The organism is Nocardioides alpinus, from assembly GCF_900112035.1.
In the GTDB taxonomy this organism is placed as follows: domain Bacteria; phylum Actinomycetota; class Actinomycetes; order Propionibacteriales; family Nocardioidaceae; genus Nocardioides; species Nocardioides alpinus.
The window spans coordinates 1-57671 of sequence record NZ_FOKC01000010.1; the positions used below are offsets into that span (position 1 = coordinate 1).

The following is a 57671-nucleotide window of genomic DNA, read 5'->3' on the forward strand; positions in this document are numbered from 1 at the left end:
AGCGGCGCCATCGAGAAGCTGTCCGTGCCGACCAATCCCCTCGACGTGCTGGCCCAGCAGGTCGTGGCGATGCTGGCGATGGACGAGTGGGACGTCGACGAGATGTTCGCGCTGATGTCACGCGCCGCGTCGTACGCCCAGCTCCCGCGCACCGCCTTCGACGCCACCCTCGACCTGCTCAGCGGGCGCTACCCCAGCGACGAGTTCGCCGAGCTGCGACCGCGCATCGTGTGGGACCGCGTCACCGGCACCCTCAGTGGTCGACCCGGCGCCCAGCGCCTCGCTGTCACCAGCGGCGGCACGATCCCCGACCGCGGGCTCTTCGGCGTCTTCCTCGTCGGCGAGAAGGCCAGCCGCGTCGGCGAGCTCGACGAGGAGATGGTCTACGAGTCGCGCGTCGGCGACATCTTCGCGCTCGGCGCCACCAGCTGGCGGATCGAGGACATCACCCACGACCGGGTGCTCGTCACGCCCGCACCGGGCATCCCTGGCCGGCTGCCCTTCTGGAAGGGCGACGCGCTCGGTCGACCTGCCGAGCTCGGCGCCGCCGTCGGCGCCTTCACCCGCGAGCTCGCCGCCCTGCCCGCCGCCAAGGCCATCGCGTCGGTGCGCGAGCGTGGCCTCGACGAGAACGCCGCCACCAACCTCGTGACCTACCTCGCCGAGCAGCGCGAGGCCACCCAGGTCGTGCCCCACGACACCCAGATCCTGGTCGAGCGCTTCCGCGACGAGCTCGGCGACTGGCGCCTCGTCGTCCACTCCCCCTACGGCACGCCGGTCCACGCACCCTGGGCGCTGGCCATCAACGCGCGCCTGCGCGAGCGCTTCGACGTCGACGGCCAGGCCGTCGCCTCCGACGACGGCATCGTCATCCGGATCCCCGACACCGACGCCGAGCCCCCGACCGGCGAGATCATCGTCTTCGAGCCCGACGAGATCGACCAGATCGTCACCCAGGAGGTGGGTGGCTCGGCGCTCTTCGCCAGCCGCTTCCGCGAGTGCGCTGCCCGCGCGCTCCTGCTCCCCCGCCGCGACCCCGGACGCCGCAGCCCACTGTGGCAGCAGCGCCAGCGGAGTGCGCAGCTCCTCCAGGTCGCGTCGCAGTACCCGTCGTTCCCGATCGTCCTCGAGGCCGTGCGTGAGTGCCTCCAGGACGTCTACGACCTGCCCGCTCTCGTCGCCCTGCTGGGCCGGGTCGACCGGCGCGAGGTGTCGGTCGTGGACGTGTCCACCACCTCGCCCAGTCCCTTCGCCCGCAGCCTGCTCTTCGGCTACGTCGCCCAGTTCGTCTACGAGGGCGACTCCCCCATCGCCGAGCGTCGCGCCGCCGCGCTCTCCCTCGACCAGGGGCTGCTCGCCGAGCTGCTCGGTCGCGCCGAGCTCCGCGAGCTCCTCGACCCGGAGGTGCTGGCCGAGGTCGAGGCCGAGCTCCAGTGGCTCGCCCCCGACCGCCGCGCCCGCAACGCCGAGGGCGTTGCCGACCTGCTCCGCCTCCTCGGTCCGCAGTCGACCGACGAGATCCGTGCTCGTGCCGTCGACGGCGCCGACGTCGACGAGTGGCTCACCACGCTGGCCGACGTACGCCGCGTGGTGCAGGTGCGGATGGCCGGTGACGACCGCTGGACCGCGATCGAGGACATCGGCCGGCTGCGCGACGGCCTCGGCGTCCCCGTCCCCGTCGGCACCCCCGACGCGTTCCTCGAGCTTCCCGAGGACCCGCTGGCCGACCTCGTCTCCCGCTACGCCCGCAGCCACGGGCCCTTCACCACGGCGGAGGTGGCAGCACGCCTCGGGCTCGGCGAGGCCGTCGCGCGTCAGGCGCTGCAGCGGCTCGCCCACCGCGGCCGCGTGCTCGACGGCGAGTTCCGCCCCGCCGGCAACAGCAGCGAGTGGTGCGACGCCGAGGTGCTCCGCAAGCTGCGTCGCCGTTCGTTGGCCCGCCTGCGCCAGGAGATCGAGCCGGTCACCCACGACGCCGTCGCCCGCTTCCTCCCTGCCTGGCAGCGCGTCGGCGGGCCGCTGCGCGGTGTCGACGGCGTGGTCGCGGCCATCGACCAGCTCGCCGGCTGCCCGGTCCCGGCCAGCGCTCTCGAGCCCCTCGTGCTCGCGGCCCGCGTCCGCGACTACGAACCCTCCATGCTCGACGAGCTCACCGCCTCCGGTGAGGTCATCTGGACCGGCCACGCCCCCCTGCCCGGCAGCGACGGCTGGGTCAGCCTCCACCTCGCCGACCAGGCCCACCTGACCCTCCCCGAGGTCGAGTCCGACGAGCCGACCGGCATCCAGCGGGCCGTGCTCGACCTCCTCGACGGAGGAGGCGCGTGGTTCTTCCGCCAGCTCAAGGATCGCGTCGGCTCCACCAGCGACGCCGAGCTCTCGGCAGCGCTCTGGGAGCTCGTCTGGCGCGGTCTGGTCACCAACGACACCCTCACCCCGCTGCGGGCACTCGTCCGCAGCGGCAAGGCCGCCCACCGCACCCGCCGTACGCCGCCGCGCATGGGCCGGATGCCGGCGAGGGTCGGGCCGCCCGAGACCGCCGGCCGCTGGGCGGTCCTCCCGGAGCGCGACACCGACCCGACGCGTCGGGCCAAGGCCCGCGCCGAGCACCTCCTCGAGCGCCACGGGGTCGTCACCCGAGGCGCGGTGGTGAGCGAGCGGGTCGCGGGCGGGTTCGCGGGCGTCTACAAGGTGCTGAGCGCCTTCGAGGACACCGGGCGGTGCCGTCGCGGCTACTTCATCGACGGCCTCGGCGCCGCCCAGTTCGGCACGGCCGGTGCCATCGACCGGCTCCGCACCTTTGCCGAGCCCGAGAGCGCGACCGGCGGCAAGCCGGTCGTGGTCGCGCTCGCTGCCACCGATCCGGCCAACGTCTTCGGCGCCGCACTCCCCTGGCCCGAACCCCTCGACGCCGAGCGCGCGGGGCACCGTCCGGGGCGCAAGGCGGGCGCCCTGGTGGTGACGGTGGACGGTGCGCTGACGGTCTACGTCGAGCGCGGCGGACGCACCCTCCTGACGTGGACCGAGGACCAGGAAGTGCTCACTCCTGCCATGAACGCCCTCGCCGATGCGGCCCGGCGTGGTGCACTGGGACGCCTCACCGTCGAGAAGGTCGACGGACAGCCGCTCATCGGAGGCGGCGGGGACACTCCGATCCGACAGGCGCTCTCGGCTGCCGGCTTCATCGCAACACCGAAGGGGTTGAGGCTGCGTGCCTGAGGGCGACACCGTCTACCGAGCCGCGCATGCGCTCGATCGTGCCCTCACCGGGCACCGACTCACCGTCAGCGACTTCCGCGTCCCCTCGTTCGCCACGGTCGATCTCACCGGCGGCACGGTGGTGCGCACCCTGTCGCGCGGCAAGCACCTGCTGACCCGCATCGACCACGACCGCGCCTGGACCCTCCACACCCACCTCAAGATGGAGGGCTCGTGGCACATCTACGCCGCCGGCGACAAGTGGCGCCGTCCCAGCCCGCAGGTCCGCGTGGTGCTGGGGATCGAGGGCCGCTCGGCGGTCGGCTTCTCGCTGGGCATCGTCGAGGTCGTGGCGCGCCACGAGGAGGCCGCCCTGACGGCACACCTCGGACCTGACCTGCTCGGCCCCGACTGGGACGCCGACCACGCGCTGGCCCTGCTGCGCAGCGAGCCGGAGCGGCCGATCGGACAGGCTCTTCTCGACCAGCGCAACCTCGCGGGCATCGGCAACATGTACATGGCCGAGCTCTGCTTCACCAGCGGCATCCATCCCGCCACCCCGGTCGCGCAGGTCCCGGACCTGCCCCGCCTCATCAACCGCGCCCGGCTGATGCTGGAAGCCAACAAGGAACGGGCCATCCAGTCGACCACCGGCGACCTGCGCCCGCGTGAGCGGCTGTGGGTCTACCGCCGCGACAAGTCGCCGTGCCGTCGCTGCGGCACGCCCATCCTCGTCGACATGCTCGGCGAGCCCGGCCGCGAGCGGGCGGCCTACTGGTGCCCGAGCTGCCAACCGGCCTGATCCACGAGCGACCGGGTCAGGCGGCGGAGGCGACGACGTCGCCGGTGGGCCGTGCCGAGCTGAGCTGCGCGCTCGCCGCGATCCCGATCGCGATCTCCTCGATCGCCACTGCGTCAGCGACGTCGCGCAGCACCTCGGACAGCGGCAGGTCCATCGCCTGGCACAACGACGCCAGGAGCTCGGAGGACGCTTCCTTCTGGCCCCGCTCGATCTCGGAGATGTAGCCCAGGCTCACCCTCGCCTCGGCGGAGAGCTCACGCAGCGTCATCCCGCGCTGCATCCGGGCGCTGCGCAGCACGTCACCGAGCAGTCGTCGGAAGAGCACCATGCGCGCGGTCCTTGCTCTGGATGGAGGGGAGTCGTCTGGGCCAACGCTACCCGAGGGCTCCTTCTTCCCGAGTGAGGATGTCCACATCGTTGCCTGCTCAGGCGTCGAGGATGCCCTCGAGCACCGACAGCACCTCGTCGCAGGACGCCTGCCGGACGGCCGAGCGGTCCCCCGAGAGCGCCAGCAGCGCCGTCTCGACGCGTTCCGGGCCGGCCACGGCGACCCAGACGGTCCCGACCGGGCGCCCCTCCTGCGAGTCCGGTCCCGCGACCCCCGTCGTCGCGAGCCCCCAGGTCGCGCCGATGCGGGTGCGTACGCCCTGCGCCATCGCGACCGCGCACTCCTCCGAGATCACTCCGTGCTCCTCGACGAGCGCCTCGGGGACGCCGAGAGCGGACACCTTGACGCGCGTCGCGTACGACACCACGCCGCCGACGAAGCTGCGTGAGGCCCCGGGCACGTCGGTGAGCCGCGCGGCGAGCAGTCCGCCGGTCAACGACTCGGCTGTCGCGACGGACTCGCCTCGCCGCGCGAGCGCCTCCAGCACCCGCCGCGCCAGCGCCTGGCCCGGGTCGTTGGTCACGTCGGCGAGACTAGCCGCATGGCACTCCCCATCGAGGACTACGCCCTCATCGGCGACCGCGGCACGGCAGCCCTCGTGGGCAAGGACGGCTCGATCGACTGGCTGTGCCTGCCGCGCTTCGACTCCCCCGCCTGCTTCGCCGCGCTGCTCGGCACCGAGGACAACGGCCGCTGGCTGCTCGCGCCGGCCGACCCGGTGACCGCGACCAGCCGCCGCTACGTCGACGGCACCGCACTGCTGGAGACGACGTTCACGACGGCGGGCGGCGAGGTGGTGCTGCTCGACCTGATGCCGACCGGCGACGGGCGCGCCGACGTCGTACGACGCCTCACCTGCACGCGCGGCACGGTGCGGATCCGCCACGACTGGGTGGTGCGCACCGACTACGGCCAGGTGCGACCGTGGGTGAGCCGGGAGCACGCGTACGACGAGGAGGTCGTCGTCGCGGTCGCCGGTCCCGACAAGCTGGTGCTTCGCGGCCCGCGCCTGCCCCGGGGCCACGACGGCCACCACAGCGACGAGTTCGAGATGACCGCAGGTGACGAGGCGACTTTCTCGATGACCTGGGTCAACTCGTGGTTCGACGTGCCCGCGCCGCTCGGGATGACCGAGCGGGTCGCCGCCACCACCCGCGAGCAGCGCGAGTGGTCGCAGCGCTCGCCCCGCGACGTACCCCACGCGGACATGGTGCGCCGCAGCCTCCTCACGCTCCTGCTGATGACCCATGCGGAGACCGGCGGCATCGTGGCTGCGCCGACGACGTCGCTGCCCGAAGACTTCGGCGGCGAGCGCAACTGGGACTACCGCTACTGCTGGCTGCGCGACGCCGCACTCACCCTCGAGTCGCTGCTCGGCGCCGGCTACGACGACGAGGCGCTCGACTGGCGTCGGTGGCTGCTGCGCGCGGTCGCAGGCGACCCGGCGGACCTGCAGATCATGTACACCGTCGACGGCGGCCGGCAGCTGCCCGAGCGCGAGCTGCCGCACCTGCCCGGCTATGCCGACAGCCGGCCGGTGCGGATCGGCAACGGCGCCGTCTCGCAGCGCCAGAACGACGTCCTCGGCGAGGTGATGATCGCGCTCGAGCTCGCGCGTGAGGCGGGCCTGGCCGAGACCCCGAACTCGTGGGCGCTGCAGCGCGCGCTCGTCGACGAGCTCGCCGACCACTGGGACGAGCCGGACAACGGGCTGTGGGAGATCCGCGGACCGCAGCGCCACTTCACCCACTCCCGCGTGATGGTGTGGGTCGCCTTCGACCGCGCGGTGCGGGCGGTCGAGCAGCACGACCTGCCGGGGCCCGTCGAGCGGTGGCGCGAGCTGCGTGACCGGGTGCGTGAGGAGATCCTGGACAAGGGGTTCGACAGCACGCGAGGCACCTTCACCCAGCACTACGACGCCACCGAGGTCGACGCCTCGCTGCTGACGATCCCGCTGGTCGGCTTCCTCCCCGGCGACGACCCCCGTGTGCTCGGCACGATCGAGGCGATCATGACCGACCTGATGCGCGACGGCCTGCTGCTGCGCTACCGCACCCAGACGGGCGTGGACGGACTCACCGGCGACGAGCACCCGTTCCTGGCGTGCTCGTTCTGGCTGGTCTCCGCGCTCGCCAGCGCCGGCCGCCGCGACGAGGCCGGCGCGCTGCTCGACCGGCTGTGCGCACTGGCCAACGACGTCGGCCTGCTGTCGGAGGAGTACGACCCCGCGCACCAGCGGATGGTGGGCAACTTCCCGCAGGCCTTCAGCCACCTCGCGCTCGTGCAAGCGGCCCTCGCCCTGCGCTAGCAGGACGAGGGCCGCCGGTGGGGCTCAGGGACGCGCGATCAGCTGCGGCGCACCTGGACCTTGACGAACTCGCGCGTGCCGCGGATCTTCCGGTTGCCCTGGAAGATGACGACGATGCGCTTCTTGCCCGTCTTGTTGAACTGGGCGATGCGCACGAACGCCTTGCCCTTCTTCAGCTTGACGGTGTACTTCTTGCCGCCGGCCTTGACGGTGACCTTGCCCGTGACCTTGGCGATGCCGAGGGCCGACGCCTTGATCTTCAGGCGCGTGCGGGTCTCGCCCTTGACGATGCGCTCCGGCTTGGTGCGGACCTTGAGCTCGCCCTTGGCCTTCCGCACGTCGATCGGCAGCGTGAAGGTCGTGCCGGTCGTGGGGCCGGTGAAGGTCATCAGCTGCTTGCCGGTCTTGGTCTTTCCCTTGAGCTTGACCGCGACCGTGCTCTTGCCGCTCTCGTCGAACGGCGTGGCGTCGATCGTGTTGTCGACCGGGGTCGGGTCGAGGGTCTTCTCGCCCACCTTGATGTTGAGCAGCGCGTCGCGCGCGTCAGCAGGCGACGTCATCGCGAGGGACGAGAGCTTCAGCTCCACCTTCTGGCCGATGCGGTAGAAGCGCGGCGCTGCAGCCGGCCACGAGATGCCGACCTGGCGCTGCGCCTTGTTGACGGCAAGCGGCGTGGTGGCTGCCTTCGACGCCATGTAGTCGACCATGGCCTGCAGGTCGACCTTGCCGGTGTCACGCTTGCCGGTGCCGGCATTGAATCCCCGGAAGTTGTCACCGCCGCTGGCGAGGAAGGAGTTGACGGTCACGGAGTAGGCCGTGGCCGGCTCGATGGCCTTTCCGTTGAGCGACATGCTGGTGACGCGGTTGCCCTCCGCCTTCGCGGGGTCGTACGTCGCGAAGAAGCCGTCGGAGACGCCGAGGCGCAGGAACGGCCGGGTCGGGACGACGCCGCCGGCGTCGCGCTGCCACTGCTGCTCGAGCACCGTCTTGATCTGGGCGCCGGTCAGCTTCATGTTGACGAGCGTGTTGGCGAACGGCTGGACGACGGCCGCCTGCTTGTAGGTGAGGTCGGCGGGATAGCCACCGGCCGCGCCGGCCATGTCAGCACGGAGACCACCGGGGTTCATGAAGGCGATCTGCGCTGCGCCAGCCTCCGGGGAGGACGTCGCCCATCGCTGGACCTCGGCGACGAGGTTGCCGAGGGTCGACTCGCCACCGCGGTTCTCGGTGGTGCCGTTGGCGAGCTTGGCACGGTTGAACGGGCCGGCGACCTTGCCCAGCACCCTGGCGCCGAGCACGTTGGCCTTCGCGAAGGCCTCGTCCACGATCGTCTTGGTGGTCGGGTCGACCGGGTAGAGCGGCGGCGTGGCCTTGGGCCCGTCGGTAGAGCCGTCTGCACTCCTGTCCGGGTCAGGCCCGAAGAGCTTGAGGACCTCCTGCGACTTCACCGCCACGGTGGAGTTGTTCGTCGCCGGGTTGTCGTCGGGGTCGGTGACCGTGAAGACGAGCTGGTTCAGGTTCGCGCCGTACTGGCCGGCCGAGACGACCGGGCGGCCGCCGATGTTGTGGTTGTAGGCAAGGTGCGTGTGTCCGGACACGATCGCGTTGACGTTGGCGTTGACGCCGGAGACGATCCGGCCGAAGGCGGAGTCATCGGTGGCGCTCGCGATGTTGGTGGTGGCGGCGCCCTCGTGGACGAGCAGGATCACCAGGTCGGCACCGTCGGCCTTGAGCCTGTCCGCCGCGGCGTTGGTCTCGGCCACGATGCTGCTGATCTTGATGTCGGCGATGCCGGCCGGGCTGACGAGCGACGGAAGGTCCTCGGTGACCGCGCCCACGAAGCCGACGTCCACGCCGTCGGGGGTGGTGGTCATCCACGTGCCGCCGTCGGAGGTGCCGGGCGACGCAGCCACGTCGGGGAGGGCGTAGGAGTTGTCGGACTTCTTGCGGACGTTGGCTGCGAGGTACTGCCAGTCGGCGCCGCCCTCGGGGTTGGTCGTGGCGTCGTAGGGCTTCATCACCCGGTTGACCAGGTCGGCGTAGCCACCGTCGAACTCGTGGTTGCCCGCCGCTGAGACGTCGAGGCCGGCCTCGTTGAGGACGTCGAGCGTGGGCTTGTCGCGCTGGATGAACGACTCGAACGTCGAGGCGCCGATCATGTCGCCACCAGCGGCGAAGACCGTGTTGTCGTTGGTGCCACGCAGCTGCTTGACCGCGCCGGCCATGACCGAGGCGATCTCGATCGGCTCAGGGTTGGTGGACCCCGACGGGCGGTCCGCGAGTCGGCCGTGGAAGTCGTTGGTCGCAAGGATCTGGACGTCGACGGACGTCGCGGCGTGCGCCGGTGTGGCGACCGCTAGGACGGCGAGAGGGGCGGCGAGCAGTCCGGTCACCGCTGTGGCGATGGTGAAGCTGCGACCTGGTCGTGATGCTGACACGAGGGAGGGCCTTTCGTCAGGGAACGTGAGTCGGGTCACCCTAACCCGCGCCACGGGACTGGTGAACGGGCGACGGCGGCCGGTTGACGCAAGCAGCCCCCGCCCTGCGGTGAGCAGGACGAGGGCCACCGGGTGGTCACGATCAGGTCAGCGCGTGATCCTCAGCTTGACCACCATCTTGTCGCGCTTGACGTCGTCGTCACCGAGGTAGCGGACGACCAGCTTCTTGACGCCCGGGCGGTTGAAGGCGGGCAGCTTCACGATCGCCTTCCCGTCCTTCACCTTGAACCGGTACACCTTGTCCGAACCCTTGACCCGGACCTTGATCCGGCCGGTCGCGGTCTCGTCGCCGGCCTCGACCTTCACCTTGAACCGCACCTTCTCACCCGCCGTGCCGACGGCCTTGACGGCCTTCAGCTCGGACTCGGCCTTCTCCGGCTCAGGCGTCGGGGTCGGAGTCGGAGTCGGGGTCGGTGTCGGCGTCGGCGTCGGGGTGGGATCCGTCGTAGGCATGGCGCTGATCGTGACCGTCACCGTGCCGGTCGACGACTGGTGCTGATCGTCTCCCGTGTAGTTCAGCGCGAGCCGGTGCACCCCGACCGGCATGGCACCGGCAGCGAGGGCGATCACGCCCTTGCCGTCCACCAGGGTGGTCTCGAGCGTCATCTGCCCGAGGCCGAGCACGACCTCTCCGGTGGCGGTGCCGGGAGCGACCTGCACCGCGACGGAACCGGCCGAACCCTCCTGGATCGTCACGTCCGTGCCCGTCACCGTGGTTGCGATGCAGTCCGGTCCGGCCGCCTCGATGGTGACCGGCACCGTGGTGCCCGTGGCGTCGCCCACCAGCATCAGTGAAACCTCGCCGCCACCGCATGGCGGCGCGGTGTCGGGCAGCTGGATGCTGACCGTCGCCGTACCGATGTTGTCGTACGGGCTCGTGCTGGGGGTGACCGTCACCGGAGCAGTGCCGAGCACCTGGTCGCCCACCTTGATGGCGATCTGGGTGTCGACGACGTCGCCGGCGGCCGACATCGCCCACGACGCGACGTCGAAGCTCACGGTGTCGCCCGGCAGGTAGGACGCCGGAGCACTGCCCGCAAAGGTGACCTTCACGCCGCGCTGGCTGTAGTCGACCGGCAACGGGGACGTCGCGTACTGCTCCATGTAGTCGACCATGGCCTCCAGGTCGACCTTGCCGGTGTCGACCTTGTCGGTGCCGTTGGCCAGCTCCCAGAAGTTGTCACCGCCGCCGCCGAGGAAGGAGTTCACGGCCACCGAGTAGGTGCCCGTCGGGCTGATCGGCTCGCCGTCGAGCCACATCCCGGTGACTTCCCCCTTGAAGGTGTTCACCGGTGCCGAGTTGGGCGCGGTGACCGTCTCCGGGGCCTCCTCGTAGGTGTAGGCGAGGCCCTTCGAGACGCCGAGGCGCAAGAACGGCCGTGAAGGTACTCCACCCTGCGCGTTGCGCTGCCACTGCTGCTCGAGCACCGTCTCGATCTGCGCGCCGGTCAGGGTGAGCTTGACCAGCGTGTTGGCGAACGGCTGCACGTCTGCGGCCTGACGGTAGGTCAGGTCGCGTGTGCCGCCGTTGGCCGTCCCTGACATGTCGGCACGAAGGCCTCCGGGGTTCATGAACGCGATATCGGCGTCGGTGGACGAGCGCTGGACCTCAGCGACCAGGTTGTTCAGCGTCGACTCACCACCGCGGTTCTCGGTGGCGTTCCCGGTTGCCAGGTAGGACGCCCGCTTGAACTGCCCGGACATCTTGCCGAGCACCGCCGCGCCAGCCGTCTCGGCAAAGGCAACGGCACCGTCGACGATGTCCTGGACTCCGGCATCGGGCTCGAAGCCGACACCGGCCGTCGCGACGACGTCCTGGCTGATCGCTGCCAGCTCGTCCGTGGCCTCGTCGTACTTGAACACCAGCTGGTTGAGGTTGGTGCCGTACTGGCCGGCCGAGACCACGGGCCGCTTGGTGACGGCACGCCCCTCGTCCGCCCAGTCCTCCACCGTGAACCGGCAGTTGTAGGCCAGGTGCGTGTGCCCGGAGACGATCGCGTCCACATCGGCGGAGGTGTTCTGGACGATGTTGCCCCAGGTCGTCGCTGCGTCGGTGAAGGTCGGCGAGGCGCAGGACGTCGAGGACGACCCCTCGTGGACCAGGAGGACCACCAGATCAGCTCCAGCAGCCTTGAGGTCGATCGCCGCCGCGTTGGTGGCGTCGACGACGTCCGTGACAGTGACGCCCTCGATCCCGGCGGGGTTGACCAGGGCCGGCAGGTCCTCGGTCACGGCACCGACGAAGCCGATGTCGACCCCGTCGATGGTCTTCGTCCACGTCTCGGCGAGCTCGTCCTGGCCGATCGGCTCCTCGACATTCGCGGCGAGGTAGGTCCAGTCCGCCCGGTCCTGGATGCGACCGACGAAGTCGGCGTACCCGCGGTCGAACTCGTGGTTGCCCGCCGCCGACACCTCGAGGCCCATGGCGTTGAGGGCGTCGATCGTCGGCTCGTCGTCCTGGATGAACGACTCGAAGGTGGAGGCACCCACGAGGTCACCGGCGGCGACGAAGATCGAGTTCGGGTTCTCCCCCTCCAGCTCCTTGACGGCCGTGGCGAAGGGCGCGGCACCGGCGGCGTTGCCGGCGTCGGGCAGCAGCCGGCCGTGGAAGTCGTTGGTCGCGAGGACCTGGATCTCCTTGTACGTCGTCGGCGTGAAGTCCGGGACGTCGATGCCGATGATCTCCGGGTTGTGGTCCGAGGTGGCGAACGGGAGGTTCGGCTGCCAGAAGTCGGTGACGTTGTAGTTGTAGCGGCTGTACTGGAAGGCCGCGGACTCGTTGGCGTTGATCTCCCAGATGTCAGCACCGGTCACCATCTCCATGGCGGCCGCGTTGCCGAGCACGTGGTCGAGTGATCCGGAGAGGCCTTGGTAGGAGTACGACTCGTCGTTGGGCTGGTCGGACTCGATCAGCTCGAACCCACCCTCCTCGAGCGCCTGGATGGGGCCTTCCTTCGTGTAGGCGTTGAAGTCGCCGGCAAGGAAGATCGCGTCGATGTCGCGGTCGGATGCGAACTCGTCGGCGAACTCAGCCAGGCGCTCGGCCTGCCGCACGCGGTCGCCGTTGAAGGCGCCCACCCCGGTGAAGGAGTCATTGGCGTTGTCCCCGGTCGCGACCGGTGCCGGTGAGCCGTTGTCGCCCTTCGACTTGAAGTGGTTGACGATGACGCCGAACGCGTCGCGGTCCGGTGCCCCGTTGGCCTTGAAGGCCTGGGCCAGTGGCTCGCGCGCGTTGGCGAACTGGGTCGTGCCGAAGAGGATGTCGGACTGGCCGACCGGTCGGACCGTCTCGGTCTGGTAGATGAACGCCGGTCGGATCACGTCCTGCTCGGCGATCGCAGACGCGGTCAGCGACTCGCCGGGACTGCGGACGTAGCCCCACGTGCCGGGGCCGGCCTGCTCGTTCAGGAGCTGGACGATGCGGATGACCGCGTCGTCGCGGTTGGACTCACCCGGGAGCTTGATCGAGTTCTCGACCTCCTCGAGCCCGATGATGTCGGCATCGAGTGCGAGCAGCGTGCTGGTGAGCTTGACCTCCTGCCGCGCCAGGCTGGCGGCGGTGGCCGCGCCGCGCGGGCCACGACCATCGTTGGGGTTGGAGCTGGTGTAGGTCTCCCCGGGCTGCTTCACGCCGCACTGGTCGTTGCCGATGCGGTTGCCGGCCCGATCGGTGTAGTAGGAGCAGTGGGTCTCTACCGGCGGGTTCTGCAGCGGACCCGACGCGGCGTAGGCCTCACCGGTCGTGTTGAAGTAGTTGAGGACGTTGAAGGTGGCCATCTTGAGGTCACCACCGACGTTCTGCGGCACGAGGTTGGCTGCGCGGGTGTCCTCGAAGGTCACGACGTCGGCGCCGTTGGTGGTCACCGGGTTCTGGGGCTGGAGCTTCCAGACGTCGTTGCGCCAGTCGAGGACGACCGGAGCGTTGAACGTCGCCCTGGCCCCCACACGCACAGCGTTGGCGGAGCCGTCGGCCTTGGTCAGGTAGGGGACCGGCAGGGCCTTGTTGGCCTGGTTGCCGAGGAAGTTGGTCGTCGTCGCATCGTCGAGGACCACGCCGCGGGCGTAGTTCTCGTCCCTGATGGCCTGGATCGCGGCAGTGTCGCCGGGTGCGGCGAACTCCGTCATCTGCTTCAGCGGAGTGGTGCCGGTGGCGAGGCCGACCTCGGCGTACTGGTTGGTGCTGTAGGAGTTCGAGACCGTGAAGTCGTCGGTCGGAGCCAGCAGCTCACCCTCGAGGAGCTCGCGCTCCGTGTTCGTCGCCGGGTAGGCGACAGCCCGCGGCGTGACGGTGCCCAAGGAGGTGCCGAGCTCGGTGACGCCGCCGGCGACCGGGACGATCTGGGTGAGGTTGAAGAACTCGGCGACCGGTCCGGTGACCCGCACCGAGTCGCCGACGGCGATACCGGCCGGGATGTTCGCGTTGGTGCTTCCGCCGTAGACGAAGATCGCGTCGGAGGCGTCCGACGAGTCCACGCCGGGGGTCTGGATGTAGAGGCCGTTGAAGCCGCCGGTCGGGTACGCCGCGGTGACGACGCCCTCGGTCGTCACGACCGTCGTGCCAGTGGTGTTGCCCGTCGCCGGCGCGAGCGGCGAGCGAGCGCCGGTGCCCTGGATCTCCGCGATGGTGCGGGCCTCAGGTGCGGGCGCCACCTCGATCGTGAAGGACCTGGTCGCCGTGCCTGCGGTCGGCGTCGCCGAGTCCGTGGCGGTGACGGTGACGGAGGTAGTGCCCGTCGCGGTCGGGGTTCCCGAGATCTGGTTGCCGGTGAGGCTCAGGCCGGCGGGCAGGGCCGACGACTGCCAGGAGTACGGCGCAGTGCCCCCGGTCGCTGCCAGGTTGATCGTGACCGGCGTTCCGACGAAGACCGACCTGTTGCCGGGGTCGGTGACGGCCACCGGCTGCGCCACCGAGGTGGTGGTCGGGGTCGGTGCTGCTGCGGTGGCGAAATCGGCGGCATTCGAGTCGGTGTCCTGGACAGCCGCAGGGTCGCCGGTGGTCTTGCGCGAGATCGACGTGCTGTTCGCGGTCGCAGGCGCCGAGTTGCGGACAGCGGGCGCGACGACCGCACCCTCGTAGCTCGTCGTCGTCGTCCCCCAGCCCACGAAGTCGACGACATTCGCGTTCGAGATCGTGCCAGTGCCGGGGTCGAGCGGCGACGTACCGTTGACCAGGTAGATCTGACCGCCGGTGCCCGACAGGTTGAGGTTGGTGCCAGTCGACTGTGCATCCGGTGTCGCGGGGAGCGGCTTGTCGGTCACCGTCGCGCCCGGGGCGGCCTGGACGAGGAAGTAGCCGCCCGGCTGGATGGTCTTGTTCGGCAGGGCGAGGACGTTGGACACCCCCGGTGTGGTGCTGCCGACCGCTGGGGCGGCCGAGCGGTACTGGAGGCTCAGTCCGTTGACCGAGAGCGGGGTCGAGCTCGGGTTGTGGAGCTCGATGAAGTCATTGGTGTAGACGGCACCAGAGTTTCCGCCACCCCCGTAGACCTCGTTGATGACCAGGCCGGTGCCCGATGAGTTGGCCTGGACTGGTGCTGCAGCGATGGGGGTGAGTCCGGCGACGAACAGTGCCAGACCGGCTCCTGCCGCGATACGGCGCGGCGAGGGGAGCGCAGATGTGCGCATGGATGCTCCGAGTCATTCGGGGGACGTGACTGGGGCATCCTCACCCAGTTCATCCGTCAAAAGCGAAGGTCTCGCGAAGGAATTGTTGCGAGTGTTGCCAAAAGTTCGCGGACGATTTCGTCGGATGCCGCCACGGGTCCCTCAGGCGTGACGTGAGCCTCGCTGCTTGCGCACGTCGCGGAAGAACTCGTACCCCGACCACATCGTCATCGCGACCGCCCCCGCGAGGAGCACCTGGGCCAGGTAGAACAGGACCTCGCCCAGCGGCCCGGGCCAGAAGTCGAACGCGCCACCGTGGGCGTCGCCGTGGGGCAGCGGCATGACGAGGCCGGCCAGAGCGACCCCCTGGAGCACCGTCTTGATCTTCCCGCTCTGGGCAGCGGCGATGACGACGTCCTTGAGGACCGAGAGCCGCAGCAGCGTCACGCTCCACTCGCGCACCAGCACGATGATCGTCACCCACCACCAGATGTCACCGACGATCGAGAGCCCGATGAAGGCCATGCCGGTGATCGCCTTGTCCGCGATCGGGTCGGCGATCTTGCCGAAGTCGGTGACGAGGTTGTGCTTGCGGGCGAGATCCCCGTCGATCTTGTCGGTGATCATCGCGACCGCGAAGAGGGCGAACGCCACCCAGCGCCAGGTCGGGTCGTTGCCGCCGTCGTGCAGGAGCGCCCAGCCGAAGAGCGGCACCATGACGATGCGCAGCACGGTGAGCACGTTGGCGATGTTGAAGTTGGAGACCTGGTGCTGCTGGGCACTGGTCGGGTCGGTGCTCATCGGTCGCCTCCGTCCACTCGCGCGATCAGGTCGACGCCGTCGGTGCTGACGACGGTAGCGGTCACCAGGTCGCCGATCCGCGCGTGCGCGACGTCCGCCAGCAGCGTCGTACCGTCCACCTCCGGACCCTGGTGGGCCGCGCGGCCCACGGTCCCGTCCTCGTCGATGGTCTCGACGAGCACCACGACTTCCTCGCCGACGCGCTCCTCGGCCCGCTGGGCGTTGAGCTCCTCGACCAGGCCGGTGACGTGCTCGGTGCGGACGCGGATCTCGTCCTCGTCCAGCTTGAGGTCGTCGGTGAAGCCGGCGGCCTCCGTGCCGTCCTCGTCGGAGTAGCCGAAGACGCCGGTGACGTCCATCCGGGCCGCCTCGAGGAAGTCGCAGAGGACCTGCAGGTCCTCGTCGGTCTCGCCGGGGAAGCCGACGATGACGTTGGAGCGCACGCCCGCCAGCGGGGCGAGGGTGCGGATCTGCTCGAGCAGCCCGAGGAAGCTCTCCGGGTCGCCGAAGCGGCGCATCCGACGCAGCACCGTGGCGCTGGCGTGCTGGAAGGACAGGTCGAAGTAGGGCACAACGCCGGGAGTCGAGGCGATGGCCTCGATCAGGCCCGGTCGGGTCTCGGCGGGCTGGAGGTAGGAGACGCGTACGCGCTCGATGCCGTCGATGCCGGACAGCTCAGGCAGCAGCGTCTCGAGGAGGCGCAGGTCGCCGAGGTCCTTGCCGTAGGACGTGGAGTTCTCGCTGACGAGGAAGAGCTCCTTGACGCCCTGCGTCGCGAGCCACTGGCCTTCCTGGAGGACGTCGCTGGGGCGGCGGCTCACGAAGGACCCGCGGAAGCTCGGGATCGCGCAGAAGGAGCAGCGACGGTCGCAGCCGCTGGCCAGCTTGAGCGGTGCCATCGGGCCGGCGTCGAGGCGACGTCGTACGGCACGGGGTCCCGTGGCTGGCGCGCCGGCGCCGATGTCGCTGACGTCCGCGACGTCGACCTGGTGGCCCGGGATGGAGACGGTCGAGGCGTCGCGGTCCACCGGGGAGATCGGCAGCAGTCGGCGACGGTCGGACGGGGTGTGCGGGTGGTGCACCTCCCCCGCGACGATCGCGCGCAGCTTGGCGGCGATGTCGGGGTAGTCGTCGAAGCCGAGCACGGCGTCGGCCTCGGGCAGCGAGTCGGCGAGGTCCTTGCCGTACCTCTCCGCGAGGCAGCCGACCGCGACGACGGCCTGGGCGCGACCACCGTGGCCGGCGGAGGTCTTGAGGTCCGCGGCCTCGAGCAGCGTGTCGACGGAGTCCTTCTTGGCCGCCTCGACGAACCCGCACGTGTTGACCACGACGGTGTCGGCGTCCTCCGGGTCCGCGACCAGCACGAAGCCGCCGGCCTCGAGCCGCCCGGCCAGCTCCTCGGAGTCGACCTCGTTGCGGGCACAGCCGAGCGTCACCACAGCGACCTGCAGGGGGGTCGGGGGGAGGTCGGTCTCGGTCGTGAAGTCAGTAGTGGTCATCGCACAGCGAGTATGCCGGGTCGGGGGCCGCACCCGGGCACCGCCGAGGCGGTGAGGCGGCTCACCAGCGGGCGGGCGCGCACCTCAGTCGGCGACGAAGGTGCCCTGACCCGCGACACCCGGCTCACCGACCGCCCTCGCCTTGCCACCTGCGAGCGCGACCGTGACGGCGCCGTCGGTGGACTGCACGCGGACCGGCGGGGATGCCTTGACCTCGCGGGACTCACCGACGGCGAGGTTGCCCGTGAAGACCTCTGTGCCCGCGCCGTCGCGGATGACGATCCGTGCGCCGCCCGACGCAGCGGTCACCACGACGGCGACCGGGTCGGCCGGGGGCGCGTTGCCGGCGCCCTGCGGGCCACCGGAGCCGTTGAGGACCGGAGTGGCGCCGCGCAGCTCGGGCGGGGTGTCCATGACCAGGCGGGCGATCGACCAGCAGAGCACCAGCGCCATGACGACGGCCACGAGGACGGACCAGTTCGGACCGCCACGGGTGCCGCGGATGGAGCCGTTGGCACCGGTCGCGAGCTCCGCCTCGAAGACGCGGCGCGGGTTGATCGGAGCGTGCGCGTAGCGCTCGGCGTACGACGCCAGGAGCGGCGCCACGTCGACGCCGAGCACCCGCGCAAGGGTGCGCAGGTGGCCGCGTGCGTAGAAGTCGCCGCCGCACGGCTCGAAGTCGTCGACCTCGACGGCCTCGATCACGTGGGGGCGGATGCGGGTGCGCTCGGCGAGCTGGTCGACCGTGAGCCCCAGGCGGGTGCGGGCTGCTGCGAGCTCGGGGCCGATGACCGGGTCCTCGGCGGGCTCGACCTCGAACTCGTCGAGCAGCAGCGGCTCCACGGGCTCACCGGGACGGGCGATGGCGCGGACGCGGTCGCCCCACGACTGGGTCTCCTCGACGAGGCTCACCCGGCCGGGACGGTGGTGCTCGCGGCCCTCGGGCTCGTCGTCGGTCTCGACGGTGATGTCGCGGGTGACCTCGGAGCGGCGCGCCGACGTGGACTCGCGCAGGGCGGCCGGGGTCGGGCTGGCGACGACGGTCGTGGTGGTGGGGGTGGTGGCGGGGCTGGTGTCCGCAGCGGGCTCGGCGACGTCCTCGACAGGCTCGGTCTCGGTGATCTCGTCGACCTCGGGGTGGACCGGCGCCTCGATCTCGACGACCTGGCTGGCGTCGCGGGCCACGCGGCCCAGTGCCTCGGTGAGGTCGTCGCCGGCACCGACGACGCGCGTCGACAGCCCGAGCGGGACGGCGAACGGGGCACCGTGGAGCAGGCGGGAGAGGCTCACGTGCCGCTTGCCGGCACTGGTGAGCTCGGCCTCGATCAGCTCGAGGTTGTGCGGGACGACGACGAGGCGACCGTCATGGAGCAGCCCGCGGCGCGGGGTGTGCTCGACGTGGTGGACGGCCGTCCAGGGCAGGCCGCGCCAGGTGCGTCCGAGGCGGATCCGGATGCCCTGCGCGTCGGCGACGAGCAGCGGGGTGCGGGCGTCGACCAGGCCGACGAGCCAGTAGGCAGCCAGCAGTCCCATGACGACCACGAAGGCCCAGTCGAGCGCGGACCCGGACTGGGTGGCGCGGCCGAAGTAGGCGATGGCGAGCGCTGAGGCAGTCAGGCCGACACCGGCGGCGACGCCCGCGTGCCGGCGTACCTCCACGGCGTCGGGGGTGAGGCCGAGGACCTCGCCGTGCTCCCCGTCGGACTCCCCCTCGGACCGGTCGTGGACCTCGTTCTCCTGCATGGCAGTGCTCATCAGGCTCCCCCCTCCAGCGTGGCGATCACGGAATCAAGCTCATCGGGCTTCACGAGGACGTCGCGGGCCTTGGATCCTTCGCTCGGACCCACCACCCCGCGGCTCTCCATGATGTCCATCAGTCGCCCGGCCTTGGCGAAGCCGACCCGCAGCTTGCGCTGCAGCATCGACGTCGAGCCGAACTGGGTGGAGACGACGAGCTCGATGGCCTGCACCACGAGCTCCATGTCGTCGCCGATGTCGTCGTCGATGTCGCGCTTGGCCGCGGCCGGCGCGGTGACGTCCTCGATGTAGGTCGGCTCGAGCTGGTCCTTGCAGTGCTTGACGACCTGGTGGATCTCGGCCTCGGTGACCCACGACCCCTGGACACGTACGGGCTTGCTCGCGCCCATCGGCAGGAAGAGGCCGTCACCCTGCCCGACGAGCTTCTCCGCGCCGGGCTGGTCGAGGATGACGCGGCTGTCGCCGAGCGAGCTGGTGGCGAAGGCGAGCCGCGACGGCACGTTGGCCTTGATCAGGCCGGTGACGACGTCCACCGAGGGGCGCTGCGTGGCGAGCACCAGGTGGATGCCGGCCGCGCGGGCGAGCTGGGTGATGCGCACGACCGAGTCCTCGACGTCCCGCGGCGACACCATCATCAGGTCGGCGAGCTCGTCGACGATGACGAGGAGGTAGGGGTAGGGAGTGATCTTCCGCTCGCTGCCCGCCGGGACCTCGACCTTGCCGGCGCGGACTGCCTTGTTGAAGTCGTCGATGTGGCGGAAGCCGAAGTTGGCGAGGTCGTCGTAGCGCATGTCCATCTCGCGCACGACCCACGCCAACGCCTCGGCGGCCTTCTTGGGGTTGGTGATGATCGGCGTGATCAGGTGCGGCACGCCCTCGTAGGCGTTGAGCTCGACCCGCTTGGGGTCGATCATGATCATCCGCACCTCGTCGGGCGTCGACCGCATCAGCACCGAGGTGATGAGCGAGTTGATGAACGACGACTTTCCGGAGCCGGTCGCGCCGGCCACCAGGAGGTGCGGCATCTTCGCCATGTTGGCGACGACGAAGCCGCCCTCGACGTCCTTGCCGAGCCCGGCCACCATCGGGTGGTGGTCGGAGCGGGCGGTGTTGGAGCGGAGCACGTCGCCGAGGGAGACGATCTCCTTGTCGAGGTTGGGGATCTCGATGCCGATCGCGGACTTGCCGGGGATCGGGCTCAGGATCCGCACGTCGGCCGAGGCGACGGCGTACGCGATGTTCTTCGACAGCGCCGTGACCTTCTCGACCTTGACCGCGGGGCCGAGCTCGACCTCGTAGCGGGTGACCGTCGGACCGCGGGTGTAGCCGGTGACGGTGGCGTCGATGCTGAACTCGTCCATCACCTGCATGAGGCGCTCGACCACGGCGTCGCTCGCCTTGGAGCGGGCCTTGTGGACCGATCCGGGCTTGAGCACCGCGTTGCCGGGCAGGGAGTAGGTGATGTCGCCGGACAGCGCGAGCTGCTCGACGCGCTGCGGGAGCGGGGTGTGCGGCGGCGGCTCGACGGGACCCGTGTCGGGTCCGTCCGGCACCACGACGCCCGCGGGCACGGCCGGTGCCACCTCGGTGGGCGCATCGGCGAACAGGTCGATGCCGTAGTCCTCGACCGGCTCGGCCTCCTCGGCCAGTGCCTTCTTGCGCCGCTTCTTGAGCTCCCGGTCGGACAGCACCGGGGAGTCGTAGGCCGGGTCACCGAGGTCGGGGTCGACCTCGTCGTCCAGCATCGAGCGGCGGCGCGTGCGGACCGGCTTGGTCGGCTCGTCGGCCTCCGCGGACCCGGCGTCAGCGGTGCGGCCCAGCGCCTTGTCGCGCAGTGCAGCCAGCTTGACCGGGATCTGGTAGACGGGCGTGGCGGTGATGATCAGGACGCCGAAGGTCGCCAGCAGCGCCAGCAGGGGCACCACGACGTACGACGTCTGCATGAGGTCGAGCAGCAGGCTCGAGGTGACGTAGCCGACCGCTCCCCCGGCCTCCTGGAGGTTGGTGGCATCGCCGAGGACGGGCTGCGGGTTGCCGTTGGCGATGTGCACGATGCCGAGCAGACCGAGGGCGAAGGCGGTCCAGCCGATGACCTGGCGACCGGCGGGGCCGTTGCGCTCCGGGTCGCGCAGGGTGCGCCAGCCGGCGTAGACGAGGAAGAGCGGGACGAGCCAGCCGACCTTGCCGACCGCGCCGGAGGTCACCGAGCGGGCGAAGTCCATGACGCCGCCGGGCAGCTGCCACCAGACGGCGGCAGCGACGACCAGGGCGACGCCGATGATGAAGAGGCCGACCCCGTCGCGGCGGTGCTCGGGATCGAGGTCGCGGGCCGACCGGCCGATCGAGCGGGCCGTCGCACCGACGGCGTGGGCGATGCCCAGCCAGACGGCGGCGATGCCGCGGCCGATCGCGCCGAAGCTCCGCGAGACCGGTCCGGCGCCGTTGCGCACGGCACGGGGCGCAGGACGCGCCGCGGGCTTGCGCTTGGACGCGGTGGAGCGGCTCCTGCTCTTCGCTGCGGAAGAGGAGGGGCGCTTGCTGGTACTCCGTGATCGGGTGCTCGAACCCTTGGTGGTGCTTGTCGATCGGGGCGTGCTCGAGCTCCGCGACCCCGGCGGGGAAGACGTACGGGTCGCCATGGTCCGAACCCTACGGCTACGTCCCACCCGTCACATGGATCACAGGGATGCGTGTCGCAGCGAGCCCAACCACGGCAGCACGACGAGCAGGGTGGGCAACGCCAGGATGGCGCCCGCCAGCACCAGGACCGCGGCGGCCTGCGCCCGGTGGCGGCCGGTGTCGCGCAGCACCTCGACCCGCGCCGCGATCGACGAGCCGGTGGACCCGAGCGCCCCCTCGGGCGCCGACGCGCCGGCGAGCGCGACGAGGGCCGACACCAGCGCGCGGCGGTCGCCGGAGCGTACGGCCGCGCGGTCCGCGAGCACCTCCACGAGCACCTCGACCTCGTGCCGGGCAGCACCGCTGGCCACCCACCGCGGGAACGCCCGGTGCAGCACGGCGAAGGCCTCGAGGACCAGGTCGTGGCGGGCCCGCAGGTGCGAGCGCTCGTGCTCGAGGACGGCCCGGAGCTCGGCCGGGGCGAGCCGGGTGAGCGTGGAGCGGGAGACGACGATCCGTGAGCCGCTCATGCCGGGCACGCAGTAGGCCACCGGCAGGTCGTGCTCGAGCACGGACACGCCGTCGTCGACGCGGGCCACGAGGTCGACCCGCTCGCGGTGCCGGCGGCGCATCCGGCGCAGGTCCGTCCCGGTGCGGTGGCCGCTGAGGAGGAGACGCGCCGTGACCACCACCGTGACGGCCCCGGCGAGGGCCGCCACCGCGACGTCGCCCACCGCCACGGGTGGCTGCCACAGCCGGTCGGTGGCCAGCGACAGGCCGGCCCCCAGCGCGGCGAGGACCGCGGCCAGGGCGGTGCTCTGCCACAGCAGCATCGCCGCGGCCGGCGTACGCCGCAGTGCGGTCCAGCGCGACAGCGCCCACGGGAGCGGCCCGGCCAGCAGGACCGAGAGCGCCCCGAGCAGCACCGGGGTCAGCACGGGCGAGCGCCGTCAGGCCAGGTCGGCCAGGGCGCGGCGCAGTGCCGCGAGGTCCTCGGCGCTGGCCTCCCCGACGAACGAGACGAGGGCCTGGTCGCGGTCGGAACCGGTCTCCCCCAGCGCCTCGTGCATCAACCCCGCGGTCATCGCGGCGCGCGACTGCCGGGGTGCGTAGCGGTAGGCCCGGCCGTCGCGCTCGCGCACCACGACGTCCTTGGCGACGAGCCGGTCGAGCACCGTCATCACGGTCGTGTAGGCGAGGTCGCGGCCGCTGAGCCGCTCGTGGACCTCCCGGCCGCTGGCGCCGGACCTCTCGCCGCTGCCCGCGTCGAGGTCCCACAGGGCCTCGAGGACGGCCTGCTCCAGCTCTCCCATCCGGGACCTTGGACTCATGGATGTGGAGTCTAGAGGCCCTGCCCCACGAAGTACGACACGCCGTAGTATCTACTACACTTCGTAGTATTACTGCGCCGCAGCACCGATCACACAAGGGGTGTGCCCATGGATGTCCTCGACATCGCCCGCTGGCAGTTCGGGATCATCACCGTCTACCACTTCCTCTTCGTCCCGCTGACGATCGGCCTCACGGCCGTCATCGCCGGCCTCGAGACCGCGTGGGTGCGCACGGGCAAGGAGGACTACCTCCGGCTGACGAAGTTCTTCGGCAAGCTGTTCCTCATCAACTTCGCCATCGGCGTGGTGACCGGGATCGTGCAGGAGTTCCAGTTCGGGATGAACTGGTCGGACTACTCGCGGTTCGTCGGCGACGTGTTCGGTGCTCCGCTGGCGATCGAGGGCCTGCTCGCGTTCTTCCTCGAGTCGACGTTCCTCGGTCTCTGGATCTTCGGGTGGGACAAGCTGCCCCGCGGACTGCACGCCGGCTGCATGTGGCTCGTGCACCTCGGCACGCTCGCGTCGTCGTACTTCATCCTCGCGGCCAACTCCTGGATGCAGCACCCGGTCGGCTACGTCTTCAACCCCGAGACCGGCCGCGCCGAGCTGACGGACTTCTGGGCCGTGATGTTCAACAAGGTCCAGGTCGTGACGTTCCCCCACGTCATCCTCGCTGCGTACATGACGGCCGGCACGTTCCTCCTCGGCGTCTCGGCCTACCTCTACATGAAGAAGAAGCACGAGGCCGACCGGCCGATGTACCACCGCGCCATCCGCATCGGCGCGGTCATCACGCTGCTCGCCGGGATCGGCGTCGGGATCACCGGCGACCTGCAGGGCAAGGTGATGACCGAGGTGCAGCCGATGAAGATGGCCGCCGCGGAGGGCCTCTACGAGACGAGCGAGAGCTGCGCGCCGTTCTCCGTCTTCACCCTCGGCACCCCCGACGGGAAGGAGGAGAAGTTCTCCGTCACCATCCCGTGCCTGCTCTCCTTCCTCGGCACCGGCTCGTTCGACGGCACGGTCGAGGGCATCAACCCGCTCAGCGAGCAGTACGTCGAGGAGTTCGGGCAGGACCCCTCCTCGAAGGCGTTCACCGACGGTGACTACACGCCCGTCATCCCCATCACCTACTGGTCCTTCCGCTTCATGATGGGCCTCGGCTTCTTCGCCGCGGCCGGCGCCGCACTGATCCTCTGGCTGACCCGCAAGGGACGTACGCCGGGAGTGCGCTGGCTCGGCGTCCTGGGACTGAGCCTGCCGATCGCCACCACGCTGGCCAGCTCGTGGGGCTGGATCTTCACCGAGATGGGTCGCCAGCCGTGGGTGGTCTTCGGGCTGATGACCACCGAGTCCGGGGTCTCCCCCGGCGTCTCGGTGTTCGAGGCCGCGACGTCGCTGATCGTGCTCACCGCGCTCTACGCCGTCCTTGCCGTGATCGAGGTCAAGCTCCTCGTCGCCTACATCCGCAAGGGCGCGGACCCCTTCGAAGAGCCGCCCCTCGTCAAGGTCGGCGGCTCCGACGAGGACAAGCCCCTCACCTTCGCCTACTGACCCGCCGTCGACCGACCCGACGTCACCGAGAGAGATCATCATGGAACTGACCACCGTCTGGTTCGCCCTCATCGCCGTGCTGTGGATCGGCTACTTCTGCCTGGAGGGCTTCGACTTCGGCGTCGGGATGCTGCTGCCCGTGCTGGCCCGCAACGACACCGAGCGCCGCGTCATGATCAACACCGTCGGCCCGGTCTGGGACGGCAACGAGGTGTGGGTCCTCGTCGCGGGCGGTGCGACCTTCGCCGCCTTCCCGGAGTGGTACGCCACGCTCTTCAGCGGGTTCTACCTCCCGCTGCTGCTGATCCTGGTCGCGCTGATCGTGCGCGGGTTGTCCTTCGAGTACCGCCACAAGCGTGACGACGACACGTGGCGCGGACGCTGGGACCTCGCCCTGATCGTCGGCTCGGTGGTGCCGTCGGTGCTGTGGGGCGTGGCGTTCGCCAACATCGTCGCCGGTGTACCGATCGACGCCGACAAGGAGTTCACCGGGAACCTCTTCACCCTGCTCAACCCGTTCGGCCTGCTCGGCGGTCTGGTCACGCTGACACTGTTCGCCACCCACGGCGCGATGTTCGTCGCGCTCAAGACCGACGGCGACATCCGCCACCGGGCCCGCGCGCTGGCGGTGAAGATCGGGGTGGTGGCCGCCGTGCTGGCCGTCGCCTTCCTGTTCTGGACCCAGCTCAAGACCGGCACCGCCCTCACCGCGGTCGTCTTCGTCGTCGCCGCCCTCTCCCTGGTCGCCGGCCTGCTGGCGGCCATGGCCGGTCGCGAGGGCTGGGCCTTCGTCGGCACGTTCGTCACGATCGGGCTCGCCGTGGCCGGGCTGTTCCTCGCCCTCTTCCCCGACGTGATGCCCTCGACCACCGACCCGGCCTACTCCCTCACCACCACCAACGCGGCGGCGACGGCCTACACGCTGAAGGTGATGACGTGGGTCGCGGTGATCTTCACCCCGATCGTCCTGGGCTACCAGGCATGGACCTACTGGGTCTTCCGCAAGCGGATCTCCGTCCGCCACATCCCCACCCCCGTCACGGCGGACGCCGTCTCGTGAGGCCGCTCGACCCCTCGGTGCGCACCCATCTACGGCCCGCTCGCGGCGCCCTCGCGCTCGTCGTGGCGTGCGGGGTCGTCGGTGGCCTGGCCACCGTGGCCCAGGCGTTCGCGCTCGGGACGCTCGTGGTCGCCGCGGTCACCCCGCCCGCCGGCGGGTGGCACGCCGCGGCGTGGTGGCTGGCCGGCCTCGTGCTGCTGCGCACGGCGACGTCGTACGTCGGCCAGCGAGCGTCGGCGCGCGCCGCCACCGAGGTCTCCTCCGCCCTCCGCGACCGCCTCCTCCAGGCCGCTCGCCACCTCGACGACCTCTCCCCCGCCCGGCTGTCCGTGCTCGCCACGCGCGGTGTGGCCTGGGTCGAGCCCTACGTCACGCGCTACCTCCCGGCGCTCGTCCCGGCCACGGTCCTCCCGGTCGTCACGCTGGTCGCGATCACCTGGCTGGACCCGCTCTCGGGTCTGGTCGTCGCGCTCACCCTCCCGCTCGTGCCGGTCTTCGCGATCCTGGTCGGGCTCACCACGCGGGACCGGGCGCGGCTGCAGTGGCGTGCACTCGAGGCGCTGTCCGGGCACTTCCTCGACGTCGTCCGCGGGTTGCCGACCCTGGTCGCGCACCGGCGCGCCGAGGCCCAGGTCGACACGATCCGCTCGGTCACCCATCGCTACCGCAGGGCCACGGTCGACACCCTCAAGGTCGCCTTCGCCTCCTCGTCCGTCCTCGAGCTGGTGGCCACGCTGTCCGTCGCCCTCGTCGCGGTGACCGTCGGCCTGCGACTGGCCACCGGTTCGGTCGACTTCAGGGTCGCGCTGATCGTGCTGCTGCTGGCGCCGGAGGCCTACTGGCCGCTGCGCCGGGTCGGCGCGGAGTTCCACGCCGCCGCCGAGGGCACCGCCGCGCTCGCGGACGCCGACGCGCTGCTCGCGCGAGTCCCGTCGGCGGACGCCGGTGCCGTACGCCCCTCGTCGCCGCGACTCACCTCCGTCGCCCTGGAGATCGGCCACGACTCCCCGCTCACCGTCCCGCTGGAGCTGGACCTCCCCGAGCGCGGGCTGGTGGCGATCGCCGGCCCTTCGGGGTGCGGGAAGTCGACCCTGCTAGCCACCCTGCGCGGCGAGCTCGCGGCCGTCGCCGGCACGGTGCTCGTCGACGGCACCCCGCTCGACGAGGTGGACCCGGCATGGTGGCGCCGCCAGGTCGCCTGGGCGCCGCAGCGCCCGTGGCTGCTGGCCGACACCCTTGCCGCCAACGTCCGCCTCGGTCGCCCCGGCGCGGACGACGCGGAGGTGTGGGCAGCGCTGGACAGCGTCGGCCTCGCCGACGTCGTACGACAGCTCCCCGACGGCCTCGGCACCCTGCTCGGCGAGGACGGGGCCGGGCTCTCCGCCGGCCAGCGCGCCCGGGTGGCCCTGGCGCGGGTCGTGCTCGCCGGCCGCCCGGTCGTCCTGCTCGACGAGCCCAGTGCCCACCTCGACGAGGAGACCGAGCAGGTCCTCCTCGACACCGTCGCCACCCTGTCCCGCACCAGCCTCGTCCTCGTCGTCGCCCACCGCCCGGCCGTGCTGGCCGCCGCGGACCGGGTCATCGAGCTGTGCGCCCCCGCCCGGGTGGCGGCACCTGACACCGGGTCGGGGCCGAGGGGTGACGTACGCCGCCACCTCGAGGTCCCGATCCGGCCCACCCCACGACCGACGGTCCTCGCGGACGAGCCCGACGGTCGCCCACGCTGGGGACTGCGCACCGCCACCCTCCTCGGTGCCCTGTCGACGGCGTCCGGTGTCGCCCTCACCGCCACCGCGGGCTGGCTGATCACCCGGGCGAGCGAGCAACCACCGGTGCTCTACCTGATGGTGGCCATCGTCGGGGTGCGGTTGTTCGGCCTGGCCCGCCCGGTCCTGCGTCACGCCGAGAGGGTGCTGAGCCACGACGTGGTCCTGCGCGAGCTCGCGGACCGACGGGCCCGGGTCTTCGCCGACCTCGTCCCGCTCGTGCCCGGCCGTCTCGGGCCGCGGCGCGGGGACCTCCTCACGCAGGTCGTCGACGACGTCGACGCGCTGCTCGACGACCGGCTCCGCGTGCGCCAGCCCGTGGTGACAGCCGCGATCGTCGGCCTCGGGGCAGCCGCGCTGACCGGGATGCTCGCGCCGCCCGCCGGCCTCGTCGTGCTGGGCGTGGCAGTCGCCGGAGCGGTCGCGTTCGCCGTGGCTCGCCGGGGCACGACCCGCACCGAGGCCCAGGTCGTCACCCGTCGTGCCGCCCTCAGCACCCGCGTCGAGGAGGTCGCCCACGGCCTGCGCGAGCTGGAGCAGTGGGGTGCGACCGACCACGCCCTGGCAGCAGTCCGGACGGAGTCCGCGGCACTGGCGCAGGGCGTACGCCGCTCGGCGCGGGCCGTCGCGGCCGGCGCCGCGGTCGCGAGTGCCGCCGCCGGGCTCGGGGTGGTCGCGGTCGCCGCCGTCGTCGACCCGGTCTCCGTGTCGCCGGCGATCCTGGCTCTCCTCCTGCTCGTGCCGCTCGCCCTCGCCGACGCCACAGCGGGGCTGGCGGACGCCGGCGCGCTCTCGGTGCGCGCGCAGGCAGCCCGCGCGCGGCTCGACCGCCTCGCCGCGACACCGCCGGCGGTCACCGATCCCCCGGCTCCCGAGCGCCTTCGCGCCACCCACGGGATCGAGCTCGAGGACGTCGAGCTCGGCTGGACCGACCGACCTGCCCTCGCGCTCGAGCACCTCGCCGTCCGGCCGGGCGAGCACCTCGGCATCACCGGCCCCTCGGGCTCGGGCAAGTCGACCCTCGCCGCGACCCTGGTCCGCTTCATCGACCCCGTGTCCGGAGGGGTGCTGCTCGGCGGCACCGACCTGCGGCGGCTGGCGCTCGACGACGTACGCCGCACCGTCGGCCTCGTCGACGACGACCCGCACGTCTTCGCCTCGACGGTCGCCGAGAACGTACGCCTCGCCCGGCCGGGTGCCGGCGACGCCGACGTGCGGGCGGCCCTGGACCGGGCCCGGCTCGGGTCCTGGGTCGACGACCTCCCCCAGGGGATCCACACCCACGTCGGGGCCGGTCGGCGCGAGGTGTCCGGCGGCGAGCGCGCGCGGCTGGCCCTCGCGCGGTCCCTGCTCGCCGACCCGCCGGTGCTGGTCCTCGACGAGCCGACGGCTCACCTGGACGGGGCGACCGCGCGGGCCGTGGCTGCCGAGATGATCGGATCGGCCGCGCAGGCCGGACGGTCGATCGTGTGGATCACCCACGGCACGGTCGGCCTCGAGTCCATGGACCGGGTGGTCCTACTCGATGCCGCGTCGCCGCGTCCGGTCAGCCCTGGGCGTCCCGTTGCGAGCGCAGCGGCAGGGTGAACCGGAAGGTGCTGCCCTTGCCGAGCTCGGAGGTCAAGGACAGCGCGCCGCCGTGGGACTCCGCGATCCGCTGCGCGATCGGGAGGCCGAGGCCGGTGCCGGGCACCGAGAGCGCGTTGGGGTTGGTGGAGCGGTGGAACGCCGAGAACACGTGGCCCTGGTCGGTGAGCGAGATGCCGAGCCCGGTGTCGGTGACGTCGACGCTCACCTGGTCGTCGGTCACCTTCATCGAGACGAGGACCGAGCCGTCCTCGGGGGTGTACTTCACGGCGTTGTCGACCATGTTGTCGATGACCCGGGCGAGCTCCTCGGGATCGCCGAAGACCACGACGGTCCCGCTCTCGGGCGGGGTGAAGCTGAGGTGGACGCCCGCGTGCTTGGCGCGGATGTCGAGCAGGTCGACGCTCGCCTCGCACAGCTCGGCGAGGTCGACGGCACGGCGTACGGTCTCGCGCCGGCCCTGGATCCGCGAGTAGTGCAGCAGGTTGGCGACGAGGTTGTTGAGGCGCTGGGCGTTGCGGATGATCGCGTCGAGCGACGTCAGGTCGGGGTGGCGGTCGGAGATCAGCTCGGCGTGGCCGAGGATCGCCGTCAGGGGCGTCTTGAGCTCGTGGGAGATCGTCGCGATGAGCTCGCTGCGGTAGCGCGCGAGCTCGCGCAGCTCCTGGACGAGCCGCTGCTCAGTCTCCAGGACCCGCGAGGCGCGGACGATCTGGCCGAGCAGCCGCCCCACCTCGACCACCGCGGCTGCCTCGATCCGCGTGAGCGGGCGGGCCCTGCGGGCGAAGCCGAGCACCGCGTAGCCGACGAGGTCGTCCTGGGAGAGCAGCGGGCAGATGATCACGCGCTCGATCCGCATCGAGCGCATCAGCTGCTGGAGCCGGGAGACGCTGCGCGGGAGCGGGGCCGAGGCCGTGCCGTCGACCGTCACCTCGACCAGGCCCGTCCTGTCGTGGAGCTGGGACAGCTCCTCGCGCAGGTCGGGCAGGTCGTGCTCGGGCACGAACGGGCGGGGGGTGCCGATGCCGAGGTGGCTGCCCTGCGCGTCGCTGGGGAAGGTGCGGATCCACGCCTGGGTGGTCCCGAGGCACTCCGCGACGGCGCCGATCGACGTACCCAGCGCCTGGGTGAGGCTGTGCTGGGTGCCGGATCCCGCGACCGTGGTCAGCATCCGGTCGAGGCGGAGCCGGTCGGTGAGCCGCTCGCGCTCGCGGGCGTTGGAGAGCGCGACCCCGGCCTGCACCGCGAACATCTCCAGCAGCTCGCGGTCGGCCTCGTCGGGCACGCGCGAGTCGGGTGGCAGGTCGACGGCCATGTTGCCGAGCAGCTCGCCACCGGCGGAGTAGAGCGGTGCGTAGAGCGCGTGCTCGGGGTGCCAGGCGCGGGGGTCGTCGCTCGCCGCGACCTCGGGGATCCACGCCGCCTGCAGCCTCTCCTCCGACATCCGGCCCGCCGGGACGAAGCGGAGGATGCCCCACTTGTCGGCCTCGCGGAACTCGTCGAGGATCTGCTCGGCCGGGGTGCGGCGGTGCAGGATCTGCGCGACGACCTCGGGCGGACCGGCGACGTTGGTCATCACCAGGGTGTCGCCCTCGAGCCGCGCGATGGCGGCCACGCCGTACCCCAGGACGTCCACGACCCCGTGGGCGATCTCCTCGAGGATCACCTCCGTGTCGGTGGACGAGTTGACGCGTCGCATCAGCTCGGCCAGACGACTGAGAGCGCCCTGGTTGCGCGGCATCAGGCCTCGATGACCACGGGGATGATCATCGGCCGACGTCGGTGGGCACGGTTGACCCAGCGGCCCACGACACGTCGTACGGTCTGCTGGAGCTGGTAGGAGTCGGTGGCGCCCTCGGCGATCGAGGCGTTGATCGCGTCGATGATCGGCTGCTTGACCTCGTCGAAGGTGGTCTCGTCCTCGGCGAAGCCGCGGGCGTGGATCTCCGGTCCGGACACGACCTTGCCGGTCACCGAGTCGACGACCACGATCACCGACAGGAAGCCCTCCTCGCCGAGGATCCGGCGGTCCTTCATCGACGCCTCGGAGATGTCGCCGATGGTGGTGCCGTCGACGAAGACGTAGCCCACGTCGACCTTGCCGACGATCTTCGCGACACCGTCGACCAGGTCGACCACGACGCCGTCCTCGGCCAGCACGACGTTCTCGACGCCGGTGGCGCGGGCGAGCTCGGCGTTGGCCAGCATGTGGCGGATCTCGCCGTGGACCGGCATCACGTTGCGCGGCTTGACGATGTTGTAGCAGTAGAGCAGCTCGCCGGCGCTCGCGTGGCCGGAGACGTGGACGAGGGAGTTGCCCTTGTGCACGACGTTGGCGCCCAGGCGCGCGAGGCCGTTGATCACGCGGTAGACGGCGTTCTCGTTGCCGGGGATCAGCGAGCTGGCCAGGACCACGGTGTCACCCGGCTGGAGCTGGACGAAGTGGTGGTTGTTCTGCGACATCCGGCTCAGCGCCGCCATCGGCTCGCCCTGCGATCCGGTCGAGATCAGGACCTGCTTGTGAGGCGGCAGGTCGGCGAGCTCCTTGGCCTCGACCATGACGCCCGGCGGGACCGTGAGGTAGCCGAGGTCCTGGGCGATGGCCATGTTGCGCACCATCGAGCGGCCGACGTAGCCGACCTTGCGGCCGTGGGCGACGGCTGCGTCGAGCACCTGCTGGACGCGGTGCACGTGGGAGGCGAAGCAGGCCACGATGATCCGCTGGTCGCTCTTGGCGAAGACCCGGTCGAGCACCGGCGCGATGTCCTTCTCGGACGTCGTGAAGCCGGGGACCTCGGCGTTGGTCGAGTCGGTGAGGAAGAGGTCGACACCCTCGTCGCCGAGGCGGGCGAACTCGTTGAGGTCGGTGATCCGGCCGTCGAGCGGCAGCTGGTCCATCTTGAAGTCGCCGGTGTGCAGCACGACGCCGGCACCCGTGCGGATGACGACGGCGAGCGCGTCGGGGATCGAGTGGTTGACCGCGACGAACTCGAGCACGAACGGCCCGAAGGTGATCGTCTGGCCCTCGGCGACCTCGTACTGAGCGGTCTCCTTGAGCCGGTGCTCGCGCAGCTTGGAGCCGAGCAGGGCCAGGGTCAGCTTGGACCCGACGAGGGGGATGTCGCCGCGCTCGCGCAGGAGGTAGGGCGTCGCGCCGATGTGGTCCTCGTGGCCGTGGGTCAGGACCAGGGCCTCGACCGCGTCGAGGCGGTCCCGGATCGGGTGGAAGTCGGGAAGGATCAGGTCGACCCCGGGGTGGTGGTCCTCGGGGAAGAGGACGCCGCAGTCGACGATCAGCAGGCGGCCGTCGTACTCGAAGACGGTCATGTTGCGACCGACCTCGCCCAGTCCCCCGAGCGGGATGACCCGGAGGCCTCCGGCGGGAAGCGGGGCGGGCGCGCTCAGGTCGGGATGGGGATGGCTCAAGGTGTTCCTCGGTTCGTGGGACAGGTCTGGTGACAGACGGGATTCAAGTCGGATCTCACAGGAGGCCGGCGGCGGCGAGCCCGCTGCGGAGCGCAGCGACCTCGTCGTCGACCAGGGCGACCAGGGGGCCGCGGACGCGGCGGTTGTCGATCACGCCGAGCAGCTCGAGGGCTGCCTTGGCGGTGGTGGCTCCGTAGTTGGGGACGCCCATGACGGCGTCGAAGGCCGGGACGAGCGAGGTGTGCACCCGCAGCGCCTCGGCGTGGTCGCCGCGCACCCAGGCGTCGATCATCGCCGCGAGCTGGGTGCCGGCGGCGTGGGCGACGACGGACACGAGGCCCACCCCTCCGTAGGCGAGGTAGCCGAGGGTGGCCTCGTCGTCGCCGGAGTAGACGGAGAAGCCCATGTCGACCAGCTGCGCGGTCCGCGGGAGGAGACCGGAGGCCTCCTTGACCGCGACGACGTGGTCGTGGGCGCGCATCGCCTCGTAGGTCTCGAGCTCGATCAGGGTCGCGGTGCGGCCGGGGACGTCGTAGAGCATCACCGGGAGGTCGGTGGACTCGACGACGGACGTGAAGTGGTGGCGCAGGCCGACCTGGCCGGGCTTGTTGTAGTAGGGGCTGACGAGGAGCACGCCGTCGACGCCGATCTTCTCGGCCTGGCGGGCCAGCTCCACCGAGTGGGCGGTGGCGTTGGTGCCGACGCCGGCGATCACGGTGGCCCGGTCGCCGACCGCGTCCTGGACCGCGCGGAGGATCTCGCCGTCCTCGGCCACCGACGTGGTCGGGCTCTCGCCGGTGGTGCCGCTGACGACGACGCCGTCGTTGCCGTGCTCGACGAGGTGGGCGGCGATCCTCGCCGTGCCGTCGAGGTCGACGCTGCCGTCCTCGTGGAACGCGGTGGCCATCGCCGTGAGCAGGCGGCCAAACGGGACGTTGGAGCTCATGCGTGAAGGTTATCGCCCTCGGGCCTAACCTGAGGCATGGCGTACGACGAGGTGCTGGCGCGGCGGATCCACGACGTGATCGACGGCGAGCCGGGGGTGACGTCGAAGAAGATGTTCGGGGGGCTCGGCTTCATGGTCGACGGGCACATGGCGGTCGCCGCCAGCAGCGGTGGCGCACTGATGGTGCGCGCCGACCCGGACGACGCCGCCTCCTGGCTGTCCGAGCACGTGCAGCCGATGGAGATGCGCGGACGGGCGATGCACGGCTGGCTCCTGGTCGACCGGGACGCGCTCGCCGACGACGACCAGCTCCAGGTCTGGGTCGACCGCGGCGTCGCCTTCGTCCGGACGCTGCCGCCCAAGTAACCCGGTTGCCGCCGGTGCGCCGAGCGCGTTGGCTGGCGTCGTGCCGTTGACCCTCGAGTTCCCCAGCCACCTGCCCACCATCGACCGCACCCGCATCGCCACCCTCGCCGAGCGCAATCTGGCCGATCACGGGGACGGACTCCTCGGGCTCGTGCTGTCGGGCTCCGCCGGGCGGGGCATGGCCACGGACCGGTCGGACCTCGACGTCTTCGTGGTGCTGAGCGACGAGGCCGCTGCCGGCAGGACCACGAGCCACTCGTCGGACGTCGACGAGATCCCGTGGTCGCGCTCCGAGCTCGACACCGTCGGCGCCTACGGCACGGAGGAGTGGTGGTTCCGCTGGTCCTGCGCGTGGGCGCCGGTCCTGCTCGATCGCACAGGCGGTGGCATCGCCGGCGCGCTCCGACGGCAGGCGACGCTGGATCCCCGCGAGGCGGATGCGGTGCTCATCGACCACGACCGGCTCGACGGGTGGGTCAACTTCGCCTACCGCGCGCTCAAGAGCAACCGTGACGGCCGGCACCCGGAATCGCGTCTCGACGCCAACGAGTCGGTGCCGTGGCTGCTCGACGTGGTGTTCGCGCTCGCCGGGAGGGTGCGGCCGTACAACAAGTACCTGGCGTGGGAGCTCCGCACCCACCCGCTCGACGGCTGGCCCGCCGACGAGCTGCTCGACCTCGTCGGGCGCCTGCTCGACGGGGACGCGGCAGCCATACGGGAGACCTTCGTGCGGGTTCGCGCGGCATGTGCGGCGTACGACGCCGGGCGCGGACACATGCGCACGACCGACATCTTCGAGGGCTGGGGCGCGGAGCTCGACGTGTTCGTCGGGCAGCCCCAGCCCTTGCAGGCCTAGCGGGCCACGAGGCGGAAGCGGTGGCGGACCGAGGGGCCGTCGCCGGAGAGGACGGTCGAGAACGTGGTGTGCGACGCGCGGCGCACCGTGCCGGTGATGACGATGCGGTCACCGGACGTACGCCACCTCAGCCCTGGCGGCAGCCGCCAGTCGACGCGGGCCTCGGTGACCGGACCGCTGAACGCGATGACGGCGCGGTAGGCCTTGCCGACGCGGGCGCGCGGCAGGCGCGTCGTCCGGAACCTCATCCGCCCCGACGTGGCCGAGGTCGTGGTCGACGCCGCGCTGGCGGTCGGCACGGGGGTGGGAGTCGGGGGCGGTGTCGGTGTCGGTGTCGGGCTGGACGGGGCCGTCGGGGTGGGCGTGGGGATCGCGCTCGCACCGGTGACGAGCCCGACCGTGTAGGTGCCGATCGCGCCGAAGTCGCTGTAGCGGCCGGGCTCGGCCGGGTCGCCGTTGCCGACACCGTCGACGACGGCGGTGTACGTGCCCGCCGCCGTCGGCAGCATCGTCGACCAGGTGGCGTCCATCGACGCGTCGCTCGCGGTGTCCGCGGTCGGGTCGATGGTCGCGACCCTGGTCCCGACCGAGTCGTAGACCGTCACCTGCACGTCGATGTTGGAGTAGCCGCTCGGCCCGGCCACGGTGAGCGCCGTACCGAGGTCGGCGGTGAAGGTGAACGCGTCGGTGTCGGTGCGCGAGGTGAGGGTGCCCGGGGTCGGGGTCCCCGCCGCCAGGCGGGTCGCACCGATCGGGCCGTTGGCGTGGTCGTCGGACAGCGTCGGCGCCACCTCCGAGATGATCGCGACGTCGTCCTCGGTGTTGTCGGCGCCGGCGTACTCACCACTCGACCAGTGAGTCGCTCGACGGCTGTAGGAGGAGCCCATGATCGGCGCCCAGCCCTTGTCGCCCGCGTAGTAGCTGGTCTCGCTGGTGCCGTCGTGACTGAGGCCGAAGGTGTGGCCGACCTCGTGGCTGATCACCTGGCCGATGTTGTCGCCGCCGGTCCCGGAGCCCGAGGTGAAGATCCACGCCGGCTGGTAGTCGGTCGCGCCGACCGCACCGAAGATGCCGATGTAGGCGGCGCCGCCGCACGCGCAGCTCTCGCCGACGGAGTTGGTGGGAGTGACGACGACCGGGATCCCGTACGCCTGGTCGGAGCTGGTCGAGCGGGTGAGCGCCGACGGGTCGGGCCGACGGGTGGTGACGTTGACGTCGAAGGGGGCGAAGTCCTCGGCGACGACGCGCCAGGCCTGGAAGACCTGGGCGCGCTCGGTCTGGCTGAAGGTCGAGCGGTCCTCGTCGATCGAGTAGGCGGGCGACACGATCTGCTCGCCGTTGCGCCAGCGGGTGCCCGAGGAGGTCGCGCCGTCGAAGTCGAGGTAGATCGTGCGCGTGGACGAGGGGCGCGAGGCGAGGCCGAAGACGTCGGCCGGGACCTCGTCCGACGCCACCGGGGAGACCGCCTCCTGCTGGCGCTCGGGCACTGCTTCGTCGACGACGAACACCCGTCCGCAGTCGTCGAGCCACGAGGTGTCGTCCTCACGCATGTGGGCGAGCTCGTCGCGCGTGAGGTCGTTCAGGAGCCGCACGGTCGTGGCACTGACACCGGCGTCGAGGGCTTCCTCGAGAGGCGCGGGACCGGTCAACGAGGGGACGGCGCAGCCGAGGTCGGAGGGGGCGTTCGACGTGAGCGAGACGGTGTCGGCGGACGCTGCAGTGACGAGGGTCGGGACGCCGAGGGCTGCGACCACGAGGGCGCGCACGACGAGCGAGGGGCGGACTGACCGGACGGCCACGGTGGTTGTGTCCTAGCGCTGGTATCAGGGGTTCCGAGTGGACCTCACCCTTGATACGGCGCCCAGATCCACGCCCGAGGCACAGATCAGTGTTGCCACGTCATTGAACAGTCAACGTTTTCCGGATCACCGGGAGCACGTGGTGCTCGAGCATCGGCGCCAGGTCGTCGGGGTGGTCGCGCAGGGCCGTCCAGCGCACTTCCTCGATCTCGGCCGACGCGACCGGTTCGGCGTCGGACTCGGCCCAGAAGACCGTCGAGTGCAGGGTGTGGCCGGGCTCGTTGGCGGCCTCCGAGAAGAACTCGCCGAGCAGCGTCGCGTCCGCGATCACCAGGCCCACCTCCTCGTACGTCTCGCGCAGTGCGGCGTCGTATGCCGACTCCCCCGGCTCGAGCTTCCCGCCCACCAGCATGAAGCGCTGGGTGCCGCGCTTGCGGACCGTCAGCACGCAGCCGTCACGCACGAGCGCGACGGCCGCCACGACGATGTCGGCGGAGGCCTGGTCCATGGCGCGACTCTGGCATGCCGGGAGGTCCCGTCCTACGGTGGCCCTGACACGTCGGATCGTGGCGGGGAGCCGGATGGGTGGCATGCGTACGGTGGTCCGCGCGGCACGGCCCGAGGACGCACCGGCACTGGGCCTCCTCATGGTGGAGTCGTGGCTCGCGGCGCACCGGGAGCAGATTCCCGACACCGCCTGGCAGGCCCGAGCTGCGGAGTGGACGCCCGAGGCGTCGGCCCACGGCTGGGCTGCGCTGATCGCTGACATCGCTGCCACGGACGTGCCGGCAGACGTCCTCCTCGTGGCCGAGGACGACAGCGGGGCGGTGGTCGGTCTCGTCCACGGCGTGGTCCGGGGAGTGGGCGACGGACCTCCCGCCGGAGAGATCTCCTCGCTCTACGTCGCCCACGACCAGCACCGCAGGGGCGTCGGTACGTCGCTCCTCAAGGCTGCTGCCCAGGCGCTCCGTGACCTCGACGCTGTCGGCCTCCGACTCAGTGTGCTGACCGCCAACCTTCCTGCTCGGGCGTTCTACGAAGCCCGGGGCGGACAGCAGGTCGGACCCGGCACGACCGATGAGGACGGACACCTGCTGCCCACCACCCTCTATGCGTGGTCCGACGGGTCCCTGCTCGGCGGCGACTGAACGTCGAGGTCGTCGCGGTGCGCCTCGATCCACGCGATCTCCTCGAGATCACGTTCGTCGGCACCATCGGCGACCCAGGTGCGCTGGGGCTCGATGCCCTGTTCTGCGAGGTCGTGCATCAGGGCGATCACGGAGCGGATCCGCTCGACGACCACGTCGGCGACGTCGAACGGCGCAAGGCCGCCGTACGCCTCGACGAAGGTCTGCACGCGAGCGCGCCGGTCGGGCACCTCGGGGAAGTGGTGCCAGTCCAGCGCGTGCGCGTCGGACCGCAACGGAGCGAACCAACGCAGGGCGTAGGCCACGTCGTCGAGGCGTGGAGCGGGATGGAGATAGTCCCAGTCGATCAACGCGACGGCCTCCTGGTCGCGCCAGATGAAGTTCCAGGGGCCGGGGTCACCGTGGCAGAACACGGTGTCCGCGCCGGGGACCGCGTCGGCGCCCCACACCGCATCCTCGGGCGGCGTCCAGTCGGCGCCGGCGTCGTGGATCCGTCGCAGGAGCCGCGCCGCCGACGCCAGGCCCCGGTCGGTGTGCTGGTGGTACCAACCCTCGCCACCGTCGGCTCCCGGGATGAAGCGGAGCGTCTCGACTCCGTCATCGATCGCGAGTGGTTCCGGGACGCAGGTCAGTCCCGTGGCCCGCAGGTGTCGGAGGAAGTCGTGCACGGTCGCACTGCCCGGACCCGCAGGTCGGGACACGACGTCGGGACCGATGACGACCGGGCGGTGCAGAGCGTTGGCCTCGGCGGCACGGTCGGCGGCGTCCCAGGGACCCTCGGCCGTGGCGTCGCCACTGGTGTCGTCCATGGACGCACCCTCATGCCTGGGCGCTCACGGGGCAACGGATTTGAATGGTCTGACGACGTGCCTGTGGCCCGATCACCGGTGGTGTCGGGCTGTGGGGCGCTCAGGTTCGTCGGCGTGGGCGGTGGGTGACGGGGCCGGTGGTCACGGTGATCCCGGTCGGGAGGGTCCATTCGTAGGCCCCGTCCGGGAGGCGTCGGTAGGTGAAGGCACCGAAGGTCTTGGCCCGGTGATATCTGCGGCACAGCGGTGCGAGTGCGTCGGGACGGGTCTGGCCGGGCGGTCCGCCCTGGTCGACGGGGACATAGGTCTCGATGTGGTCGAGGTCGCAGGACTCCGCGTCACGCCCGCACCCGGGGTACACACAGGTGGTGTCGCGCAACCGGACCGCGGCAGCCATCCGTGCCGGCGGGTCGTGGGCATCGACCGGCCCGATGGTGGCGTGGTCCACGACCGGTCTGATGGTCACCTTCCCCGCCGTGAGCAGCCACGACTGGAGCCGGCCCAGCAGCACCGGACCCAGCTTCGGTGACACCGCGACACCGCCCGAACCCCACGATGAGCCCCACGATGAGCCCCACGGTGAGCCCCAGGACGTACCGGTGTCGAGGAGGTCGCGGTCGGTGATGTGGAAGACCAGCACCACCTCACCCGAGCCACCCTTGCCACCCCAGCCACCCGAGCCACCCGAGCTACTCGAGGCGCCCTGGTGGGCGGGGTGGGGGCGGCGGAACGGGTTCGCGGCGTCGTGGGCGATGTCCTCGGCGGCCACCACCGCGGGGTCGTGCCCGGCGTCGGGGGCGGTGGGGTCGACGGCGAGGAGGTCGAGCGCGGCCTGGGGGTCGGCCAGGATCCCCACCGCGTGCGCACGACGCACATCCAGGCTCCCTGCGTGGCCGAGGGCACCGATCTGGTCGGCCATCACACCGACAGTGGAGTCGAACGCGACCAGGTCGGCCTCGTCGAGGACCATCCACGCCTCCCCCGTGCCGGGCGCGCCGGTGCCGTAACGGCACTCGACCTTGCGGGTGGCCATCGCCCGGTCGTGGTCGGCGACCGCGCGGTCGGGGTCGGCGTAGAGCCGGGCCTCGTGGATGAGCACCCCGATGCGGTGCGGGTTCAGCCGCTTCGGCTGCCACGCCAGGAGCCGGTCCGCGTGCCCGGCCGTAGCCAGGTCGAGGTCACGCGAGACCCGCGCGGCCTCACGCCCCAGATGCGCCGGGACCCACAGCTCCCTCACCAGGGCCCACGTCCGGGGAAGCCGGTGCGCCAGGTCGAGCACCTCACCCACCAGCGCGAGCGCTGCCTCGTGGGAGAGCCGCAGCGCAGCGGCGAGCTCCATCACCGCGAACTCCGCCACCGCCGGCGAACCCACACCCGCGATCGGGACCGCCCGCTCCCCGAACATCGCCGCCGCATACGACCCCGGCCACGGCATCCAGTCGCACTGCCACCCCGCCACACCTGCCCCGTCCGCAGGGTCCGCAGGGTCCGCAGCGTCCGCAGCGTCCGCAGCGTCCGCAGCGTTCCGCAGCGTCCGCAGCGTCCGCAGCGTCCGCGGCGTCTGCAGCGTCTGCAGCGTCTGCAGGGTGGAGGTCATCACCGGACGGCACGTGGGCGTGGGCCCACGCCAGCGCCGACTCCAGGACCTCGACGTCGGCCTGCCGGCGAGACGTCATCGCAGCCACCGCACGCTCCAGCACCGGCCGGGCGGTGGCCCGGCTGCTCGGAGCTGCGGTGGTGGTGGTCATGGGAGAAGTCTCCCAGAGCCCACCGACACCCGGACCTGCAGAAACAGATCTGTGGAGAACCTTTTCGGATGCATGAGCGAACGCAAGACGGACACGAGGAGAGGCGCGAGGTGTTCTGGGTTTCGACACGGTCGCTGCGCGACCTGCTCAACCAGCGAACCCCCTGCGCGACCTGCTCAACCAGCGAACCCCCTGCGCGACCTGCTCAACCAGCGAACCCCCTGCGCGACCTGCTCAGTCAGCGAACGCGATGCGCGACCAGCCGCGCAAGCTGCTCAGCCGGCGGCGAGTGCTCGGCGTACGGCCTCGAGCGCCGCCGCGTCGGAGAGCCCGAGCGTCCGGGCGGTGTCGACGTACGACGCAGCAGCCGCACGCACCGAGCGCTCCACCCTGCGCCCCGCGACGAACGTCCCGGCCCGGCCGCGGGTCTCGACGACGCCGAGGGCCTCGAGCTCCTTGTAGGAGCGGGCGACCGTGTTGGCGGCGAGATCGAGGGACGCGGCGAGCGTGCGCACCGGCGGCAGCCGGAACCCGGGCTCCAGCACACCCGACTCGACCTGGGCACGGATGGCGTCGCGCACCTGCTCGAAGGGCGGCACGCCCGAGGCCGGGTCCACGCCCAGCCGCAGCTCCTGGGGGCTCACGCTGCTGGGGCCATCCGCTCGAGCCAGACCCGCTCGTAGCCGTCGAAGGACTCTCGCGCGGTCTCCACCCAGTCCCCGGCAGGGAACTGCGGGTAGTGCACGTCGCCCTCGGGCTCCAGGTCGACCTCGGTCAGCACCTGGTGCGTCGCCCAGGGCAGCAGCGCGGCGTAGACCTCGCCGCCGCCCGCGACCATCAGGTCACCGGGCTGGTCCGCGGCGAGCTCCAGCGCGTCCTCGACGGTGTGCGCGACGAGCACGCCGTCGTGGGCCCAGTCCGCGTGTCGGGTGAGCACGATCGTCGTACGCCCCGGGAGGGGGCGGCCGATCGACTCGAACGTCGTGCGGCCCATGAGCAGCGTGTGCCCCCAGGTCAGCTCCTTGAACTGTGCCTGCTCGCCCGGCAGCCGCCAGGGGATGTCGGGACCGTTGCCGATCACGCGGTTGCGCGCATGGGCAGCGACGAGCACCACGCGCTGGTCGGGTCGCGGACCGCTCATACGGCGATGGGCGCCTTGATGCCCGGGTGCGGGTCGTAGCCCTCGACCGCGATGTCCTCGAGGTCGAAGCCGTCGAGCTCGGTGATGGCCGGGTTGAGCACCAGCGAGGGCAGCGGCCGCGGCTCGCGGGTGAGCTGGAGCCGGGCCTGGTCGACGTGGTTGAGGTAGAGGTGCGCGTCGCCCATCGTGTGCACGAACTCCCCCACCTCGAGCCCGGTCACCTGGGCGACCATGTGCGTCAGCAGGGCGTACGACGCGATGTTGAACGGCACGCCGAGGAAGGTGTCGGCCGAGCGTTGGTAGAGCTGGCAGCTCAGCCGGCCGTCGGCGACGTAGAACTGGAAGAGCGTGTGGCACGGCGGCAGCGCCATGTCGTCGACGTCGGCGACGTTCCAGGCCGACACGATGTGGCGCCGGGAGTCGGGGTTGGTGCGGATGCCCTCGACGAGGCGGGCGACCTGGTCGACGTGCCGCCCGTCGGGGGTGGGCCACGAGCGCCACTGGTAGCCGTAGACCGGCCCGAGGTCGCCGTTGTCGTCCGCCCACTCGTCCCAGATCGAGATGCCGCGGTCCTGCAGCCACTTCACGTTGGTGTCGCCGCGGAGGAACCACAGCAGCTCGCCGAACACCGACCGCGTGTGCACCTTCTTCGTCGTCACCAGAGGGAAGCCCTCGGCCAGGTCGAAGCGCATCTGGTGCCCGAAGACGCTCAGCGTGCCGGTGCCGGTGCGGTCGGTCTTCTCGACGCCCTCGTCGAGGATCCGCTGGAGGAGGTCGAGGTAGGCGCGCACGGGACGACTCTACGACCTCCTACGACCGCGGGACGCGCGCCTCGACGTAGGCCGCCGAGGCCCCGAAGACCAGCACGCCGTCCTCCAGCAGTGGAGCGGCCAGCCGGTCGAGCTCCTCGCGCATCCGCACCTGCGTGTCGGGGTCCTGCGCCGCCCACACCACGCCGGTGTTCCCGACACCACCGGTGACGCCCGCCCAGAAGTCGTCGGGGCTCACCCGCCAGTCCCAGTCGACCATCCTGGCCTCCACCACCGGCGCGCCGGCCGCGGCGAACAGCTGGCCCAGCCCGTCGAGGCTGCGTTCGAAGTCGAGGTGCTCGGGCAGGCGTGGGATGACGGGCTCGACGGCGCCGCTCGCCTCCATGACCTCGCGGAACAGCGCACCGTGCACGGTGGGAGCCGACGTCCAGACGGTCGCCCGGACCGACCCGCCCGGTGCCGCGACGCGGACGAGCTCGCGCGACCCGGACCGGGGATCCTCGACGTGGTTGAGCACGAAGCTGGCGACGACGGTGTCGAAGCCGTCGTCGGCGAACGGCAGGTCGGGCAGGCCGGCCACGGTGACGTCGGTGCCCAGCCTCGACGCGGCGAGTGCGGCCATGTCGGGGTCCAGGTCCACCGCGACCGCCTCGGTGCCGCCGTCGCGGGCGGCCCGCACGAGTGCACCGGTGCCGCAGCCGACGTCGAGCAGCCGCCCACCCGGGGGCAGTCCTGCGACCAGGGTCGGGATGCCTCCCGCGGTCAACCCCGCGAAGCTCTGCGCGTACGCCCGAGCCACACCCGTCCACAACGCCTCAGCCACGAGGCGCGACGCTAGACGATCAGCGCAGACGGATCGAGCCGCCCGCGCCGAGGATCGTGACGGGCTCGCCGCACTTGCCTTCGGACATGCAGACCACCAGGGCGCGGCGTCCGGACTCCGACTGGCGCAGGGCGTCCTGCGCGCTGTCGCGACGCGACGAGTCGAGCAGGTAGGCCCACCCGCCGCCCGGGACGGGAGCGGCCTGGACCAGGACGTCGTACTGGGTGAAGGCGATGAACGTCGGTGCCTCCGGCGGGTCGTCCAGCGCCTCCGTGGAGTCGTGGCCGGTCGTCACGTCACCGTCGGCGTCCACGTGCACGACGCTGCCCGAGCCGAGCCGGGCCACGACGCCGGAGCCGGAGGCGGCGAACTCCTCGATCTCCGGAAGCGTCACCACCACGTCCTCGAGGTGGAGCTCACCCTGGGAGTACCAGACGACCGGCAGCTCGTTGGCCTCCTCGCGCACCTCGGCGGCCGGTGGCCGCGACGCCCACCACTGCCACCCGGTCGCGAGCACCGCGAGCACCAGCACCCCTGCTGCGGCGCGCACCAGTCCCCGTCGCCGACGCGCACCGCGCAGGGCCTCAGCCCGGGCGAACCACGGCTCGGGCGGGTCGCGCGGATCGGAGGGGCGTACGCCGTGGGGTGCCGGCTCGCCCGGCCGCGCGGGCAGGCCGGTGCGCTCGCGCAGCTCTGCCCAGAGGCTGACGTCGACCTGCTCGTCGCGCACCCGGCGCGACCACGAGCGACGGCTCGCCAGCAGCGTCTCCGCCACCGCGATCCGGGCCGCTTCCGGCGCCACGTCCTCGTCCTCGAGCCCTCCGACGAGGTCGGTCCAGCGGGCCTCGACATAGCGGGTGAAGTCGGCGTTCACGGTCACGACGTGTGCTTCGGTGCGAGGACCGGCCGCGGATGGGATCAGGCGCTCAGCGACATCGGCCCGTAGACCTGGCGCTCGTGCTCGAAGAGCGTCACCGCGGCCACCCCGTGCTCCGCGAGCTCGGCCCAGATCTCGCCGACCCAGGACTCGGCGTCACCCTGCGTGCTGAAGCGCTGGTCGGCGTGCTCGGCGACCTCGACGACCTCGCCGGCCGCGTCCTCGAGCCGCCACCACCAGGGCCGGTCGGCGGCCGAGGGCTGCCGGAAGGTCGGGGGCTGTCCGGGGAGCACGTCAGGACTCCTTCACCGACGGGTCGACGAACGGCGGCTTCACGAGCTGGAAGATCTCGCGGCGGCCACGGATGTCGACGCCGACCTGCGCGTCCTCCGCCACCATCACCGGGATCAGCGCGAGCCCGACACCCTTCCTGAGCGTCGGCGAGAAGGTGCCGGACGTGATGTCCGCCAGCGGCAAGTCCTGGGTGAGCGTGACGCCCATGCCGGGCCGCGGGATGCCGCGGCCGACGGCGATCAGGCCGCGCAGGCGCCGCTTCGGCCCCTCCTCCTTCACCTTCATGACGGCCTCGCGGCCCCAGAAGGCGTCCTTCTTCCAGCCGACCGCCCACGACAGCCCGGCCTCGACCGGGTTGGTGTCGAGGCTGATGTCCTGGCCGTGGAGCGGGTAGCCCATCTCGGTGCGCAGCGTGTCGCGCGAGCCGAGGCCGCAGGCAGCGATGCCGTGCTCCTCGCCCGCCGCCATCAGCTGGTCCCAGAGCTCGCCGGCGGCCGCGTTGGCGACGACGAGCTCGTAGCCGCGCTCACCGGTGTAGCCGGTGCGGCAGACGACCACACCGAAGGCGTCGTCACCGGCACTCGCCGACTCGAACGGCGCCTCGACGAAGGACATGTAGTCGTGCCCGGTGGGCAGGCCGACCTTCTGCAGCACCTCGTCGGAGCGCGTGCCCTGGACGGCGAGGACGGCGTAGTCCTCGTGGTGGCTGACGACCTTGACGCCCTCGGGCGCGGCCTCCTGCAGCCGGCGTACGACCTCGGCGGTGTTGGCCGCATTGGGGATCAGCAGCACGTGCTCGTCGTCGTGCCAGTAGGCGATGAGGTCGTCGACGATGCCGCCGGACTCGTCGAGGCACAGCGTGTACTGCGCCTTGCCCGCCTCGATCTTGGCCAGGTCGTTGGAGAGGGTCGCGTTGACGAAGTCGGCGGCACCCGGACCGGACACCATCGCCTTGCCGAGGTGGCTCACGTCGAAGATGCCGACGGACTCGCGCACGGCCGTGTGCTCCTTGACCACGCCGCTCGGATACTCGAGCGGCATCGACCATCCACCGAACTCGGCGAACTTGGCGCCGAGGGCCTCGTGACGGTCGTGGAGGGGCGACTGCTTGAGCGTTCCGGCCATGCCGCGCAACCTACCGCAGCGTCCGAGACGTCAGGACTCCCCTAACATGCGCGGGTGACCTCGTACTCGCTCCGCAGCGCCAGCCCCGCCAAGACCCGCGCCGACGCCGTCGTCGTGGGAGTCGTCGCCGGCGACAAGGGACCACAGCTCTGCGACGCCGCGGCCGACGTCGCGAAGGCGTACGGCCGCCGCCTGCGGCCCTTCCTCTCCACGATGGGCGTGACCGGCAAGGCGGGCGAGGCGGTCAAGGCGCCGACGCGCGACGAGGTCAACGCGCCGCTGCTCGTGTTCGTCGGCCTCGGCGACGACGCAGGCGACCCGGTCGCCGTACGACGTGCCGCCGGCGTCGCGGCCCGCAGCGTCGCCAACGCGGCCTCGGTCGCCCTCGCCCTGCCGAGCGAGACCCCCGAGCTCATCGAGGCGGTCGTCGAGGGCCACCGGCTCGGCGGCTACACCTTCACCGCCTACAAGTCGAAGAAGAGCGAGACCACCGAGCCTGCCGACGTCGTCGTGCTCAGCCCCATCGCACGCCGCGCCGAGGCGGTCGCCGCCCTCGAGCGCGCCGAGATCCTGGCCGACGCGGTCGTGCTGTGCCGCGACTGGGTCAACATGCCGCCCAGGGACTGCACTCCCCCGCTGCTCGCCGACCTGGTGACCGCGGCGCACAAGGACGTCACCAAGGGTCGCGGCGCCCCGAAGGTCAAGCTCGAGGTCTTCGACCACGAGCAGCTCGCCGCGATGGGCTGCGGCGGCATCCTCAGCGTCGGCGACTCCTCCGAGTCCCCGTCCCGCCTGGCCAAGCTGACCTGGGCGCCCAAGGACGCGGTGGTGCACCTCGCGCTGGTCGGCAAGGGCGTCACCTTCGACTCCGGCGGCCTCACCATCAAGCCGTCGTCGAGCATGGTGAACATGAAGGGCGACATGGCCGGCGCGGCGAGCGTCGTCGCCGCCACCCTCGCCATCGCGCGCCTCGGACTGCCGATCAAGGTGACCGCGTTCGCCCCGATGGCGGAGAACATGGTGTCGGCCACCGCGACGCGTCCCGGCGACGTGATCACCATGCACAACGGCACGACCGTCGAGATCGCCAACACCGACGCCGAGGGCCGGATGCTGCTGGGCGACGCGCTGTCGCTGGCGGTGGACGAGAAGCCCGACGTCGTGATCGACATCGCCACCCTCACCGGCCACATGCAGCTCGCCCTGGGCGACAAGGTCGGCGCCGTGATGGGCACCGACGACCAGGTGCCCGCGGTCCTTGCCGCCGGAGTCGCGGCCGGCGAGCAGCACTGGCGGATGCCGGTCCCCGAGGAGATGAAGGAGCGGATCAGCAGCTCCAAGGTCGCCGACCTGCTCCAGCACGACTGGGTCCGCTGGGGCGGCGGCCTCTACGCCTCGGCGTTCCTGCGCGAGTTCACCGGCGGCCTGCCGTGGGCGCACCTCGACATCGCCGGCAAGGAGATGAACCTCGGCGGCCCGTACGGCCACGTCCCCTCGGGCGCGACCGGGTTCGGCGTCACCACGCTCGTCGAGCTCGCCCGGGAGATGTCCGCCGCTGGTTGAGCAGCGAGCGAGGGAGGTCCGCCGCTGGTTGAGCAGCGAGCGAGGGAGGTCCGCCGCTGGTTGAGCAGCGAGCGAGGGAGGTCCGCCGCTGGTTGAGCAGCGAGCGAAGCGAGCGTGTCGAAACCAAGGCCCACGAGCCTGACGCTCGCTAGATGCCTTGCGCCTTCTTGCGCGCGTTGTAGTCGCGCATCCGCTGGGGCACGCCGACCACGGCGGCGTCGTACGACGGCACGCGGTGCTTGTTGGCGAAGTCGTGGGCCCACTTCACGCTGGGCACGCGTCGCCGCGTCCACTCCCCGTCGTGCGCGACCAGCAGGATCGTCACGTCACTGACCGCCGTGCGCGGCTCGACGAACCCCTCGACCCCCTGGCGGGTCGTCACGAACTGCTCGAGGTGCTGCGCGTCCGCGCTGTCGGACGCGCGGACCCGCGTGGAGCCGGTGCGCTCCGCGTCCCGCGCCGGACGGCTCGTGCGCCCCTTGCGCCGGAATCGATCGAACATACCCATGGCGGACATTCTGCCGGGGTGGCCCTCACCGTGCCCACTGAACGGCTGGTTCACCTGACCTGACCGGGTGTGGACAGCCCCACGAGAAGTGCAAGGATGGGTGACGCCCGCGACACGACGCGGGCGAGTCGATCGTGTGGAGGGAAATCAGTGGCGGACGGTGAGTTCGACGTCCTCGTCCTCGGGGCTGGTTCGGGTGGCTATGCCTGCGCCCTGCGAGCGGCCCAGCTGGGCCTGAAGGTCGGGCTGGTCGAGAAGGGCAACCTCGGGGGCACCTGCCTCCACGTCGGCTGCATCCCGACCAAGGCCCTCCTCCACGCCGCAGAGGTCGCCGACTCGGCCCGTGAGGCCAGCCAGTTCGGCGTCACCGCCACCCTCGACGGCATCGACATGCCCGGCGTCAACGCCTACAAGGACAAGGTCGTCGACCGACTCTTCAAGGGCCTCACCGGACTCATCAAGTCGCGCGGGATCACCGTCATCGAGGGCACCGGCACGCTGACCGCGCCCCGCACCGTGACCGTCGACGGCACCGAGCACACCGGCAAGGCCGTCGTGCTCGCCTCCGGCTCCTACAGCCGTACGCTCCCCGGCCTCGACGTCGACGGCACGCGGGTCATCACCTCCGAGCACGCGCTGCGCCTCGACCACGTGCCGGCCTCGGCGATCGTGCTCGGCGGCGGCGTCATCGGCTGCGAGTTCGCCAGCGTCTGGAAGTCCTTCGGCGCCGACGTCACCATCATCGAGGCCCTCCCACGGCTCGTCGCCGCGGAGGACGAGGCCTGCTCCAAGGCGCTCGAGCGCGCCTTCCGCAAGCGCAAGATCACCTTCCTCACCGGCACCCCGTTCCAGAGCGTCAAGACCACCGACACCGGCGTCGCCGTCACCGTCGAGGGCGGCGACGTGATCGAGGCCGAGGTGCTCCTGGTCGCGGTCGGCCGCGGTCCGTCCACCGACGGACTCGGCTATGCCGAGCAGGGCATCGCGATGGAGCGCGGCTTCGTGCTCGCCGACGAGCGCTGCCGCACCAACGTCGAGGGCGTGTACGCCGTCGGCGACATCGTGCCCGGCCTCCAGCTGGCGCACCGCGGCTTCCAGCAGGGCATCTTCGTGGCCGAGGAGATCGCCGGCCTCGACCCCCGCCCGATCGACGAGACCGGCATCCCGCGGGTGACGTACTCCCACCCCGAGGTCGCCTCGGTCGGCCTCGACGAGGCCACCGCCCGCGAGCGCCACGGCGACGCGGTCACCACTGTGACCTACGACCTCGGCGGCAACGGCAAGAGCCAGATCCTCCAGACCCAGGGCTTCGTCAAGCTCGTCGGTCTCGTCGACGGTCCCGTCCTCGGCGTCCACATGGTGGGAGACCGGGTCGGCGAGCTCATCGGCGAGGCCCAGCTGATCTACAACTGGGAGGCGCACGCGGAAGACGTGGCCCCCCTCGTCCACGCGCACCCCACGCAGAACGAAGCGCTCGGCGAGGCGCACCTGGCCCTCGCCGGCAAGCCGCTGCACGCACACTCCTGACCAGCACACGCAGTTCCCACAACCACACGCGAGCGAAGGACACCCATGGCCTCCGAAGTCACCCTCCCCGCCCTCGGCGAGTCCGTCACCGAGGGCACCGTCACCCGCTGGCTCAAGCAGGTCGGTGACACGGTTGCCGTCGACGAGCCGCTGCTGGAGGTCTCCACCGACAAGGTCGACACCGAGATCCCCTCCCCCGTCGCGGGCACGCTGCTCGAGATCAAGGCCAACGAGGACGACACCGTCGAGGTCGGCGCGGTCCTGGGCGTGATCGGCGAGGAGGGCGAGTCGTCCGGTGACGCCACCGAGACCGCCGAGCCCGAGGCCCAGCCGAAGGACGAGGAGGAGTCGGAGAAGAAGGCCGAGCAGGAGGAGCAGGTCGCCGAGGAGACCGGCGAGCTCCCCGCGGGCGACGAGACCCCCGAGTCCGAGAAGGAAGAGGCTCCCGCGCAGGAGGAGCCCGCCGCCGAGAAGGCCTCCGGTGGATCGTCCGGCGGGTCCGGCACGGCCGTCACGCTGCCCGCGCTCGGCGAGTCCGTCACCGAGGGCACCGTCACCCGCTGGCTCAAGAAGGTCGGCGACGAGGTCGCCGTCGACGAGCCGCTCCTCGAGGTCTCCACCGACAAGGTCGACACCGAGATCCCCTCGCCCGTCGCGGGCACGCTGCTCGAGATCAAGGCGGAGGAGGACGAGACCGTCGAGGTCGGCGCCGAGCTCGCGATCATCGGGTCCGGCGACGCCGCTCCCGCCGAGAAGGCTCCCGAGGCCCAGCCGAAGGACGACGCGGAGGCCGAGAAGAAGGCCGAGCAGGAGGAGGAGATCGTCGAGGAGACCGGCGAGCTCCCCGCCGGCGACGAGACCCCCGAGTCCGAGAAGCAGGACGCTCCCGCCGAGGAGGAGACGAAGCCCGAGCCCGCGCCCGAGCCGGCCACCCAGGCCACCCAGGCCACCCAGGCCACCGAGCCGGCTCCGGCCGCCAGCTCGAGCGAGGGCGGCCGCGACCAGACGGCGTACGTCACCCCACTGGTGCGCAAGATGGCCGACCAGCAGGGCGTCGACCTCTCGAAGGTGCAGGGCACCGGTGTGGGTGGTCGCATCCGCAAGCAGGACGTCCTGGACGCCGCTGCCGCCGCCAAGGAAGCCGCTGCTCCGGCCCCGGCTCCGGCCGCTGCTGCACCCGCCGCTGCCGCTCCGGCTGCCGCCGCTCCGGCTGCCGCGTCGGGCACCCCGTCGCCGCTGCGGGGCACCACCGAGCCGCTCTCGCGCCTGCGCAAGGTCATCGCCAAGCGCATGGTCGAGTCGCTCACCGAGGCAGCCCAGCTGACGCAGGTGATGGAGGTCGACGTGACCTCGATCGCCCGGCTGCGCGAGGCGTCGAAGGCCGACTTCCTGGCCCGCGAGGGCGTGAAGCTGACCTACCTGCCGTTCTTCGCGAAGGCCGCGATCGACGCGCTCAAGGTGCACCCCAAGCTCAACGCCGCGATCGACGCCGAGAAGGGTGAGGTGACCTACTACGACCGCGAGAACATCGCGTTCGCCGTGGACACCGAGAAGGGCCTGCTGACGCCGGTCGTCAAGGACGCCGGTGACCTCTCGATCGCCGGCATCGCGAAGAAGATCGCCGACGTCGCCGAGCGCACCCGCACCAACAAGATCACCCCGGACGAGCTGTCCGGCGGCACGTTCACGATCACCAACCTCGGCAGCTTCGGGGCGCTCTTCGACACCCCGATCATCAACAAGCCGCAGGTCGCGATCCTCGGCCCCGGTGCCGTGGTGAAGCGTCCGGTCGTGATCGACGACGCCAACCTCGGCGAGACCATCGCGGTGCGCCACATGGTCTACCTGTCGCTGACCTACGACCACCGCCTCGTCGATGGCGCCGACGCCGGCCGGTTCCTCCAGGACGTCAAGAAGCGCCTCGAGTCCGGCCAGTTCGAGGTCTGAGCCCAGCCGACCGGAGCGAAGCGACGGTCGGCGTCGGGCGAAGAGGTTGAGGGGCCCGTGCAGCGTGCGCCTGCGAATGCTGCGCACCGGCTGTCTCGAGACCTGACCCGCTCGTACGACGCCCCGTCCGCCGTGTGCGGGCGGGGCGTCCGCGCGTCCTGCCCCGCCCGCGAAAACCAGAGGCGACTGTCCGACCCACCACCTAGCCTGAAGACACCGTGACGATCACCGACGCCTCCCGCGCAGCCGACCCGACGACGACCTCGCCGGTCCTTCCTGCGCACCGCATGCCGGTCGACTGGCAGCGCGTACGCCGCCCGCTGACCTACCTCTGCTTCTCGATGTCCCTGGTCGGCGCGATCGCCGCCTCGGTCGGCTCGCTGGTCGCCGGCAAGCTCGCCGACGGTCCGACCGAGACCCTCCTCCTGCTGCTCGGGCTGTGCGTGGTCGGCGGCGCGATCATCGACACGATCGCCAAGACCATCTGGGCCACGATCTGCGACCGCGCCGAGGGCCAGCTGCGCTCCGACCTCCTCGACGCCGCGATGGCCCAGCCGCTCTCGGAGCTGTCCGAGCAGGCCGTCGGCGAGGTCCTCGACCGCATCGACGACGACACCTGGGAGGTCGGGCAGCTGATGCGGTGGGGCGTGTGGCAGGCCGCGCGCACCTTCCTCGCCTCGGGCCCCCTGTGGGTGGTCGCCAGCTTCACGTGGTGGCCCGCGACCTTCCTCTTCCCGATCACCGCGGTCGCCGCCTACCTCGTCGTCCGCCGGCTCCTGCCGCAGGTCGCGCAGACCAAGGTGATCGAGGAGGCCGCCTGGACCGACCACGCCGCCTCGACCGAGGAGGGGGTCGCGGCCCGCGACGACCTCCGTACGTCGTTGGGCCAGGCCCACGTCCTGCGCCGCAACGCCCAGCTCGCCGCGATCGTCCACCGCACCCTCGACGCCGTGCTCGCGGTCGAGGTGCGGATCACCCGCCGCAGCGGCGGGCTGCTCCACGGCGCACTGGCGGCGGTCGGCGTGGCCGGCGTCGCGCTCGTGCTCGGCGGTGACCTGTCGACGGCCCGGCTGGTCACGCTCTTCCTCGTCACGACCATGTTCGTCGGCGGGGTCGACCAGCTGGCACGACACCTGCCGGACCTCCAGGAGGGCTTCGGCGCGGTCCTGCGACTGCGCTCGATGCTCGCCTCTCCCGCCGAGCCGACGGGTGGTAGACCCGTCCCCGAGGGCCCCCTCGACGTGGAGTTCCGCCACCTCGATTTCACCTACGGCACGGGCAACTTCGCCCTCCGCGACGTCGACCTGCTGCTCACCGCCGGGCACACCTGCGCGCTGGTCGGCCGCACCGGTTCGGGCAAGTCGACGCTGGCGTCGCTGCTCTCGCGCGCGGTCGAGCCGCCGCCCGGCACCGTCTTTCTCGGGGGCGTCGACGTCCTCGACCTCGACCTCCAGCAGCTGCGGTCGGCCGTGGGTGTCGTCACCCAGCGCACCGAGGTCCTCGCCGGCAGCCTCGCCGACAACATCACCCTGTTCGACGACGTGCCCCGCTCGCGCGTCGAGGCGGCCGTCGCCGAGCTGGGCCTCACCGACTGGGTCGCTGCCCTGCCCGAGGGCCTCGACACCGTCCTCGGCCCGGGCGGCACCAGCCTCTCCGCCGGCGAGGAGCAGCTCGTCGCGTTCGCGCGACTGCTGGTCCGCGACGTCAGTGTCGTCGTCCTCGACGAGGCCACCGCCCGGATGGACCCAGTCACGGAGGCCCGCGTCGTACGAGCCGCAGACCGCCTCATCTCCGGACGCACCGGCATCCTCGTCGCCCACCGGCTGTCGACGACCGAGCGGGCCGAGCAGGTGGCGGTGCTCGAGTCCGGCCGTGTCGTCCAGCAGGGTCCGCGCCACCGGGTCGCCGCCGAGGACGGCCCGTTCCGGCGGCTCCTCGAGGCGGCCGCGCACGAGGCCGTCGTGGAGGAGCACCACCACGACGACTCGGCGATCGGGTCCGTGCGCCGCAGCACGACTCCCCCGGCACCGCCGGATCTCGCGCCCACGCCGAGCCTGACCCGTCAGGTCCTCCACGCGGTGAGCATCCAGCCCCAGTGGGGACTGCTGGGTGCGTTGCTGTTCCTCCTCGCCTCCCTCACCGGAGCGTTCGGCGCGATCACCGGCTGGATCTGGGGCCACATCATCACCGACCTCCAGCAGGGTGAGCGACCCGGTCTGCTGGTCGTCGCGCTGGTCGTGTCGCTGGTGGTTGCCCCGTTCCTGCTCTCCCAGGCCTTCCGCACCTACCCGCACTGGTGGGTCGAGGTCCGGCTGCGCGTCCGGGCGTCCGTCCTCCACGGCCAGACCTCCCAGCGTCGCCTCGTCCGCACGCCGCCGGGCGAGGTCGTCGCCCGCACCATGGACGCCGACCGTCTCGCGCGCTACACCGACCGCTGGGTCGACTTCGTCAACGGGCTCGTGGTCGCGGCGATGACCGCCCTCATCGCGCAGACCTGGGTCGCGGGCGCCGTCCTGCTCACCGTCATGGTGGTCTCCGCCCTGGCCTCGACCCTCGGGCGCCGCGTCGCCGGTCGCTCGGCCGCCGCCGCGTCCACTGCACGCGCCCGCTTCGGTCAGTCGCTCGTGTCGGCGCTCGAGTCCGTCCGCACGGTCAAGCTCGCCGCGGCGACCCCGCAGGTCCACCAGCACCTGCGGGAGGTCGACGGCGGACGGGTCGACGCCGCGGTCCGCGAGCACCGGGTGCAGGCCCTGCTCGACGGCGTACCGGTCGTCATGGTGCAGCTCGGTGTGGTCGCCGCCTGGGGCGGCCTGCTCACCGGCCAGTGGGGCCTCGCGACGGCGCTGCTCGTGGCCAACGCGGTCAGCGGCTTCGACTGGTTCGGCCGGGTCGCCGGCTCCGTCGTCACCGAGGCTCCCGGCACCCGCGCCTGGATGAATGCCACCAGTCGACTCGCCGGCGGCGGCGACCTGATGGACCTCCCGCCGGGCGTCGACCTGGTCCACGGCACGGGCCCGGACCCGGCCACCCCCGAGCGCGACCCCCTCCGCAGGCTGACGCTGCGCGACCTCTCCGCCGTGCACGACGACGGCACGCTCGGGGTCCAGGGCGTCGACCTCGAGGTGAGCGCCGGTGAGCTGGTCCTCCTGCTGGGCCAGGTGGGCTCGGGCAAGTCCAGCCTGCTCGGGGCGCTGTCCGGACTGGTCAGCAGCACCGGCGACATCCTCTGGAACGACGAGGTCGTCGTCGACCCGCAGACCACGCTCCGTCCGGCCCGGGTCGCGCACGTCGCGCAGGTGCCGCGCGTCCTCTCCGGCAGCTTCACCGACAACGTCGCGCTCGGCCACGCGCACCGGTCGGTCATGCCCGCGCTCGAGTCGGCCCGGATGGGGCGCGACGTGTCCGAGGCCGGCGGGCCGGACGCGCTCGTCGGCCACCGCGGCGTACGCCTCTCCGGAGGGCAGGTCCAGCGGCTCGCGCTGGCGCGTGCGCTGGCCAGCGACGCCGACCTGCTGCTCGCCGACGACGTGTCCTCGGCGCTCGACGCGTCCACCGAGATCGAGCTGTGGCAGGCGCTGCGGGCACGCGGAGCGGCCGTGATCGGGTCGACGAGCAAGTCCGCGGCCCTCGCCAAGGCCGACCGCGTCGTGGTGCTCGACTCCGGACGCGTGGTCGACGAAGGCCCGTGGCACGAGCTGTCGGCGCGCTGGGCCCACCTCGCCGGCTGAGCGGCGCCCGGTGCGGGCGGACCGCTTGGGGGCCGGTGGTTGGGTAGGGGCATGCGTGTCGTCATTGCCGGAGCCTCGGGTTTCCTCGGCACCCACCTGTCCACCCACCTGCGGGTGCACGGCCACGAGGTCACCGCCCTCGTACGCCGCGAGACCGCTTCCGCGCACGAGTCCCGGTGGGACCCGCGGACCGGTGAGCTCGACGCCGAGCTCGTCTCCCGTGCCGACGCCGTGGTCAACCTCGCCGGAGCCAGCATCGCCGGCAACCCGCACTCGAAGAAGTGGACGCAGGAGGTGATGGACAGCCGGGTCTCGACCACCCGCCTCCTGGCGCGCACCATCGCCGCTGCCGAACGGCCACCGGCGTTCATCGCCGGCAACGGCATCAGCTGGTACGGCGACCACGACGGCGCCCCGGTCACCGAGGACACCCAGACGACCGGCGACGCCTTCCTGACCCGCGTCGCCCGGGCGTGGGAGAGCGCCGCCGACGAGGCCGTCGCGGCCGGCGCCCGGGTCTGCGTGCTCCGCACCGCACCCGTGATGGACAAGTCCTCCCCGCCCCTCAAGCAGCTGCGGCTGCTCTTCCAGATGGGCGGCGGCGCCCGTCTCGGCTCGGGCGAGCAGTACATGCCGATGATCTCGCTGCGCGACTGGGTCGGCGCGGTCAGCTACCTCGTCGAGTCGCGCGACGTGTCAGGCGCCTTCAACCTGTGCTGCCCGACGGCCCCGACCAACGCAGAGTTCACCCAGGCCCTTGCGTCGGCGCTGCACCGCAAGGCGTTCCTCGCCGTGCCGTCCGCCCTCCTCAAGCCGGCCGCAGGTGATCTCGCCCCCGAGCTGCTGGGGTCGATCAACGCGCGTCCCGCTGCGCTGGAGCGGGCGGGCTACGACTTCGAGGACGAGGACGTACGCGAGGTGCTGGCCGCCGCGCTCGCCTGATCGCGGGCCTCGGCCACCAGCCACGACTCCCCCGGCCGCACCAGCACGATCCGCCTGGTCGATGCCCGGTCCGCCGGCAGCGCCACCGGCGCCGCGCCGCCCACGGCCCGTCCGCCGACCACCCGGTCGGTGACGACCAGCACCAGCCGGTCGGGGGCGCTTTCGACGACGGCCAGCGCCAGCACCTGCGTCGCGAGCCCCTCCACCGTCAGCCCGCGGCGGAGGTAGTGGCGCAGCAGGTCGACGTCGGCGGCACCGGTGCGCGAACCGGCGACGTACAGGTCCTCCAGCGCTGCGACGTCCCCCGACGCCCATGCGGCCGCGCGGCGCTCGTCCCACTGCGCGAGCAGCCGCGCCGGACCGGTAGCGACCGACGCCGCCGCAGTGACCTCAGGACCCTCCCGGGCCCGATCGTCCCCGGGCCGGACCACCACGACGACCAGCGTCGCCACGAGGCACGCGCACGCCAGCGCGGTGAGAGCGGGAAGCAGGCGACGTGGGTCCACCCCGTCACCCTCGCCGATTTCGCCCCTTCGCGTCCGGGCTCATCCACAGGCAGACGGCGGGCGGGCTGGGCGTAGGCTCGCCCCATGCCGCTGGAGCTGGACTACGAGGTCGCCGGTCTGGGCGACGACGCCGTCGACTACCTCGCTGCCTGGGACGTCCAGCGCCGGGTGCACGAGGCCGTCGTGGCAGGCACCCGGCCCGACACCGTCCTGCTGCTCGAGCACCCGCCCGTCTTCACCGCCGGCAAGCGCACCGATCCCCACGAGCGTCCGCTCGACCCGGGCGGCGCGGACGTCATCGACGTCGACCGCGGTGGCAAGATCACCTTCCACGGGCCCGGCCAGCTCGTCGGCTACCCGATCGTCACGCTGCCCGACCACGTCAAGGTCGTCGACTACGTACGCCGGGTCGAGGAGGCGCTGATCGCGGTCTGCGCCGACTTCGGAGTGACGACCGCCCGCGTCCCGGGCCGCAGCGGCGTCTGGCTGCGCGCGGACCAGCGCGGTCCCGAGCGCAAGATCGGCGCGATCGGCATCCGGGTCAGCCGCGGCGTCACGATGCACGGCTTCGCCCTCAACTGCGACGTCGACCTCGGGTGGTACGACCGGTTCGTGCCCTGCGGCATCGCCGACGCGGGCGTCACCTCGCTGACCGAGGAGCTGGGTCGCGACGTCCCCGTCGCCGACGTGCTGCCCAGCGTGCGCGAGCACCTGTCGGCGTACCTCGCGTGGCAGCCCTACGTCGCCACCCCCGACTACGATCCTCGCCCCGAGCCCGGCCGCGGTCCGCGGATCGAGCTGGTGCGACCCGGTCGCTGAGGACCACCCCATGCAGAGGGGTGGTGCCCGGATGCGCCGCCCCTGCTTGGCTTGAGCCATGAGTCGGCTTTCGGTGGACGTGACCGTGAACGGCGAGCAGCACTCCGTGGAGGTGGACACACGCCGGTCGTTGCTCGACCTGCTGCGCGAGGACCTGGCGCTCACAGGCACCCAGAAGGGCTGCGACCAGGGCGCCTGCGGCGCCTGCACCGTCCACCTCGACGGGCAGCGACGGCTGTCCTGCCTCACCATGGCCGTGCAGGCCGACGGCCGCGAGGTCACCACGATCGAGGGCATCGGCACCCCGGACGACCTGCACCCCGTCCAGCAGGCCTTCCTCGACTGCGACGCCTTCCAGTGCGGTGCGTGCACCGCCGGTCAGGTGATGTCGGCCGCGGCACTCCTGGACGAGGAGGGCTGGTCGACGGCCGACGACGTGCGCGAGCTGATGAGCGGCAACCTGTGCCGCTGCGGCGCCTATCCCCGCATCGTCGATGCGGTCCTGTCCGCTCGCACCGCCCGGGAGGCCTGACGTGCGCGACTTCACCTACGTCCTCGCCGACGACGTCGCGTCGGCCGGCTCGCTCGTCCACAACGACGCCGTCGCCCGCGCCGTCCAGACGCCGGACGACGTGGCCTACGTCGCCGGCGGCACCACGCAGTACGACCTCATGCGCGACGGGGTCTGGTCCCCGGGCACGCTCGTGGACATCAGCCGCCTGCCGCTCGCGGACATCGAGGTCAGCGACGACCTGCTGGTCGTGGGCGCCGCCGTCACGATGGCCGACCTCGCCCGCCACCCGTCGGTCGTGGACCTCGACGTGCTGCGCGACTCGCTCCTGCTGGCTGCCTCGCCCCAGCTGCGCACCATGGCGACGGTGGGGGGCAACGTCCTCCAACGCACGCGGTGCCGCTACTTCCGCGATCCCACGGTCACCCAGTGCAACAAGCGCGTGCCCGGCAGCGGGTGTGCCGCCGTCGAGGGCACGGCTCGCACCCACGCCGTGCTGGGTGTCGACGCCGGCTGCATCGCCGTGCACGCGTCGGACCTCGCGGTCGCCCTCGTCGCCCTCGACGCACGTGTCCGCACCCACGGGCCCCACGGCGGCCGCACGATCTCCGTCACGCAGCTCCACGTGCGCGCCGACGAGGACCCCGCGCGCGACAACACGCTGGTCGCCGGCGAGCTGATCACCCACCTCGAGATCCCGCTGCCGGACGCCCGCTCGGGCT

The 57671-nt window shown here is 71.7% G+C and carries 43 protein-coding genes (1 of these 43 running past the window's edge); 17 read left to right on the forward strand and 26 right to left on the reverse strand.

Translation table 11 applies throughout. From position 1 onward, the window contains the following. Nucleotides 1–3216, forward strand: a 3216-nt coding sequence (locus BM127_RS17155; RefSeq protein WP_139227779.1) for a DNA glycosylase AlkZ-like family protein, incomplete at its 5' end; no start/stop codon positions are given. Further along, on the forward strand, nucleotides 3209–3997 hold the full coding sequence (locus tag BM127_RS17160; protein ID WP_091200520.1) for a DNA-formamidopyrimidine glycosylase family protein: 789 nt from the start codon (nucleotides 3209–3211) through the stop codon (nucleotides 3995–3997). The genes BM127_RS17155 and BM127_RS17160, both read left to right, overlap by 8 nt. Before the next feature lie 16 nt (nucleotides 3998–4013). Here the strand turns inward: BM127_RS17160 and BM127_RS17165 are convergent, their stop codons facing one another. Both BM127_RS17165 and BM127_RS17170 read right to left on the reverse strand, forming a co-directional pair. After that, nucleotides 4014–4325 (reverse strand): helix-turn-helix domain-containing protein, encoded by a 312-nt coding sequence (locus BM127_RS17165; RefSeq protein ID WP_091200522.1) that lies wholly within the window; start codon nucleotides 4323–4325, stop codon nucleotides 4014–4016. A 97-nt stretch (nucleotides 4326–4422) separates the two neighbouring features. Next, nucleotides 4423–4908 carry a CinA family protein gene (locus BM127_RS17170; RefSeq protein WP_091200524.1) on the reverse strand — a complete coding sequence of 162 codons (486 nt, stop codon included), beginning with the start codon at nucleotides 4906–4908 and terminating at the stop codon, nucleotides 4423–4425. A gap of 18 nt (nucleotides 4909–4926) precedes the next feature. On the opposite strand from BM127_RS17170, the gene BM127_RS17175 reads away from it, so the two are divergent. After that, entirely contained in the window at nucleotides 4927–6693 is a 1767-nt protein-coding gene (locus tag BM127_RS17175) for a glycoside hydrolase family 15 protein (protein WP_091200526.1), read from the forward strand. Nucleotides 6694–6731: 38 nt separating this feature from the next. On the opposite strand, the gene BM127_RS17180 is transcribed toward BM127_RS17175, so the two are convergent. The 8 genes from BM127_RS17180 to BM127_RS17225 form a co-directional block, all read right to left on the reverse strand. Next, the gene (locus tag BM127_RS17180) at nucleotides 6732–9086 is read right to left on the reverse strand and encodes a bifunctional metallophosphatase/5'-nucleotidase (protein WP_198554328.1); all 2355 of its coding nucleotides are present in this window, start codon (nucleotides 9084–9086) and stop codon (nucleotides 6732–6734) included. Between the two features lie 192 nt (nucleotides 9087–9278). Then, nucleotides 9279–14816, reverse strand: a complete 5538-nt coding sequence (locus tag BM127_RS21945) for an ExeM/NucH family extracellular endonuclease (RefSeq protein ID WP_101228883.1) — start codon at nucleotides 14814–14816, stop codon at nucleotides 9279–9281. A gap of 141 nt (nucleotides 14817–14957) precedes the next feature. Next, nucleotides 14958–15596: a CDP-diacylglycerol--glycerol-3-phosphate 3-phosphatidyltransferase gene (gene pgsA, locus BM127_RS17200; RefSeq protein ID WP_091200530.1), complete on the reverse strand. Its 639-nt coding sequence runs from the start codon at nucleotides 15594–15596 to the stop codon at nucleotides 14958–14960. Further along, entirely contained in the window at nucleotides 15593–17047 is a 1455-nt protein-coding gene (rimO, locus tag BM127_RS17205) for a 30S ribosomal protein S12 methylthiotransferase RimO (protein WP_198554344.1), read from the reverse strand. Before rimO ends, pgsA begins: the two co-directional genes overlap by 4 nt. 132 nt (nucleotides 17048–17179) lie before the next feature. Beyond that, nucleotides 17180–18850: a helix-turn-helix domain-containing protein gene (locus BM127_RS17210; RefSeq protein WP_091200534.1), complete on the reverse strand. Its 1671-nt coding sequence runs from the start codon at nucleotides 18848–18850 to the stop codon at nucleotides 17180–17182. After that, nucleotides 18850–21492 (reverse strand): FtsK/SpoIIIE family DNA translocase, encoded by a 2643-nt coding sequence (locus BM127_RS17215; protein WP_091200536.1) that lies wholly within the window; start codon nucleotides 21490–21492, stop codon nucleotides 18850–18852. The genes BM127_RS17210 and BM127_RS17215 overlap by 1 nt, the downstream gene beginning before the upstream one ends. Before the next feature lie 39 nt (nucleotides 21493–21531). Beyond that, a complete protein-coding gene (locus BM127_RS17220; protein WP_091200538.1) occupies nucleotides 21532–22410 on the reverse strand; it encodes a M56 family metallopeptidase in 879 nt (292 codons plus the stop codon). A 12-nt stretch (nucleotides 22411–22422) separates the two neighbouring features. Further along, nucleotides 22423–22803: a BlaI/MecI/CopY family transcriptional regulator gene (locus tag BM127_RS17225; RefSeq protein ID WP_091200540.1), complete on the reverse strand. Its 381-nt coding sequence runs from the start codon at nucleotides 22801–22803 to the stop codon at nucleotides 22423–22425. 108 nt (nucleotides 22804–22911) lie between these two features. On the opposite strand from BM127_RS17225, the gene BM127_RS17230 reads away from it, so the two are divergent. The 3 genes from BM127_RS17230 to cydD are packed head-to-tail and all read left to right on the forward strand — an operon-like array spanning nucleotide 22912 to nucleotide 28770. Then, nucleotides 22912–24357, forward strand: a complete 1446-nt coding sequence (locus tag BM127_RS17230) for a cytochrome ubiquinol oxidase subunit I (RefSeq protein ID WP_091200543.1) — start codon at nucleotides 22912–22914, stop codon at nucleotides 24355–24357. Nucleotides 24358–24397: 40 nt separating this feature from the next. Then, a complete protein-coding gene (gene cydB / locus BM127_RS17235; protein ID WP_091200545.1) occupies nucleotides 24398–25417 on the forward strand; it encodes a cytochrome d ubiquinol oxidase subunit II in 1020 nt (339 codons plus the stop codon). Then, nucleotides 25414–28770, forward strand: coding sequence for a thiol reductant ABC exporter subunit CydD (gene cydD, locus BM127_RS17240; RefSeq protein WP_091200547.1), 3357 nt, complete (start codon nucleotides 25414–25416; stop codon nucleotides 28768–28770). Before cydB ends, cydD begins: the two co-directional genes overlap by 4 nt. Here cydD and BM127_RS17245 read toward each other — a convergent pair. The 3 genes from BM127_RS17245 to dapA are packed head-to-tail and all read right to left on the reverse strand — an operon-like array spanning nucleotide 28730 to nucleotide 33142. Then, nucleotides 28730–30511: a GAF domain-containing sensor histidine kinase gene (locus tag BM127_RS17245; protein WP_091200549.1), complete on the reverse strand. Its 1782-nt coding sequence runs from the start codon at nucleotides 30509–30511 to the stop codon at nucleotides 28730–28732. The genes cydD and BM127_RS17245 overlap by 41 nt on opposite strands. Next, complete coding sequence (locus BM127_RS17250; protein WP_091200551.1) at nucleotides 30511–32196, reverse strand: ribonuclease J; 1686 nt, start codon at nucleotides 32194–32196, stop codon at nucleotides 30511–30513. The genes BM127_RS17245 and BM127_RS17250 overlap by 1 nt, the downstream gene beginning before the upstream one ends. A 55-nt stretch (nucleotides 32197–32251) precedes the next feature. After that, nucleotides 32252–33142: a 4-hydroxy-tetrahydrodipicolinate synthase gene (gene dapA, locus BM127_RS17255; protein ID WP_091200553.1), complete on the reverse strand. Its 891-nt coding sequence runs from the start codon at nucleotides 33140–33142 to the stop codon at nucleotides 32252–32254. Between the two features lie 36 nt (nucleotides 33143–33178). Between dapA and BM127_RS17260 the strand changes: the two genes are divergently transcribed. Further along, nucleotides 33179–33508, forward strand: a complete 330-nt coding sequence (locus BM127_RS17260) for a TfoX/Sxy family protein (RefSeq protein WP_091200555.1) — start codon at nucleotides 33179–33181, stop codon at nucleotides 33506–33508. 40 nt (nucleotides 33509–33548) lie between these two features. Then, nucleotides 33549–34364 (forward strand): nucleotidyltransferase family protein, encoded by an 816-nt coding sequence (locus BM127_RS17265; RefSeq protein WP_091200556.1) that lies wholly within the window; start codon nucleotides 33549–33551, stop codon nucleotides 34362–34364. Here BM127_RS17265 and BM127_RS17270 read toward each other — a convergent pair. Together BM127_RS17270 and BM127_RS17275 are read right to left on the reverse strand one after the other, a co-directional pair. After that, nucleotides 34361–36163 carry a M12 family metallo-peptidase gene (locus BM127_RS17270; RefSeq protein ID WP_091200557.1) on the reverse strand — a complete coding sequence of 601 codons (1803 nt, stop codon included), beginning with the start codon at nucleotides 36161–36163 and terminating at the stop codon, nucleotides 34361–34363. The two genes, BM127_RS17265 and BM127_RS17270, sit on opposite strands and share 4 nt — an antisense overlap. Before the next feature lie 100 nt (nucleotides 36164–36263). Continuing rightward, nucleotides 36264–36671: an NUDIX hydrolase gene (locus BM127_RS17275; protein WP_091200559.1), complete on the reverse strand. Its 408-nt coding sequence runs from the start codon at nucleotides 36669–36671 to the stop codon at nucleotides 36264–36266. Between the two features lie 37 nt (nucleotides 36672–36708). On the opposite strand from BM127_RS17275, the gene BM127_RS17280 reads away from it, so the two are divergent. Further along, nucleotides 36709–37311 carry a GNAT family N-acetyltransferase gene (locus BM127_RS17280; RefSeq protein WP_157829574.1) on the forward strand — a complete coding sequence of 201 codons (603 nt, stop codon included), beginning with the start codon at nucleotides 36709–36711 and terminating at the stop codon, nucleotides 37309–37311. On the opposite strand, the gene BM127_RS17285 is transcribed toward BM127_RS17280, so the two are convergent. The 9 genes from BM127_RS17285 to gcvT form a co-directional block, all read right to left on the reverse strand. Next, nucleotides 37272–38120 (reverse strand): phosphotransferase enzyme family protein, encoded by an 849-nt coding sequence (locus tag BM127_RS17285; RefSeq protein ID WP_091200563.1) that lies wholly within the window; start codon nucleotides 38118–38120, stop codon nucleotides 37272–37274. The genes BM127_RS17280 and BM127_RS17285 overlap by 40 nt on opposite strands. A gap of 100 nt (nucleotides 38121–38220) precedes the next feature. Continuing rightward, nucleotides 38221–39717 carry an HNH endonuclease signature motif containing protein gene (locus BM127_RS17290; RefSeq protein ID WP_175507439.1) on the reverse strand — a complete coding sequence of 499 codons (1497 nt, stop codon included), beginning with the start codon at nucleotides 39715–39717 and terminating at the stop codon, nucleotides 38221–38223. Between the two features lie 426 nt (nucleotides 39718–40143). Further along, nucleotides 40144–40512, reverse strand: coding sequence for a GntR family transcriptional regulator (locus BM127_RS17300; protein WP_217642333.1), 369 nt, complete (start codon nucleotides 40510–40512; stop codon nucleotides 40144–40146). Continuing rightward, the gene (locus BM127_RS17305; RefSeq protein ID WP_091200567.1) at nucleotides 40509–41009 is read right to left on the reverse strand and encodes a dihydrofolate reductase; all 501 of its coding nucleotides are present in this window, start codon (nucleotides 41007–41009) and stop codon (nucleotides 40509–40511) included. The genes BM127_RS17300 and BM127_RS17305 overlap by 4 nt, the downstream gene beginning before the upstream one ends. Beyond that, nucleotides 41006–41800: a thymidylate synthase gene (locus BM127_RS17310; protein ID WP_091200569.1), complete on the reverse strand. Its 795-nt coding sequence runs from the start codon at nucleotides 41798–41800 to the stop codon at nucleotides 41006–41008. The genes BM127_RS17305 and BM127_RS17310 overlap by 4 nt, the downstream gene beginning before the upstream one ends. A 19-nt stretch (nucleotides 41801–41819) precedes the next feature. Next, nucleotides 41820–42602 (reverse strand): class I SAM-dependent methyltransferase, encoded by a 783-nt coding sequence (locus tag BM127_RS17315; RefSeq protein WP_091200571.1) that lies wholly within the window; start codon nucleotides 42600–42602, stop codon nucleotides 41820–41822. A gap of 19 nt (nucleotides 42603–42621) precedes the next feature. Then, entirely contained in the window at nucleotides 42622–43482 is an 861-nt protein-coding gene (locus tag BM127_RS17320; RefSeq protein WP_139227781.1) for a hypothetical protein, read from the reverse strand. Nucleotides 43483–43520: 38 nt separating this feature from the next. Next, nucleotides 43521–43772 (reverse strand): hypothetical protein, encoded by a 252-nt coding sequence (locus BM127_RS17325; RefSeq protein ID WP_091200575.1) that lies wholly within the window; start codon nucleotides 43770–43772, stop codon nucleotides 43521–43523. Between the two features lies 1 nt (nucleotide 43773). Further along, nucleotides 43774–44898: a glycine cleavage system aminomethyltransferase GcvT gene (gcvT, locus tag BM127_RS17330; RefSeq protein WP_091200577.1), complete on the reverse strand. Its 1125-nt coding sequence runs from the start codon at nucleotides 44896–44898 to the stop codon at nucleotides 43774–43776. 54 nt (nucleotides 44899–44952) lie between these two features. Between gcvT and BM127_RS17335 the strand changes: the two genes are divergently transcribed. Next, nucleotides 44953–46461, forward strand: a complete 1509-nt coding sequence (locus BM127_RS17335; protein ID WP_091200580.1) for a leucyl aminopeptidase — start codon at nucleotides 44953–44955, stop codon at nucleotides 46459–46461. 148 nt (nucleotides 46462–46609) lie between these two features. Here BM127_RS17335 and BM127_RS17340 read toward each other — a convergent pair whose 3' ends face one another. Then, entirely contained in the window at nucleotides 46610–46969 is a 360-nt protein-coding gene (locus BM127_RS17340; protein ID WP_091200585.1) for a hypothetical protein, read from the reverse strand. A gap of 150 nt (nucleotides 46970–47119) precedes the next feature. Here BM127_RS17340 and lpdA point away from each other — a divergent pair, with 150 nt between their 5' ends. From lpdA to BM127_RS17360, 4 genes are all read left to right on the forward strand, one after another. Next, nucleotides 47120–48496, forward strand: a complete 1377-nt coding sequence (gene lpdA, locus BM127_RS17345) for a dihydrolipoyl dehydrogenase (RefSeq protein WP_231263248.1) — start codon at nucleotides 47120–47122, stop codon at nucleotides 48494–48496. A 45-nt stretch (nucleotides 48497–48541) separates the two neighbouring features. Further along, nucleotides 48542–50443 (forward strand): 2-oxoglutarate dehydrogenase, E2 component, dihydrolipoamide succinyltransferase, encoded by a 1902-nt coding sequence (gene sucB / locus BM127_RS17350; protein ID WP_091200589.1) that lies wholly within the window; start codon nucleotides 48542–48544, stop codon nucleotides 50441–50443. A gap of 218 nt (nucleotides 50444–50661) precedes the next feature. Further along, nucleotides 50662–54171: an ATP-binding cassette domain-containing protein gene (locus BM127_RS17355; protein ID WP_231263247.1), complete on the forward strand. Its 3510-nt coding sequence runs from the start codon at nucleotides 50662–50664 to the stop codon at nucleotides 54169–54171. Between the two features lie 51 nt (nucleotides 54172–54222). After that, nucleotides 54223–55113 (forward strand): TIGR01777 family oxidoreductase, encoded by an 891-nt coding sequence (locus BM127_RS17360; RefSeq protein ID WP_091200591.1) that lies wholly within the window; start codon nucleotides 54223–54225, stop codon nucleotides 55111–55113. On the opposite strand, the gene BM127_RS17365 is transcribed toward BM127_RS17360, so the two are convergent. Continuing rightward, nucleotides 55059–55619 carry a hypothetical protein gene (locus BM127_RS17365; RefSeq protein ID WP_091200593.1) on the reverse strand — a complete coding sequence of 187 codons (561 nt, stop codon included), beginning with the start codon at nucleotides 55617–55619 and terminating at the stop codon, nucleotides 55059–55061. The two genes, BM127_RS17360 and BM127_RS17365, sit on opposite strands and share 55 nt — an antisense overlap. A gap of 84 nt (nucleotides 55620–55703) precedes the next feature. Here BM127_RS17365 and lipB point away from each other — a divergent pair, with 84 nt between their 5' ends. The 3 genes in view from lipB to BM127_RS17380 are tightly spaced (at most 58 nt apart) and all read left to right on the forward strand, a layout consistent with a single transcriptional unit that may run on beyond the window. Next, a complete protein-coding gene (gene lipB, locus BM127_RS17370) occupies nucleotides 55704–56438 on the forward strand; it encodes a lipoyl(octanoyl) transferase LipB (RefSeq protein WP_091200595.1) in 735 nt (244 codons plus the stop codon). 58 nt (nucleotides 56439–56496) lie between these two features. Beyond that, on the forward strand, nucleotides 56497–56970 hold the full coding sequence (locus BM127_RS17375) for a (2Fe-2S)-binding protein (protein WP_091200596.1): 474 nt from the start codon (nucleotides 56497–56499) through the stop codon (nucleotides 56968–56970). A gap of 1 nt (nucleotide 56971) precedes the next feature. Further along, nucleotides 56972–57671: the 5' portion of an FAD binding domain-containing protein gene (locus BM127_RS17380; RefSeq protein ID WP_217642334.1), read on the forward strand. It continues 308 nt past the right edge of the window; the window shows 700 of its 1008 coding nt (coding positions 1–700); it begins with the start codon at nucleotides 56972–56974; the stop codon falls past the right edge of the window.

Excerpts from the sequence above, each read along its gene's own strand:
- BM127_RS17215 (WP_091200536.1), bottom strand. The coding sequence starts at position 21,492 with ATGGCGACCCGTACGTCTTCCCCGCCGGGGTCGCGGAGCTCGAGCACG.
- BM127_RS17290 (WP_175507439.1), bottom strand. The coding sequence starts at position 39,717 with ATGACCTCCACCCTGCAGACGCTGCAGACGCTGCAGACGCCGCGGACG.
- BM127_RS17375 (WP_091200596.1), top strand. The coding sequence starts at position 56,497 with ATGAGTCGGCTTTCGGTGGACGTGACCGTGAACGGCGAGCAGCACTCC.
- dapA (WP_091200553.1), bottom strand. The coding sequence starts at position 33,142 with ATGAGCTCCAACGTCCCGTTTGGCCGCCTGCTCACGGCGATGGCCACC.
- gcvT (WP_091200577.1), bottom strand. The coding sequence starts at position 44,898 with ATGGCCGGAACGCTCAAGCAGTCGCCCCTCCACGACCGTCACGAGGCC.
- BM127_RS17305 (WP_091200567.1), bottom strand. The coding sequence starts at position 41,009 with ATGAGCGGTCCGCGACCCGACCAGCGCGTGGTGCTCGTCGCTGCCCAT.
- BM127_RS21945 (WP_101228883.1), bottom strand. The coding sequence starts at position 14,816 with ATGCGCACATCTGCGCTCCCCTCGCCGCGCCGTATCGCGGCAGGAGCC.
- cydB (WP_091200545.1), top strand. The coding sequence starts at position 24,398 with ATGGAACTGACCACCGTCTGGTTCGCCCTCATCGCCGTGCTGTGGATC.
- BM127_RS17230 (WP_091200543.1), top strand. The coding sequence starts at position 22,912 with ATGGATGTCCTCGACATCGCCCGCTGGCAGTTCGGGATCATCACCGTC.
- BM127_RS17285 (WP_091200563.1), bottom strand. The coding sequence starts at position 38,120 with ATGGACGACACCAGTGGCGACGCCACGGCCGAGGGTCCCTGGGACGCC.
- BM127_RS17260 (WP_091200555.1), top strand. The coding sequence starts at position 33,179 with ATGGCGTACGACGAGGTGCTGGCGCGGCGGATCCACGACGTGATCGAC.
- lipB (WP_091200595.1), top strand. The coding sequence starts at position 55,704 with ATGCCGCTGGAGCTGGACTACGAGGTCGCCGGTCTGGGCGACGACGCC.
- sucB (WP_091200589.1), top strand. The coding sequence starts at position 48,542 with ATGGCCTCCGAAGTCACCCTCCCCGCCCTCGGCGAGTCCGTCACCGAG.
- BM127_RS17175 (WP_091200526.1), top strand. The coding sequence starts at position 4,927 with ATGGCACTCCCCATCGAGGACTACGCCCTCATCGGCGACCGCGGCACG.
- pgsA (WP_091200530.1), bottom strand. The coding sequence starts at position 15,596 with ATGAGCACCGACCCGACCAGTGCCCAGCAGCACCAGGTCTCCAACTTC.
- BM127_RS17210 (WP_091200534.1), bottom strand. The coding sequence starts at position 18,850 with ATGAGCACTGCCATGCAGGAGAACGAGGTCCACGACCGGTCCGAGGGG.
- BM127_RS17360 (WP_091200591.1), top strand. The coding sequence starts at position 54,223 with ATGCGTGTCGTCATTGCCGGAGCCTCGGGTTTCCTCGGCACCCACCTG.
- BM127_RS17165 (WP_091200522.1), bottom strand. The coding sequence starts at position 4,325 with ATGGTGCTCTTCCGACGACTGCTCGGTGACGTGCTGCGCAGCGCCCGG.
- BM127_RS17340 (WP_091200585.1), bottom strand. The coding sequence starts at position 46,969 with ATGGGTATGTTCGATCGATTCCGGCGCAAGGGGCGCACGAGCCGTCCG.
- BM127_RS17245 (WP_091200549.1), bottom strand. The coding sequence starts at position 30,511 with ATGCCGCGCAACCAGGGCGCTCTCAGTCGTCTGGCCGAGCTGATGCGA.
- BM127_RS17275 (WP_091200559.1), bottom strand. The coding sequence starts at position 36,671 with ATGGACCAGGCCTCCGCCGACATCGTCGTGGCGGCCGTCGCGCTCGTG.
- BM127_RS17225 (WP_091200540.1), bottom strand. The coding sequence starts at position 22,803 with ATGAGTCCAAGGTCCCGGATGGGAGAGCTGGAGCAGGCCGTCCTCGAG.